This is a genomic window from Photobacterium marinum, assembly GCF_000331515.1.
Lineage (GTDB): Bacteria > Pseudomonadota > Gammaproteobacteria > Enterobacterales > Vibrionaceae > Photobacterium > Photobacterium marinum.
Genome location: NZ_AMZO01000006.1, coordinates 403,700 through 461,370, shown reverse-complemented (window position 1 = coordinate 461,370; position 57,671 = coordinate 403,700). Strand labels below are relative to the sequence as shown.

Annotated in this window: 31 protein-coding genes (2 of these 31 running past the window's edge); 6 read left to right on the top strand and 25 right to left on the bottom strand. The window is 43.8% G+C overall.

Features of this window, described 5'->3' with window-relative positions:
• Positions 1 to 796, bottom strand: the 5' portion of a protein-coding gene (locus tag C942_RS06420; protein WP_232428139.1) for a M28 family peptidase. The gene continues 359 nt to the left of window position 1, outside the view; only the first 796 of its 1,155 coding nucleotides appear in the window; the start codon lies at positions 794 to 796; the stop codon falls past the left edge of the window.
• A gap of 1,481 nt (positions 797 to 2,277) precedes the next feature.
• Here C942_RS06420 and C942_RS06415 point away from each other — a divergent pair.
• Positions 2,278 to 3,192 (top strand): alpha/beta fold hydrolase, encoded by a 915-nt coding sequence (locus tag C942_RS06415; RefSeq protein ID WP_007463774.1) that lies wholly within the window; start codon positions 2,278 to 2,280, stop codon positions 3,190 to 3,192.
• Positions 3,193 to 3,294: 102 nt separating this feature from the next.
• Here the strand turns inward: C942_RS06415 and C942_RS06410 are convergent, their stop codons facing one another.
• From C942_RS06410 to C942_RS06385, 6 genes are all read right to left on the bottom strand, one after another.
• Positions 3,295 to 4,314 carry a phosphatidylinositol-specific phospholipase C gene (locus C942_RS06410; RefSeq protein WP_007463772.1) on the bottom strand — a complete coding sequence of 340 codons (1,020 nt, stop codon included), beginning with the start codon at positions 4,312 to 4,314 and terminating at the stop codon, positions 3,295 to 3,297.
• 853 nt (positions 4,315 to 5,167) lie between these two features.
• Entirely contained in the window at positions 5,168 to 5,686 is a 519-nt protein-coding gene (gene copI / locus C942_RS06405) for a copper-resistant cuproprotein CopI (RefSeq protein WP_007463770.1), read from the bottom strand.
• Positions 5,687 to 5,787: 101 nt separating this feature from the next.
• Entirely contained in the window at positions 5,788 to 8,916 is a 3,129-nt protein-coding gene (locus tag C942_RS06400; RefSeq protein WP_007463768.1) for an efflux RND transporter permease subunit, read from the bottom strand.
• The gene (locus C942_RS06395) at positions 8,913 to 10,652 is read right to left on the bottom strand and encodes an efflux RND transporter periplasmic adaptor subunit (RefSeq protein ID WP_007463766.1); all 1,740 of its coding nucleotides are present in this window, start codon (positions 10,650 to 10,652) and stop codon (positions 8,913 to 8,915) included. Before C942_RS06395 ends, C942_RS06400 begins: the two co-directional genes overlap by 4 nt.
• A gap of 9 nt (positions 10,653 to 10,661) precedes the next feature.
• Positions 10,662 to 12,074 carry a TolC family protein gene (locus C942_RS06390; RefSeq protein WP_198287473.1) on the bottom strand — a complete coding sequence of 471 codons (1,413 nt, stop codon included), beginning with the start codon at positions 12,072 to 12,074 and terminating at the stop codon, positions 10,662 to 10,664.
• 99 nt (positions 12,075 to 12,173) lie between these two features.
• Positions 12,174 to 12,662, bottom strand: coding sequence for a hypothetical protein (locus C942_RS06385; protein ID WP_036798919.1), 489 nt, complete (start codon positions 12,660 to 12,662; stop codon positions 12,174 to 12,176).
• A 320-nt stretch (positions 12,663 to 12,982) separates the two neighbouring features.
• Here C942_RS06385 and C942_RS06380 point away from each other — a divergent pair, with 320 nt between their 5' ends.
• On the top strand, positions 12,983 to 13,978 hold the full coding sequence (locus C942_RS06380; RefSeq protein WP_007463760.1) for an alpha/beta hydrolase: 996 nt from the start codon (positions 12,983 to 12,985) through the stop codon (positions 13,976 to 13,978).
• An 87-nt stretch (positions 13,979 to 14,065) separates the two neighbouring features.
• On the opposite strand, the gene C942_RS06375 is transcribed toward C942_RS06380, so the two are convergent.
• Positions 14,066 to 15,490, bottom strand: coding sequence for a glycosyl hydrolase family 18 protein (locus C942_RS06375; protein WP_007463758.1), 1,425 nt, complete (start codon positions 15,488 to 15,490; stop codon positions 14,066 to 14,068).
• 626 nt (positions 15,491 to 16,116) lie between these two features.
• On the opposite strand from C942_RS06375, the gene dsdC reads away from it, so the two are divergent.
• Positions 16,117 to 17,058, top strand: coding sequence for a DNA-binding transcriptional regulator DsdC (gene dsdC, locus C942_RS06370; protein ID WP_007463756.1), 942 nt, complete (start codon positions 16,117 to 16,119; stop codon positions 17,056 to 17,058).
• Positions 17,059 to 17,155: 97 nt separating this feature from the next.
• Here the strand turns inward: dsdC and C942_RS06365 are convergent, their stop codons facing one another.
• Positions 17,156 to 18,235 carry a hypothetical protein gene (locus tag C942_RS06365; RefSeq protein WP_007463754.1) on the bottom strand — a complete coding sequence of 360 codons (1,080 nt, stop codon included), beginning with the start codon at positions 18,233 to 18,235 and terminating at the stop codon, positions 17,156 to 17,158.
• Positions 18,236 to 18,797: 562 nt separating this feature from the next.
• Between C942_RS06365 and C942_RS06360 the strand changes: the two genes are divergently transcribed.
• Both C942_RS06360 and C942_RS06355 read left to right on the top strand, forming a co-directional pair.
• The gene (locus C942_RS06360; protein WP_007463752.1) at positions 18,798 to 19,988 is read left to right on the top strand and encodes an alpha-xenorhabdolysin family binary toxin subunit A; all 1,191 of its coding nucleotides are present in this window, start codon (positions 18,798 to 18,800) and stop codon (positions 19,986 to 19,988) included.
• Between the two features lie 78 nt (positions 19,989 to 20,066).
• Positions 20,067 to 22,472 (top strand): hypothetical protein, encoded by a 2,406-nt coding sequence (locus C942_RS06355; RefSeq protein ID WP_007463750.1) that lies wholly within the window; start codon positions 20,067 to 20,069, stop codon positions 22,470 to 22,472.
• A gap of 100 nt (positions 22,473 to 22,572) precedes the next feature.
• Here the strand turns inward: C942_RS06355 and ltaE are convergent, their stop codons facing one another.
• The 3 genes from ltaE to C942_RS24585 form a co-directional block, all read right to left on the bottom strand.
• The gene (gene ltaE / locus C942_RS06350; protein ID WP_007463748.1) at positions 22,573 to 23,598 is read right to left on the bottom strand and encodes a low-specificity L-threonine aldolase; all 1,026 of its coding nucleotides are present in this window, start codon (positions 23,596 to 23,598) and stop codon (positions 22,573 to 22,575) included.
• 91 nt (positions 23,599 to 23,689) lie between these two features.
• Complete coding sequence (locus C942_RS06345) at positions 23,690 to 24,067, bottom strand: DUF6404 family protein (RefSeq protein ID WP_007463747.1); 378 nt, start codon at positions 24,065 to 24,067, stop codon at positions 23,690 to 23,692.
• Between the two features lie 175 nt (positions 24,068 to 24,242).
• A complete protein-coding gene (locus tag C942_RS24585; protein WP_269744761.1) occupies positions 24,243 to 24,359 on the bottom strand; it encodes a multicopper oxidase domain-containing protein in 117 nt (38 codons plus the stop codon).
• A gap of 354 nt (positions 24,360 to 24,713) precedes the next feature.
• On the opposite strand from C942_RS24585, the gene C942_RS06340 reads away from it, so the two are divergent.
• The gene (locus C942_RS06340) at positions 24,714 to 25,688 is read left to right on the top strand and encodes a helix-turn-helix domain-containing protein (protein WP_007463745.1); all 975 of its coding nucleotides are present in this window, start codon (positions 24,714 to 24,716) and stop codon (positions 25,686 to 25,688) included.
• 87 nt (positions 25,689 to 25,775) lie between these two features.
• On the opposite strand, the gene C942_RS06335 is transcribed toward C942_RS06340, so the two are convergent.
• From C942_RS06335 to C942_RS06275, 13 genes are all read right to left on the bottom strand, one after another.
• Positions 25,776 to 27,584: an ABC transporter ATP-binding protein gene (locus C942_RS06335; protein ID WP_007463742.1), complete on the bottom strand. Its 1,809-nt coding sequence runs from the start codon at positions 27,582 to 27,584 to the stop codon at positions 25,776 to 25,778.
• Complete coding sequence (locus tag C942_RS06330; protein ID WP_232428138.1) at positions 27,584 to 29,434, bottom strand: ABC transporter ATP-binding protein; 1,851 nt, start codon at positions 29,432 to 29,434, stop codon at positions 27,584 to 27,586. Before C942_RS06330 ends, C942_RS06335 begins: the two co-directional genes overlap by 1 nt.
• 28 nt (positions 29,435 to 29,462) lie before the next feature.
• Positions 29,463 to 30,650, bottom strand: a complete 1,188-nt coding sequence (locus C942_RS06325; protein ID WP_007463738.1) for a thiolase family protein — start codon at positions 30,648 to 30,650, stop codon at positions 29,463 to 29,465.
• 108 nt (positions 30,651 to 30,758) lie between these two features.
• Complete coding sequence (locus tag C942_RS06320) at positions 30,759 to 31,967, bottom strand: MFS transporter (RefSeq protein ID WP_007463736.1); 1,209 nt, start codon at positions 31,965 to 31,967, stop codon at positions 30,759 to 30,761.
• 33 nt (positions 31,968 to 32,000) lie between these two features.
• The gene (locus C942_RS06315; protein WP_007463734.1) at positions 32,001 to 34,094 is read right to left on the bottom strand and encodes a TonB-dependent receptor; all 2,094 of its coding nucleotides are present in this window, start codon (positions 34,092 to 34,094) and stop codon (positions 32,001 to 32,003) included.
• A 245-nt stretch (positions 34,095 to 34,339) separates the two neighbouring features.
• Positions 34,340 to 35,434, bottom strand: a complete 1,095-nt coding sequence (locus C942_RS06310) for an acyltransferase family protein (RefSeq protein WP_007463732.1) — start codon at positions 35,432 to 35,434, stop codon at positions 34,340 to 34,342.
• Positions 35,434 to 36,198, bottom strand: coding sequence for a thioesterase II family protein (locus C942_RS06305; RefSeq protein ID WP_007463730.1), 765 nt, complete (start codon positions 36,196 to 36,198; stop codon positions 35,434 to 35,436). Before C942_RS06305 ends, C942_RS06310 begins: the two co-directional genes overlap by 1 nt.
• 11 nt (positions 36,199 to 36,209) lie before the next feature.
• Complete coding sequence (locus C942_RS06300) at positions 36,210 to 39,572, bottom strand: non-ribosomal peptide synthetase (RefSeq protein WP_007463728.1); 3,363 nt, start codon at positions 39,570 to 39,572, stop codon at positions 36,210 to 36,212.
• Positions 39,569 to 43,576: a non-ribosomal peptide synthetase gene (locus tag C942_RS06295; protein WP_007463726.1), complete on the bottom strand. Its 4,008-nt coding sequence runs from the start codon at positions 43,574 to 43,576 to the stop codon at positions 39,569 to 39,571. The genes C942_RS06300 and C942_RS06295 overlap by 4 nt, the downstream gene beginning before the upstream one ends.
• On the bottom strand, positions 43,573 to 48,021 hold the full coding sequence (locus tag C942_RS06290; RefSeq protein ID WP_007463724.1) for a type I polyketide synthase: 4,449 nt from the start codon (positions 48,019 to 48,021) through the stop codon (positions 43,573 to 43,575). Before C942_RS06290 ends, C942_RS06295 begins: the two co-directional genes overlap by 4 nt.
• Complete coding sequence (locus C942_RS06285; RefSeq protein WP_007463722.1) at positions 48,014 to 53,548, bottom strand: non-ribosomal peptide synthetase; 5,535 nt, start codon at positions 53,546 to 53,548, stop codon at positions 48,014 to 48,016. The genes C942_RS06290 and C942_RS06285 overlap by 8 nt, the downstream gene beginning before the upstream one ends.
• 3 nt (positions 53,549 to 53,551) lie before the next feature.
• Entirely contained in the window at positions 53,552 to 56,890 is a 3,339-nt protein-coding gene (locus C942_RS06280) for a non-ribosomal peptide synthetase (RefSeq protein WP_007463720.1), read from the bottom strand.
• Positions 56,887 to 57,671, bottom strand: partial view of a hybrid non-ribosomal peptide synthetase/type I polyketide synthase gene (locus C942_RS06275; protein WP_007463717.1) — the final stretch only. The gene runs 7,972 nt beyond the window's last position; the window shows 785 of its 8,757 coding nt (coding positions 7,973-8,757); its start codon lies beyond the right edge, outside the window; its stop codon occupies positions 56,887 to 56,889. Before C942_RS06275 ends, C942_RS06280 begins: the two co-directional genes overlap by 4 nt.

Genomic DNA, 57,671 nt, shown 5'->3' with positions numbered 1-57,671 from the left:
GAGGGTTCATTTTACGGTTACCAATTCCAGGCGCTGCTTCGTAGTCGTGGTTTACATCAGTTGCAATTAATACGTCTGGCTTAAGCTCACCCACTAACTGGGTAGAACCAAATCTGCCAATTTCTTCATGAGTTGCAATGGTATAAAGAACACGAACGTTCTCAAGGCTTTCATTTGCCACTAGACGAGCAATCTCTGTGACAGAGAAACAACCCAGACCATTATCTAAATACGCACCATAAAAAGTATCTGGAGAAACACCATGCTTAATTGGGCGGTCAAGGAGAATCGGGTCACCTGCTCGTAGTCCTAAAGCTTCAACTTGTGCTTTACGATCATTGCCATGTGTATGCAGCTCAAGATAAATAGATTCTGGCTTAATACCCTGTTCACCACTGCGCTGAGCAGGCGTGGAGAAGTGAATTGCGCCTAAAGCCTCAACAGTGCACCCTTCAATCATTTTGAATTTACCGGCCTCATCAGGGTGCTGGCAAAAGACTTTAACTTCATGGCCAATTAACGTTGTAGGCAGGAAAGAATCCGTGTTAATCCACACTTTGCCATCGTCATCTATTTTACGCACCTGCATGCGAATTTTGTCAGCGTGGCCAACAATCATCACACTAACCAGGTCGTCACGACCAGGATGAGAATCGAAAACCAGACCCGCATTTCCTTTGAATTGATGGATCCCCCAATCGGAAGGCATAAAAGATTCAAATTCAGGTTTGATCACGCCATAGCTCATTGCAGCTTCAAAACCAATTGGTGAAGGTGATGCAAGTACTCTCTTCATAAATTCGAATTGCTCATGTGGCATAGTGTTTTGCCAAGCGTGTTTATGTTCCGCGGCGTTCTCTAAACTCATTATTTAACTCTCTATCTATCTGGGTTTAATAAAATTCACTGTAATTCATAAATTTCAGTATCTTGATAAAGAAACTTACCACAGACGCAAGCCGCTAACCAAAGCTTGTTACGTTTAGCCAGCCATAGTAATGAGGAGCTTATCCCTGACAACAAGCCTCGAGACCTGGATCCTAATTTTCATCTTTCAGTTTAATTTCAAACATTGTTTCCAGCTCTCAGAAAAAGATAGAGATGGTAATGCCCTTCAGTACTAAAGGTATCCTTGGCAGTTTCTCATCGAACCAGGCGTCAGGAAAACCTCATATGATTAAGTGAGCTTTAACTCACTTTTAATCGAATGGTGCTTTCAGTTTTACGAGATTTCTAACGAATTGTATGGAACTTCGGAGAGTAAGAGATCAACGCCCTGCAAATCGAGCGTTGACAGCCAGTTACGACATCGCATTGAGATAAATATATCAGGTTCCTAAACTAAACTGCTGCAGGTTCTTCCGTTCATGTGCGTTTGTGACTGAACACCTTTTTCCAGCCTGCGACATTCAATACAGTAACTTTGAAAACCTTCAGGATTACGAGCAGTCACCCTTGCTGGTGTTTTGCCAAAAGAGGATGGATAAGGATGGAATACATGCTCGCCACCATTTGCCTCTGAACAATGAGGGCACGACTTATACTTTCTACCAGTTTGAGGATCTCTCTTATGGAGCATTCCTATATTTAAACTTTTATCGCAACAACTACATATCATATAAAGCACCTTAGCTAAAAAATGTAGTCATATGATATTGGCGACTTATTAATCAAACCATGAAATAAACCTCATAATGAGATGCTATCGGTAAATAGGTTACTTAGTCTTTACAAATTAACATGCGTTTAGTTTCTTCGATTGAGATTAGCCCCCAATCAAGCCTTTCATTCACGACTATTAATCGAGTTTCAAACAACTTGCTAAACACCATCATGTATATATTAATATCAAACCACACCCATTGTTTAGTCACAGTTAACTATGAGTTTACTTTATGGGTAATTACTTACCAATTACTGAATGATATATTTATTCCACAACATTAATAAACGAACCGAGTTGAAAATATTTTTAGTATTAATCATCTCTATGCCTATGTACGTTGCAACAATGTAAGAAACAAACTTCTTAATAAAGACATCAATTTAAAACAGAAGCCAGTTGCAGTGGAAAGCGAACCTCTAATCGACTGTTAAGTTTAACAATTTAAAATACATAGAAAATAACGCAAAACCATGTACAGAGGCATATAAAGTCATCGAAAAAGATGCCGATATTCATTCGGAAAAACACCTAAGATTACCAGGATACTCGTTAACGCATGTAGTTATATATCGCTAATTACTGCCTAACTCCATAACTACAAATGGACACATATGAAAAAGATAATCATGATAATATCACTTACAGTACTGGTTGTATTTTCACCTGTTCTTTACCTTATTTACAAATTTGCTTTCACTGGCCCAATCTCTGATGATGAGTTTCAAAAAAAGCTTCCCTCTATAGTGAAGAATCTTGAAACAAAAGTCGAAGGCAATGGTAAAGAAACACTCGTGTTTATTCATGGCTATCCAGATAGCTTAGAGATGTGGGACAAGCAAGCTGAATATTTTAAAAAAGAGTACACAGTTGCGCGTTTTACGCTGCCAGGCTTCGAATTAAAGGATAATGGTGAAAGACCTCATTACAGTATCAAACAGATTAGAATGATTATCGATGGTTATATTAAAAGCTTAGAAAGAGGGAAAGTTACCGTTATCGCTCACGATTGGGGGGCGTTCTATGCTTCGCAATATCTTAAACAAAATGACTTAGTGGATAGAGTGGTACTCTTTGATGTCGGAAGCTTTGGCGAAGAAAAACAGCCAGTCATCAATGTAAAATACACTTTTGCACTGGCTGTTGCTTGGACACTACCTGAGTTATTAGGTGAAAAATTAGCACTTTATACCGCTGATAAAATTTTAGGTTTTCCAAATGTTGACTCTAATAAAACGATTGAGGATTTCCGTCCAGATACTCGTATGACTTACCCGTACTGGCATCTATGGAATTCGATCCTGACTAAAAGAATTAGTAAGGCAACACCGGTCGAAGAATATGGCACACCTTTCCTTTTTATCTACGGTAAAGACAAAAGCGTATGGTTCCATGCTGAAAGTTGGGTAAAAGATCTGCATGATAAGAATAAAGGACAAGTAGAAGCCGTACCTGGTGGACATTGGTTTATGCTCTCTTCACCTGACTTAGTTAACCAAAAAGTCGCTGCTTGGCTGGAAGCGAACTAACCTTTTAAGAGGGAAATCAAACAATTTCAATCCAAAAGGCCAAATAAAATTTGGCCCTTTGAATCAACTTTTATTTTCCACCGTTTAATGACATACAAACTATCAGTAATTGGCCTTTATTACAGATTCAATCAAACCAGTGCCAGGAAAATCAGCTACTACAATGCCAACATAACTTGAAGGATGTTGATTTATGAAGTTTTTAGTTAGTGTATTTGTTCCTTCAAAGGCTATTGAACAAATACCAATAAAACAACCGACACGAGGAAAATCAGGATAAGAATATTTCCATCCTGGCGTTGTTTGTCCTGTCAACAAGCGCGGAGCCCCTGTTCCCGGAGAAGAGTGACCGCTAGCGATAAAATAGGGAAAACTACCACCAGAAGCAGTAAGGTAATTAATAAAGCCTCTGTGATAATTATTTGCAGAATTAATGGCCTTATTTAGGTGAGATTTTACCGCCGTCCACTTTGAATAAAGATCCCAATTGGTTGTTACTGAATATTTGTCTTGAATATCAAAGCTATAATATGAAAGGCCAAAATTTGGATAACCTCCACTACCGAAGTTTTGCAAAAAGACTATCTTGCCCCGGGTATCACCCAAATTTGGCCGCCAAGACGTTGGGGTCCAAATAATATTACTATATCGATTGTAATAATCGTTGAATGTGTCTTCAAAACGACGTGTATTGCCTTCTTCAGTATGCTCTTTTTTCACGCGCATCAGGACAGTTTCTGATGGGTTTTCAGCAAGAAACGCAGCAACATCATTTAGAATATGGCCAAATCGTTGGTGCTGATATACAGGTCCATGATGGATAGAAAATGAATCTCCGATATGACGCAAACGGACATCAAGGAAACGCACCCCAGCATTTAACTGCTGGCTAATACTTAGGCTCTGAGTTTGTACTGCATCCCCACCATAGAATGAACCAGAATCATGTGTACCAGGAATAGAAATCTTTCGAATTGGCAGACTATCATTCAATCCTTTCATCCAAGTTTTCTTAGAAGGTAAGTCAGTTGAATCATGATAATAGCCGTTATCATAATGAGCAAAGGATTGGAAGGACGAGCACAGCGTCGCAGCAAATAATAAAAACTTTAATTTATTCATCAATAATTGCCTAATAATTAAATAAGTTAACAGGGTAACATTTAGGTGCTTTGCCACTAGGGGGACAACACAAAAAACGAGGCATTGTTTCAAAAAGAAATTACTAAAAACAACAAGTTATAGCTTGACATTAAAGATACGAGTAAATACAAGTGAGAACACTTTAGGTCAAATAATTCCATCCCCCCCACGAAAAGCAGACAATATAGACAACATAAGTACCGCATAAAGCAGGCTTTTAAGTCAGTTAACTTTGATTTTCAAATTTACGGCCTGTGTTTTTATAGTGTTCTAAAAATTAAAATCATCTATTTTATAACTGTCTATCAACACCATCATATTCATCTTAAACATGTGGGACTTTAAATTTTCATACAGTGGCTATGTCACCATACTGTTATGGAAAGCCATCAACACATTCCAAAAACTTAGGACTATAATTACTTTTCTTGTTAAGAAAATTCAAGCCTACAAATAACAATATACATAGGTGGTTATCTTACAATGAGGCAATCATACGCAACATTATAATTTGCTATATTCAAATAAGCCTTGATTATACGAAATGGTCATGAAACACAGATATGGGCAATAGCCAATGGGAAGCATCACCATCATAAGCAATGGTTCAGTGGTGACATTTGAAATGATTATGGGCTGCGCTTGCCGTTAGCAGAAATTAAGCGCGAGTATTTGGACTACTATCCTGATCAACCACCACAACACACTAATTTATAGTGTTTATCTTAGATAAGTTCAAAGTTATCACGTTCAATAATCAAAAAAATATCAACATGTGGTTGTTTCTGAAAAAGTTCAAAGCCACCTACCTATACAGGTGGCTTTATTTATATTAAAGCGTAATCTTCTTCACCATCCCGGCTTCAGCATGCCCTGGTATATTACAGGCAAATTCGACATTGTTGTCGCCGTGGAAATGCCACAACAGCTGTTTTGCTTTCCCCGGTTTAACGGTTACCGTGCTGCCGCTGTCATGAGCATGACCTGTCGGCATGTTTCGCATCATTTCGCGGTGCTTCAGCTGTTCTTCTGCTGAACCAATAGAAAACTCGTGATCGATCTTGCCAGTGTTCATCACTACAAACTGAACAACATCATTAGGCTCAATGTTCACCTCTTTCTTAAAGGTAATTTTCATGTCGTCACTCAGAATGACGTGAACAACCTTATCTGGCTTTGCGCCATTAGCAGGCATTCCCACCACCGACATGCCTTCCATGCTCATACCTGAGTGATCCATTTTAGAATGATCCATATCTGCGTGTTGCGCGTGAGTATGATGATCATTACCACCAGCCATAGCTACAGAAGTCGTCAGGGTTAGTGCAACAGCAATCAATGTTTTTTTCATTATCCGGTCCTTGTTATTACGTTTGTTTTCAAGGTCTATTTATGTTTTTGGGGTAGCGTCACCTCTTCTTATACGAGCCTGAAGAGGTGCCGCCTGTTACGTTAAAGAGGACTAGCGATATCTTTTTGTTTCCACAGCTTGAAGATAGCTGGCAGTACCAACAGGGTGAGCAACAACGCCGAAGCCATACCGCCAATCATCGGCGCGGCAATACGCTGCATCACTTCCGAACCTGTTCCCTCTCCGTACATGATCGGGATAAGGCCGATAATAACCGTCAGGACCGTCATCATGACCGGGCGCACACGCAAACCAGCACCTTCACGAATGGCGTTACTCAGATCTTCGGCGCTGAGAGCATAATGGTTCTCGGTCGCTTCGTGTTTTTTGTCGTGCCATGCCTGATTGAGATAAACCAGCATGATCACCCCAATTTCAACAGCGACACCGGCAAGAGCAATAAAGCCAACACCAACCGCAATCGAGAAGTTATAGTCCAAGATATGCATCAGCCATAATCCGCCGACCATTGCCAATGGCAGCGTAGCCATAATAATCAGCACTTCACCAACACGGCGGAAACTGAAATAAAGCAGCAGCATGATGATGGATATGGTAATAGGCACCACAACACTTAAACGCGCTTTTGCTCGCTCCATATATTCATACTGACCAGACCATGCCAGTGAGTAGCCGGACGGCAGTTGCAACTGCTCCGCGACTATTTGCTGCGCTTCTGTAACATAAGAGCCCAAATCCCGACCATCGATATCTACAAATACCCAACCATTCGGACGCGCGTTCTCTGTTTTAATCATCGGCGGGCCATCTTCATAACGAATATCCGCGACATCAGCCAGTGCGATCCGCGCACCGCCCGGCGTAACCAGCGGCAGATTCTGCAACTTAATTACCGAATCACGATAATCCTGCGGGTAGCGCACATTGATCGGGTAACGTTCCAGACCTTCGACAGTCTCCCCTACCGTCATACCACCTACCGCTGTTGATATAACCTGTTGAACATCCTTTATGCTAAGGCCATAACGTGCGGCAGCGCGACGCTTGATATCAATAGTGACATAACGCCCACCAGCTACACGCTCGGCATAGACAGAAGCTGTACCCGGGATCTGGCTGAGGATCGGTTCCAGATCGGCCCCTATCTTCTCAATCTCCTTAAGATCAGGCCCTGCGATCTTGATGCCAATAGGCGTTTTTATCCCGGTTGCCAGCATATCGATACGGGTTTTAATTGGCATCACCCAGGCATTGGTCAGGCCGGGTAACTGCACTAAATCATCAAACTCTTTCCGCAATGATTCTGTGGTTACACCTTCTCGCCACTGATCCTGTGGTTTCAGTTGGATCACGGTTTCAATCATGGTTAGAGGAGCCGGATCGGTAGCAGTCTCCGCGCGTCCGATTTTGCCCCACACGGTTTCCACTTCCGGTACGGTTTTGATCAGCTTGTTGGTCTGTTGCAACAATTCACGGGCCTTACCGATCGAAATACCGGGATAAGTCGTCGGCATGTACATCAAATCACCTTCATCCAGCGGCGGAATGAACTCGCTGCCCAGTTTGCTAGTCGGGTAATAAGCCGATGCCATCAAGGCCAGCGCCACTACAATCATGGCTTTAGGATATTTCAAGCTGATGCTCAGCAGAGGACGATACAATGCGACCAGAGCTTTGTTCACTGGGTTTTTATGTTCCGGCAGCACTTTCCCGCGAATAAAGTACCCCATCAGCACCGGAACCAAAGTGATCGCCAAACCTGCAGCGGCTGCCATGGCGTAGGTTTTCGTGAAAGCCAGCGGCGAGAACATCTTGCCTTCCTGCCCTTCCAGTGCGAATACCGGTACAAAACTAAGCGTAATAATCAACAGCGAGAAGAACAGCGGAGCCCCGACTTCCTCTGCCGCCTTACCGATTACCTGCCAGCGATTTTTATCAGTAAGCGGCGTACGTTCAATGTGCTTGTGAACGTTTTCTATCATGACAATCGCACCATCTACCATGGCCCCGATAGCAATGGCGATCCCACCGAGCGACATGATATTGGCGTTAATGCCCTGCCAGTGCATTACTACAAAGGCAACAAGGATGCCGACCGGCAGGCTGAGTGCAATAACCAGTGACGAACGGATGTGGAACAGGAACAGCGCACAGACTATCGCCACAACAATGAATTCTTCCGCCAATTTGCTCCATAGGTTTTCGACAGCGGCATTAATCAGGGTTGAGCGGTCGTATGTGGCTACGATTTCTACCCCATCCGGTAAACTGCGCTGAAGCTCTTCCAGCTTGTTTTTAACATTATCAATCACTTCACTGGCGTTCTCGCCAAAACGCATCACAATCACGCCACCGACAGCCTCTCCTTCGCCATTGAACTCAGAAATACCACGACGCATCTGCGGGCCAAGGTTGATGTCGGAGATATCACCCAACAGTAACGGCGTACCTCTTTCTGTTACTTTCAGAGGCAGGGACTTAATGTCTTCGATACCGGTCAGGTAGCCTGTGGTACGCACCATATGCTCAGCCTCAGCCACTTCAATCACCGAAGCACCGGTCTCCTGATTACCGTTCTTTATTGCGTTGTTCACCTGTTGCAATGTCAGGTCATAAGCACGCAGTTTCACCGGATCGATTTGCACCTGATACTGCTTCACCATCCCACCGACAGTCGCCACTTCCGACACCCCATCGACAGTTTGCAGCTCATACTTCAGGAACCAGTCCTGCAGGCTTCGCAGCTCTGCCAAATCATGCTGACCCGTTTTGTCCTGCAAGACATAACTGTAGATCCAGCCAACCCCGGTCGCATCAGGCCCTAGAGTAGGTTTAGCATCAGACGGTAGGTTAGGAGCCACCTGGCTCAAATACTCCAGCACCCGCGAACGTGCCCAGTACATGTCGGTATCATCGTTAAAAATGATATAAACGTAGGAATCACCGAAGAATGAATAACCGCGAACGGTTTCTGCCCCCGGCACCGCCAGCATAGCAGTGGTAAGCGGATAGGTAACCTGATCTTCCACCACCTGAGGCGCCTGTCCCGGATAGGAAGTTTTGATGATCACCTGAACATCAGACAGATCCGGCAAGGCATCGACAGGGGTCTTTGTTACGCTGTACAAACCGCCCAGGGTCAGGAACAGGGTCGCAATCAACACCAGGAAACGGTTGCTGATCGACCAGCGGATAATAGCGCCAATCATTGCTCGTCTCCCGCCTGTTCATTCTCAACAACATTGAGCTTTTTGAGCACATAATCAGAGCCGTCTTTCGCCACCAGAAAACGAACCTTTTGTCCTTCAGCGAAAACGGATAAATCAACATCATCTCCCACAGAGAAATTCATCTCACCACTATCCCAACGCCATTCAGTAACGGGTTGGTGGTTCAGGGTGATCATGCCAAAATCCGCCATTAGCATTGAAATTTCACCGTTTACCCAAGCTTCTGTCGCGATCACACTGTTATCAACTTTGTAATCGACAATCTCATATTGACCGGATTCCGTTTTACGAATTTCAAACTCGATCGCCTGACCTTTTTGTACATCGCCCATTTCCACATCGTCAGCAAAAGTAAAGTTCATCACCATACCCGGCCAGCTCCATTCAGGAACCGGTTGATGGTTGATGGTCAACATGCGGTGCCCCAGCATGACATCGGTAATTTCACCTTTGGCCCAAACCGTTGCTGCCTGCAATGCGGCATCCTCATCATTAGATGAATTTATCCGAGACAGATCCGCCGTCTGGCTGGATTCAGAATCCAGCATAAAGTGTGCGGAGGTAACAACACGCTCCTGATCGGTAAGCCCTTGGAGTACTTCAATCTTATTGCCCGCTTCACGGCCAACCTCGATACGAGCTGAGCGGAATTTACCGTCCCCTTCGGCAAGCACAACACGAGTCATGCCGCCCGAGCGGATCACCGAGGCTTTAGGCACAGTCAGCACCGCCAGATCACTGACGGGCTGCAAGGCGATGTTGGCAAACATATTCGGCTTGAGTTCAGCTTCTGGGTTCGCGAACTTCAAGCGAACCCGCAGGGTACGGGTTTTCGGGTCAAGGATCGGGTAGACATAATCTACTTCACCCTGCCATTCTTTTCCGGGGATCGCGTCCAACGTCATGGAAGCACTGCTGCCAGCTTTTACCCAGTGGGCCTGGCGCTCAAAAACTTCTGCATCAACCCAGACTTCATTTAACGGCCCGGCACTAATCACCGCCTGAGCCGGAGACAGATAACCGCCTTCACGAATATTCAGGCTGGCGATAACACCGTCAGCAACCGCTTTTACTTCAATCGACTGCGAAGCCCGGCCACGCTTAACGATGCGTTTGATTTGCTGACGATCGACACCAAGCGAGATCAGCCTCTCCGTTGCCCCCTTAACCAATCCGTTACGTCCAGTGCGATACGCATTAAGCAACTCTTCCTGTGCTTTAACCAAATCCGGTGAATAAAGAGTAAACAGAACATCGCCCTTCTTTACTTTTTCACCGACGGCATTGATAAGCAGCTTCTCAACCCACCCCGCAACACGGACGTTGGTTTGCCATAACTGACTTTCGTCAAAAGCGATATAGCCAACGGTTTCAATTCGAGGCACCAGTTTCGTCCACTCAACAGGTGCCGTTTTTACACCAAGGTTGTTCTCTACTGCCGGATCGATTTTCACCGTACCGGGTTTGTCATCAGAACCGGCGAGATCTTCGGCATAAACCGGGATCAAATCCATCCCCATCGGCGACTTACCCGGCTTATCACGCTTATAATTCGGGTCCATCGGTGCCACCCAGTAAAGAGGTTCATTCGCCTTTTGCGCAGACTCCGTCTCAGACGTTACCGACATAGTATGAAGGTTGAGGTATTGATTGGCTCCAAATCCGATTGCACCGCCCACCAGCAAAGCAATCGTGGCTACTTGTAATGTTTTCATTGTGTTCTCTTACCTTGCAGATGAGTATTGGTTATTAGTCAGCGTTGAAGCATCTGGTGATACCGCACTGTATTCAAAGCCACCCAGCAAGGCTGCCAGATTGCTTTTGACGATATTCAAATCAGTAATCAAACGCTGTTGCTCAAGCTCGAGGCTGAGCTCATCGCTGGCGGCATTAATCACGTCATTAAACTGCGCAGTGTTATTCTGGTATCCCCGCTCAACGGCTTTAGTGCGCGCCCTAGACTGTTCAAGCAAGGTGTTCTGATAGCGTTGCAGACGCTGTTCCAGATTGCTTTTATCAACCAGCAAGGCGTTCACTTTGGCATTCATCTGTGCAAGCAAAACATCTTTCTGAGATTTGGCTGCCCCAACCTGATACTGGGCCGCGGCATGGTTTCTGTCCTGACGGTTACCGGTGAACAACGGAATATCCATCGTCACAAAAGCACTCACCAGATCAGATGCAGGTTCGCCTTTCATATTGTTTGCCTGGCGGTAGCCGTACATCACCTCTACACCGAACTGCGGCGTATAAGCCTGTTCAGCGATCTCTACCTGAGTTTGAGAGGCCGAAATGGCGGTATCCGTGATTTTCACCATTGGATGGAGGTTCAGCAGTGAGTAATGCTGAGTAGAGGAAGCATTCTGAAGTTTGCTATCCAGTAACGTCCAGTTAAGCTGATTGCTGGCCTGAATGTGCTGTCCGGACGCTATCCAGTCTGCGCCCAACCATTCTGATAGCTGAGAAATAATACGTCGCTGAACCTGTGCGTTGGCCTGCAACTTTTCATCCAACTTGCTGACCTGAAGCTGTGCATTCAATAGATCCTGCGCTTCGTTCTTGCCGATGGAATAGTTGGTCTGAAGGAAATTTTCCATCTCTTTCATCAGGCGTCGATTCTCACGCAGCACTTGTTCTGCTTTCTGCTGATAGCCCAATTCCAACCAGAATTGAGTCATGCTGTTTGCAATTTCCAATTCACGCGCGGCGATTCGCAACGCAATTCCATCAGCCTGTTGATTAGCTTTCTTCTTTTGCAGGTTAAGCGTGTCCCCCCGCTCAAACTGCTGCATTAAACCAACAGAAATATTGGTCATTGGATCTTCGTCAAATCTCAGGCTATCGACCGGCAAACCGCCAAAGCCGACTTTCAGTTTTGGATCCATCAGCGTTGAGCTAGCTATCCCGGTTTCTCGCATCGCCTGAGATTGGGCGAAAAACTGCCTGCGGGAGGCATCATTATTCAACGCCTGCTCGATAAGGCGTGTTAAAGGGGCTGTTCTTGTTAAGAATTCTGACGTAGCTGCGACATTCAGACTTTGACCAACCTTATTTCCCTCTAAGTGGGAGGCAGCAAATAGCGGCGTCGCAACCATAGTCGAAGCACTAACAGCAAGTGCTAATAAACCTGGTTTGATATTCACAATTAAATCCAATCTGTATATGTCTGAACTCAGACAAAAACCACAGTTCACAACACGCAAAGGTGCTGTAAATCAAATAAACAGAAGTTGGATTTAAGCTATCGGAGGGCGATAAAAGGATTGAGATCGTTCAATGATCGCACCCTGCTTCTCAATCGGAATGAGAACAGGCTGAGTCTGATTTGAAATGGTTGTGTTTATAGGTGGCAGAAACGCAATTACAGTGGCGCAACTTGCTGAACAACAAGTATGGGGCGTACTCTGTTCTGAATCACAGTTAACTGGTGTTTGCTCTGGTGCTACGAATTCTGGCATTACTAAATCGTGCATCGCATGTGCCTTGTCCTGTAACATCAGCCCCCCGCAATGAATGACTGCCGAACCAGAACTTCCACTTGAAGATTTCACATGTACCGACTGTGTCTTGTCCTGAACTTGGGACGCCTGAGTCTGAGCCACAGCATAGCTGTCACTCAGCATCTGAAAGGTCATCAGAGGCGCGCTGGCAACAAAGCCGGACATCAGCATAGCGAAAATGCTGATAACGGAGATCCAGATTGTGCGAACAGGAGATAAGCGCATAGCAGGCCTTTCAGAAAAACAGAACTTTAAGTTAAAGCTTCCCCCAAGGGTAAGGTCAAACTAATTTACAAATGACTATCTATTACTTAGCTCACAAATAATCAATTTGTCTTTTTTTATCGTCAAAATCTCACCAATGACACAGGTTTCTCCATTTTTATTAACTATTTTCAAAAAACTGTTGAAACTTAGATATATGCTCATAACTGCACTAAAGGAACCATTAACCTCCTGAATTACATTGAAGTTTTTTGCACCACTGATGCTGATGACTGCATTCAAAAGGACATTGGTAGTTAATAACAAAAAGGTGAAAAATCATGGTGTTAACACTTGGAAAGAGCGTCGCGAAACTGCTGTGGTGGAATGGATTAGACAAGGCTTTATCCATTTTTGATTATCGAGGGCCGATGCCCGAGCAGTTAGTTCAAAACCTATTAACCGATCTGGAGGAACTCGGCTCTCTGGCTAAAGTGCTGGGTGATAACCCTCTAGAATCATTTGGTGCAGATGACAGTGAATTGAGCAAGAAATACTACCCCAGCAGGTTCCGTTATTACCAAGCGCTCCTAAGCTTCTTTGTTGATATCACACCGCTCAGGAACAATAGAAAAATCAAAGCGCTACCAACAGTGAACGAAACAATTGACCATACGCCTGATGAAAAATGGTTTTTTCTGAATGGGATCGGCACCAACGAGGATATGGCCAGGGTCAATGCGCAAATGCTCAACAAAATATTCAAACGCCCTATCACACCGCTCCATAATCCAACCAACGGTTTTGCGCGTGATTTGATTGAAGTAACCAAAGGCAGAAACTTCAATACCCCGACCTCTATTGCCAGATCAGCAAAAATTCACATTAAGTGCGAGCTGCTCAAAATCGCAAAAAAAACCGCAAATGCCAGTGAGTATGAAAAGAAAAGACACAAAGTTGTCGTCATTGCCCACTCTCAAGGTGGGATTATTATTTCAAATGTGGTCAAAATGCTGATTCATGATCCACGTTGCAACTCCCTGCTGGAGCATCTGGAAATATACACCTTTGCATCAGCGCATGATGAATACCCTTCATCCTTGGCCAAAAGCCAATCGACAAAAGTCCCCTTTACAGAACACTTTGCCAACGACAGAGATTACGTTGCGGAAGTAGGCGTACTAAAAAATGTGAATAAGACTTCTGGTAAAGTCTATGAAAAAAGCGGACCGGGCCACCTATTGAACTACCACTACCTGAAAGATTTTGATCAGGGTAAATATGAAGGACTGGGGATAGGCAGCCGACTATATTCTTTACGAAACGGCAATAGGTAAGAACAGGGTTGATCAACTATGGGGATGCGTTCATCCCCTTAAACTTAAGAGCCCAGCAAAGAGACTGGGCTAAGCTTTATTAAACAATTAATTAATGGCTAACTCCCACGGACCATAAATACCCCCAGGCGTGTTATTGAAAGTCCACCATTTGGCGACATAAATGCGGCCTTGATATTCCACCTTATCACCCTTGGTATACACCTTATCAGACTGCCAAATTGGTAGTTTAGCTGTTTCCAATTCATTACCAACACCATGGTTCATGGCATTCAATATATCGCCATTATCCTGACCATATTCCCATGAAAATAGTCCGGCAAGTTTATTATCCATAGCATATTGGCCTTTCTTCATTACATCCACAGGATGATCGAACCCGACAAAGGCACCATCAGACTCTCGCCAGGCATAGTGACAATCGCAACCAGAATCGTAACGAATTTCAAAACCGTTTATTCCTATGCCATCTGGCCCTAAGATTTCTTCAGCAATTCGTTTATAAACAGCTACGCCAGCCTGATCCCATGGGTTAACCGGTTTAGGGAATAAACCGGTGGCACTACCACCGATCTCTGTACCTTGCGGACCTCGGGTAACACCGTCCCAGCCTCGAGCATATTTAGCAACGCCAAGAACTAACTTTTCAGCAGGAATACCTAACTCAAGCATATTCCTAACACCTTGAGCCCCACCATGACCATAACCTTTGGCTAGATTGCTATCATGGGTTTGTAATGCTGTATGGTGCCCGATATTGCCTTTCGACCATGTGCCAAAGAAGTCGTACGTCATCATAAAGATGTAGTCCATATAAGGCTCAGCTCGTACATAATTGATATTTTGAATATTATTAGCGTGAGTCCCAATGGCAGAGGTGATCAGGTATTTTCGCCCTGTTTCTTGTTCGAGTAAATCAAATGCTTGGCGTATTTCAATCATCAGATCAGCATATGCTTCACCTTCTTTAATGTTCTTTGGCCACTCCCAATCGATATCTATACCATCAAAACTTGGATTACGTTTTAAGAAATCGACAACAGACTGAACAAATACCTGACGACTATCTGGTGTTGCTGTCATAGGCACAAACGGAGCTGAACCGCCCCACCCACCAACTGATGGAATTATCTTAATATGCGGAGCTCGCTGTTTCAGTTCCGCAAATTTTGTTGCGAAGGTTTTGTCGATGCTGTTTACATCTTCCGCAAGTTGAAACTCACTCTTCTTACTGCAAATCTCATTAACAGCCTCGACTTGGCCTGGTCCACAGATATGCATAAAGGCATAAAGTACATGGGTTAAGTTGTTGCCATAAATACTATCCACTATCGTTGGGTCAGCCCAGTTGGCCACATAACTGGCAACTACTTTTCCGCTAGTTTGCTTAAACTTATCATGCTTCCCTATAAAGTAATCAACAGGCTCTGCTGCAGAAGCGGCATTACCCACGAGTATCATTCCCAATGGAAAAGCCAAGCGTTTACAAATTTCAGATAATTTCCATTTCATCGTCTAATCACCTTTATTTAAGTCGAAAAAGTCAACTCATAACGTTAGAGATGAAAAACAACAACTCAACACTTAGTGTTTGTTTTTTGTGCAACTTGCGATTGTGTATACTGCTCTCAATGATATAACTGAATATTGTAGATATAGTCAGTGACTCCAGACGTCATTCTCATCATATAGCTTTTCAGCGCCTACCTTAATAAAATGCATCATATATGGTCATGCATTCGTAACCCAAATGACCACGAATATAATAGCTCTACATTCAAATCATTTTTCTGAAATAAAAATGGTTTCTTCCCCTTATCCAGATTGCAATGAAAACTAAGAGTTACTTTAAAAAACAGCTTACATTCAAGAACTTCCGTGATCGATTGGTACTTTATTAACCTCTAAGCTCTGCGTTCAATATACGTATTGAGCGAAGCTGATTGCAAGCGCAACCATTGCGTACGCAACCATTGCTGCGTATACTAACTACAAACTCAACAACATGCTCACAAAAGTCAGCACCATGAAAGTTAGAAATATGGCAACTTGCTTTCCTTTCAGCAAACATCAAATAGAATCCGTAATCAAGCTTGTTGCATATCAAGCATCATCAAGAAAAAAAGGTTGCTAGTTTTATGCTTACAAACAATATTCCGTTGAAAGGAAGTGTGCTACTTAATGGGTGGCAACTATCTAAATTACACACCTTTGAAGTGGCTGGTCGTCACCTTTCTTTCTTAATGGCTGCAGAAGAGCTATCACTAACTCCTAGTGCAGTCAGTCACCGAATTACAAGCCTTGAAGAAGAGCTAGGATTCAAGTTATTTGAACGATTGCATCGAAAGGTAAAATTAACAAGTGAAGGGGACAGAATATATAGCATATTACAAACGTCATTCGACCTTTTGAATAAAGAAATATCAGAAATCAATAGTAATGATATTTCAGGTTCGTTAGTTATATATTCTCGCCCATCTATAGCTCAGCAGCTAATAATCCCTCAACTGGTTGATTTTCACAATAAGTATCCATCCATTACATTGGATATACTCACAGGTAATGAAAATATAAACTTCAATAATCATAATATTGATCTGGCTATCTACTTTGATGATAAGCCACCTAATGGTCTTCATTATCAATATTTAATGAGTGAATCTATATTTCCTGTTTGTAGTGAAGAATATGCAAAGAATCACAACTTATTTAATAACCCATCACAATTAGGACAATGTACCTTACTTCATGACAGACAAGCATGGGGAAATCAATTAGATTTTAATGAATGGAAGTTATGGTCTGAATCACTTTCTCTAAATCATATTGCTCTAAATCGTCATATTGGCTTTGACCGTTCAGACCTATCAATTATTGCAGCAATAAATAATGCCGGAATCGCAATGGGTAGACGCAGCTTAGTAAATAAACATATTAAAAGTGGTGAGCTTGTTACACCATTCCCTGAACTTAAGATTGATTGCCCTCATTACTATTATGTAGTCACACCATCAAATAATCAAAACCCAAGAGTTATAGCTTTTGTGAACTGGTTAAAAGAAATAATGAGTGCTGAGTAAGAGATAACTCAGCACTCGCCTAATAATAATTCACACGCACTATTTATATCTATGTTGGCGTGCTTTAATATAACACCACTGGTTTACTCATATGCTATCAGTTTATTTCGTTAACAAGCTGATACTTATTGAGTTCATCTTTTGTCATATAATGCTCACCATCAGCAGGTGCTGATTTAATGGTAAACATATAAAAACCTAGGCCATCATCACCGAGCATCTTCGTAAAGTATGTTGCCTGCTTACGGTGAGCGACGTCAGTGTAAGGAATATCAGTTGCGTCAACTTCTTCCCCTTGCTCATTATCATCTGACCATGAATGTACACCAATTTGCTCATTTTGTTCTACCGATAGCTGCTTATCTCTGAGTTCAATTGTTCTCTTTACACCAGCTGAAAATAGGTCTGTCCCCCCAGAAAACACCGAGCCTGATTTGGAGATATGTGTGCTCAAACCATATTCACGAATCATTAGCCCCGTATACATATTAATATCATCATCAGATGAGCCCGAGATTCGACTATCAAATATTAAGTTAATGTCATTTCCTTTGCCGATACGGGTCAGTATCGTAGAAAGTTCAACATATGAGGATAAGGCAAGTTCTGTCTCGTGATAACCATATTTAGAGAACGGATTAAGTGTCTTAATTACATATTGACCACCCCCATTATCAATCAACTCGAATGCAGTTGAACCCATATGAGAAAGGTATTCACTAACTTCAAGGGTAAAGCTCTCAGAACCAGATGTACTTGTTGCCTGATAGGTTCTCATATGCTCATTTTCGGATGTAACATTAGTTATTTTACAATTAAAGCTTGTAAATGAATTCTCGCCTAATAACTCACAATAACTAGTGTCAGTTGGTTGAGCCGGAATAAGCATACTGATTCTATCGTTCTTATCTATATGGTTTTCAAACATTACCAACATCTTATCTGCGGCATCTTGACCATATATCGCTTGGTAACTATTTCCATTATAGGTAAGAGTCCCGACAAGTAGTGAAGCTCTCTCGGACAACAGTTCAACCAACTCGAGATCATTGAAATTATAGTCAGCTTTTGGTTTATGGAATGTTACTGAAGTTTCAGTTGAACTATCATCACTACTACAACCAGCAACAAAAGTAGTAGCAAAAATCATAGCTGTTGCTATTTTTTTAAATTTCATTTTAACCCTCAATTATATTTTATCTTCCACATGACGCCGTGAAACCTAATAGAATGTTGTAATTTAGGCTTAGCCAAAAAATTTTATATATGTTAATACTTTGCAGAAATACGTTTCAAATGATTAATACTCACCCGTCAGATGAATCAGAATAACTCCAAATAAATAGTTTTATTGAAGTAAATGAATTTAGAACAAAGATTAACATCATGAATAAAGCATGCTATGAAGCATTCAACTTAGTTACTTCATTTCAAAAGACTGTATTAACCCCATATTAATTTCTCATTACTCTTTTCTCTTTTGCTCTATGCCCCCTACAATTTGTGATCTGGGTTTTATTGTTATTTTCGAGAGCGCATATAGATTGTGATTTCAATCCAAAAATAGTTTTAACTGATTATGTTGTTCATGGATTGAAGATCAGAAAAACATCATTCAAATTAGCAATTGATTCCCCAGTGGAATATGCTTTCGAGCGCTTACACACCAAGTTTGTGTGTGACAAATATGATAAGAAAAATAACCATTACATTAGCCAATTTTAAGTTGGGATAAAAACATGAAACAGCTAAAAAAAAGCCTGTTGGCAACCACTGTTTGTCTTTCTTTAATGGGTATTAGCGGCCTCGCTACAGCCTCGGTACCTGATATAACTCCTGCAAGTTATGACACCATTGTGGGTGACTACGGGCAATTTATCGATGCGAAATCGGATAAGTTCGTTCTCAGCCAATCAGAGTGGGCACAAATTCAAGTTTATGTCGAAGGTGCTCTCGGTTTGCCTATCACTGAAAGCTCAATGAAGATGGCTTTTGCCATTCCAGATGATGTGTCTTTTGCTAATTTCCAGCCCTTACTCGAAGAATATGGACGCATCCATAACACGGCAGATCAGTGGAAACGTAATATTTATCCCGGCGTTATTGATTTAGCCTTTGATTTATCGAATTACGCAAGTGTTCATAGTGATTTAATCATCCCTGTACTTGAATCTCTAAATGAAATGCGTAATACCAAAGATACTTCTGAAGCCGAAATGTGGCGAGACTTTGCGATAGAGCAGCTAAAAACATTAAATGAAATGGCAACAGATCGCCAAAACAAAGTCAGTGATGTTGTCAAACAGCTCAATGATTTCTCTACCAATCTGGAAACTGAAAATGCCCAACTAGCAACCTTAAAAGATAGCCATAGCGAATTTCTTGATGATGACGGCAGTAAACTAAAAGAAAAAATTAAAAAACTTGAAGCTGATATCCAGGATCTTAACGAAGAATATGACTACAACGTTAAGGTTTCCGCTTCTGCCGTTGCTTATATTTGGTTCCCTCTGGCCAGTATTCCAGTAATGGGCGTATATGGTGACAAAGCAGAAAAAGCCCGATTTAAAAGAAATCAACTACAAGATGATTTAGCTAAGTGGTCCAAAGATTTAACCTATCGCGAACACGTTTACAGCTCTTTCTCTCGCTCCACAGCAAGCATTACCACAATCAAAGACAGCGTCGAGCAAGTGATCCCTCACGTCAATGAATTAAAACTTCACTGGCAGGAAATAAACAGCGACTTTACTACGGTACTTGAGTTGCTGGAAAAATCACAAGGTCCACGCGGAATTGAAAATGCCAAGGCCAAGCTGGCCAGTATGCTTACCACTATCAACCTTGGTCAGGTTCAGAAAAACTGGTTAGAAATCAGTGTAAAAGCCAAGCAATTTGCACAAAACGCTTACGTCGAGAAAGCGGATTAATTCATACCTTCCCTTTATATTTCATTTTGATGGTTAACCGGGTATCAAACTCGGTTAACCCCTGAGGTTATTCTATTTATGTACCGTTTAGCGTTAGCAACAAGTCTGCTGCTTGCCGGTGTTCAGGCACAGGCAAGCGAATGGACTGACATTCACCATTTGATTGAACCGACAAACTTGCCCCAGTCGCTTCAATCTAAAATCATGACCACCAGCAGCACAGAAATAGTGGCGGCTGATCTCTACCTTAATTTAACCGAAGTATTATCTCGTCCTGAGGTCATCCTTAATCAACAAGCCATGATTGTTGTGGTTGCCGATACGTTGGAAATTCCATCCGACTTTGTTTTATCACTTGAAAATCAAGCCGTATTTATTTTCGCCCGCCAAATCATCGGAGCCGGCAATGGTGTTATAAATCTTGAAGGCTCACCGGAAAGTGCCGGTATGATCACGGTGATCAGTGAGGATATCCAAGCTCAAATCGATATTATTTCAAGCTTAAGCGATGGCTCTGTTGAGCTCGACACTCTGGACTCAAGTATGACAGGCTGGGGAAAAACTATCGCCATGGCAGGTGGTGAGCGCGATGTCACCTCAATTACCGGGGATATTTCCGGCTATGTACAGATGAATCCACTCGCACATGAGGAAATATTCAATAAAACCTTCGATATGGCAGCACTGATCTATGATCAGAACCCACAGCTCAGTATCCAGATGCTGGCATGGCTCGAAAAAAGCATGCGAGCTTCATCCGTTATTCTTGATGACAACCCTCTACTGGCAAACCTTTATCTGCAGACCGCAGGTTTCAAGCAATTTGTTGAGTTTACCAGTCACAATAATAACTATGTTCCTTATCTGGATCATCGTCTATACAGCGAAAAATACAGTGCGTACCTCAATGTCATGCAGGACTACCAACAGCAGTATGATCGCTTTATGGACCGCAGCGCTGGCAATACCGAGCGCAAAAAATCTGCTGAGCTAGCTCTGAGCAAACTGAATGATGCAACCAAGGCTGAATCATCAATTATTGATCACGCTAATGTAACGATCGGCAAGCTGGAAACAGCATTGAAAAACGTCCAAAAACGTTACAACAACCAAGAAGAAGCTGTATTTGATGCCCGCTCCACCTACCTGATTGGTGTTGAAAACTGGAAGCGTAAAGAAGAACTCAAGGCTGCATTCGAAATATTCTCGGCAATTGCTAACCTTGGTAGTGCAGTTACCGGTGTATTTGTCGGCAACCTTGAAGGAGCCAGTGCCCTAACTAAACAACTGGCGGAAGAAGTTCCTAATGCCGCTGATAAAATGAAAAATCTGGCGACCAACATCAAATCAGTAACGTCAGTAATCGATAACATCACTAAATCAGTTGCCGGCATCGCCAAGCTGACCGATGAAGTGAAAAAGAATATCGTTCACGGCAAACTGGTCGGTGTGGTCAACGAGTTCAACTTCGATGTCCCTTCTATCGAAGAGAGCAATGACGCCTGGGATGCGCTGTTAATTGATGTCCGCAATAACCTGCGCTTTGCTGATAGCCTGGGCATTCGCGGTGCACGTAATTATCTGGCTGAACTTGAAAAGCTTATCGTTTACGGCAAGTCAATCAACTCTGCGCAGCTACGTCTGGTCACCGAGCAGTCTCGCTTAATCGATCTTATGATCACAGCCGAAGTTAACCAACGTCAGCAACAGCGAGTAACAGATCTCATCGCCGAAATGGAAGAAAACGAAGCGGCAATATCCGAACTTGAACAGCACTTCATGCGGGCGGTAAATAACTTCAAACGCCCTATGTATGCAGCTCTGGTCAATTACCGCGAGGCATTTAAGTACTGGGCGCTGGAAGAAAGTAAGGTTAAGCCGGCCCTGAACAAATCCTATCTCGATTATAAGTCTGATTGGGCAACCTTTGAGGATGAATACTCACTGGCAATGGCCTCATTCCAGCCGGAGCCGCACGGTTTTACCATTAGAAGTATCAACATTACTGATCCTGCCCAATTAAAGAACTTTATCTCAACTGGCGAACTAAGCTTTAACCTTCCTCTGGATGAAGCTGCTTTCTGTCGCTACGACCGCGTTCGCCTGAATACAGTGCGAGCTGTACTACAAGGCAGTGAATTAGCTGCGGGCCAGGAATTTTACCTAGATATCACTAACAACGGCGCATACCAAGACAGACTGAAAGATAAGCAATTTACATTCAGCGCTGCACCACTATCACGTTCATTCTATTATCAACTGGATGATAACCGTTTAGATGAACCTCTTGAAAAACAGATCAGTATCATCACCGACGGTGAAGTGGCTAAGAAATATGCTTTTGCTTATTTTGAGCCTACTCCATTCACCACCTGGTCGATTGCTTTACAAAATATGAAAGACTATGACCTCTCCAAGGTGGAGCGTATCCATTTAGAGTTCAAGGGTACAGGCATCCCAAGCACTCACTCATGCAGTAAGTAATTAGCCTATTAACAAACACCTCCGATTTACCGGAGGTGTTCTGTTTACCCGTAACGTAATAAGAATAAGAAACTCAGAAGATAAACAAGAATATAGGCTGTTAATGACTACCGAGCCTTACCAAGGCTTCTTTTAACTCAGATACAAAAACATCAATATCTGCAAGGCTGATGCCTAAATGAGTAACCAAGCGCATCGGGTTGCCAGACAGAAGAAGGATATCTTTCTTCTTAAGTTCTGCACACAACATTTGTTGATCAATGGCCAAATCAACTTTGGCGAACAGCATGTTAGTCTGAACCAGTTCAGTACGGACACTAAAACCATCAACCTGATTTAGCTGCTCAGCTAGATACTTCGCGTTGGTATGGTCTTCAGCCAAACGCTCAACATTTTCGGTCAGTACCATCTTGCCTGCTGCTGCCAGAATGCCCGCCTGCCGCATACCACCTCCGAGCATTTTACGGATACGACGAGCTTTGTGGATGAATTCAGCATCACCTAATAGTAGTGAACCAACCGGCGCCCCCAGCCCTTTCGACAGACAAATGGTCATAGAATCAAAGTGACAGGCGATTTCTCGGATATCAACATTCAGAGCCACCGCAGCATTATAGACACGGGCACCATCCAGATGCAGTTTCAGGCCATGCTCATCAACGAAATTACGAGCCTGAGCCAAATATTCCAGAGGTAGCACCTTACCATTGATAGTGTTTTCGAGGCTGAGCAATTTTGTGCGGGCAAAATGAAAATCATCCGGCTTGATAGCAGCTTTAAGCTTGTCGAATTTCAAGGTGCCATCTTTTTCATTTTCAACCGGTTGAGGCTGGATTGAACCCAATACCGCCGCACCACCCGCTTCATATTTATAGTTGTGAGCCTGCTGGCCGCAAAGGTATTCATCACCTCGTTCACAGTGACTCATCAGTGCCAGCAAATTTGCCTGTGTGCCAGAGCTGGTAAAAATAGCGGCTTCAAATCCGTGGCGCTCAGCAGCCCATTGCTCCAAATCATTTACTGTCGGGTCATCGGCAAAAACATCATCACCGACAGGCGCATTAACCATTGCAGTTCGCATTTCAGCCGTTGGCTGGGTAACAGTATCAGAGCGAAAATCGATCATCCCGGGATATCCTTATTTTGTTGCATCAATCATTCGCTAAGCATGACATAAAACACAGCACCGGGATTGTAAAATATTAACAAAAAGTCAATTAATGCGCGGTATGATGCCCCTCACCGAACCCATGATCTTTAAGCCACTTTTCCCATTGGTATAATTTCAGACGCTGAGCTCTGTTACGCACCTGAACCGCCAGGATCGCACCTGAACCAACACCGAAAGCAATAGCGGAATAAAACTGAGCAATCATCGGCCCATGAAAATGCCAGACAAAAATGTACATACCGGCCCCCCAGAGCAATGTCCCAAGAATAAATTGAAGTACAAACAGTTTGAGCGGATGTTCAAAAACACGCGGCTTACCCTTGTAACCAGTCAATTTATAGAAAAGATAGGGATAAGGCCGGAGATCATCTTCGGAAGCACCAAGGGAAATCAGATACTCGCGGATAAAATCATCCATCTGCATCAGCGGGTTCCTTACTAACTCAAGACGACAGCAATAAGGGGGTGCCCTTCGGTTCTACTATGAATGAGAACACAAATCACTGCGTCGACGAACAAAGCGGCATAACATAACTCATTCGCCTCTAACAATTTGTGATCTCGATCTTATCATTATGACCAATTGCGCATAATAGCAATTATTTGACATCAACATACCCCATCAGGCCGTTTTTCATATGCTCGATAACATGATGGTGGTATATCCAACATCCCAGATTGTCAGCAACAAAAGGCATGAGAAACATCCAGGAAATAATGAGTGATGTAAAGACTAACGATGACTGTAATTGGCGTTAGCTGGATTAGTCACTCTAAAGCAAAATGACAGCACCGAGATCACTTAAACACTAGCAACAATTGGGCATCATTAGACCAACACAATCCGAAACAAGAATGAATAGCTAACTTAATTTGAAAAATCGTCTTGTCCGTGAAATACCTCGCAAACTCAATTCTAAAACAATGAAATTAGTCATCTATAAATCAAAACAAAAAGACTCTGAAAACAAACTATTGTAAAACAAAACCACTAGATCTAGAATGATAATCATTATCGATAAGGTAGTCAAAATGATATACTCAGAATAAAGAAGAATAATCACTATAATATGAAAAAACATACCTCTCATGATACTGAAAACATATGTTTAGAGATTGATAAACAGCAATGTCTATCTAACGGTGTTTTCAACAAAGGCTCTGAAAACCATCAGACCATTCAAATTGAAAAATCTGTATTAAACATTTCAACCTACTTATTTTCTGAAATCCAAATTGTTTTTTTAGAAGGATGCATACATCAAGAAATTAAAATTCCTATTCGGGATAATCGTGAATACTTATCTTTGGCTTTTGTAAAAGATGGCACGGTAACAACAAAATCTAACCTTTGTAATTATGAAAGCACCTCCTCACCAGGAAGCGCAAACCTATGTTGTCATTGCAGTTTTGATGGCGCAGCATACTTTGCCCCTACAGAGAATTTACAGATTGTATCTATATGTTTTCCTAAAAAATACCTTATTGAATTCGATACTATTATTGAAAATTGCAATGCAAATCAAGCAAAAGGTTACATGAACATTCCCATGACAAATAACCTCCCCATGCAAAAATGCGTAGACATGCTATTAAATCCTCCGGTCACGGAAATGATCAAACAAGTATTCTTACAAGGAAAAGCGTATGAACTAATTTCTCTAAGCATCCAGTCTATGTTTAGCCAGCCAATACCTGACTCTAATATCAATGAGAGGGAAAGGCATAGGGTATACAAAGCAAGAGACATTCTTGAAAACTCATTACTTAACCCTCCTAAGTTACCAACTCTTGCTCGTTTAGTTGGTACTAATGATTTTAAACTAAAAAAAGACTTTAAATCCGTCTTTAACACAAGCCCTTACGCATACGTAATTAAGTGTAGAATGGAAAAAGCCTATCACTCAATTATTAATAGTGACATGCCAATTACTACCATTGCCCAAAACCTTGGCTATAATAACGCTAGTCACTTCTCTTCTACATTTTTCAAACATTACGGAGTTAAACCAAGAGACTTGAAACATCTTCGCAAACAAGGATAAAGCACATACAGATGGACCTAATTACTATCTTTTTGAGAAAGTCCTGTCGTATAGCCTTATACAACAGGACCTTCGTCATAAAAAATATCAGGCACTCTCTGTTAAATGCCAATGCTTAACTCTTTGTTGAGCCTGCCACATTACACTGTATTTTCCTCGCTTGTGAAGTAACTCATTATGTGTGCCCTGCTCTGCAAGCTTACCCTGATCCACAACAACAATGTTACTTGCTGATATGATGGTCGATAAACGATGGGCAACTACAATTACCGTTTTATCCTTAATCAAATGATCAATCGCAGACTGAACAGCCACCTCACTTTCAGTATCAAGCGCAGCTGTGGGCTCATCTAAAATTAGAATTGGCGCATTTTTCAAAATAGCTCTGGCGATACTAATGCGTTGACGCTCTCCCCCTGATAACCTGGAGCCAATATCGCCAACATGAGTGTGGTAACCTTGAGGCAGGCTACGAATAAAATCATGGCAATTAGCTGCTATAGCTGCTTGTTGCACTTCCAGTTCACTAGCTTCAGGACGTGCCATTCGAATATTAGCCAAAATCGTATCATCAAACAGATACACATCCTGAAATACAACTGAAATCAAGTGATTGATAGATTCTGCAGGAATAGCTCGAACATCAACACCTCCAATCTTCACGCATCCGTTCTGAGGATCCGCATAACGCATCAACAACCGCGTAACTGTTGTTTTCCCTGCTCCAGAAGGACCGACTAACGCGGTCATACTGCGCGCTGGAATCTTTAAATCAAACTCTTTCAAATCAGAATGATTAGAACCCTGATATGAAAAATCAACTTTTTCAAATTCTATATCATAGGATTGCGGCTCTTGTGGAGGTAATTGCGGCAGTTCAGTTACTTGTAGCAATGTTTCAATGCGAACCAAAGAAGCCTCCACCAAGTGAATAATCTTTGTATAGCCGATAAATGATGACAGAGGTTCAGCATACCTGACGATAACAACTAGTAACGCAGCCAAAACAGCAAGATCTGTTTCACCCTTGGTCACTAAGTATGCTCCACAACCAAATACAAATAGCATCCCCAGTTCAAATACACTTGAAATTAACAAGTTCGGCTTTGTTCCTTTTTCCTGCCCTTCAATTTGTACCTTCTCTAAATAAGCCAGGCTCTCCTGTAATCGTTCTGCTTTTTCCCCGACACATCCTGTTGCACGCATAACTTGAATACCTTGCGTATACTCAAGAATATTTGCATTCATTTGCTGATGTGCTGCCACATAATTATCAATTCCCCTGCTAAAACGAGGTGCCAACCAGCGATAAAGAGGAATCAAAGTTGGAAAGATGAGCATTAGCAGTAATCCCAAGCGCCAATCGTAGTAAAGCGTAAACACAGCAACAACTAATGGACACACCAGAGCATTAAGCAACATGTTAGCGATAGTTAACGTATAAGCCATATTTTCATCGACATTCCCCAGCAGAGTTGCATTAACCTCTCCCGCACGTTTATCTTTCAGTGTCTCTAATGGCACAATCCGAAGCTTTTCACCTAAACGAGTTCGTAACTGATGAGTATTTTGTGCCATGTCACCACGGAAATCGAAACCTTGTGCTCCCCATCTGGCAGCAGAGCTCAATAACATCAATACCGTCATCACACCAAGCCAAATAAAGACAACCTGAGCATCTTGAGTCGTAAAAATAGCCACAAATAACGGCATAATGCATGCCAAAGCCCCCCCCTGTAGCAAAGCAGCCAAAACCAGCAACCACATGCTCTGCACTAATTTGGGTCCATAAACACTACTAATTTCAATCAAGCGCTTCCAAATTTCCCACCAACTTAATGAGTGAGAAGACAAAAGATTACTTTCACCTTTATCATACTGTTCTGAATGGCTCATTAAGCTTCCTCCACAGAAAGATTCCCTGAAATAGCTTCCGCTACCCCAAACAGTTCTTCATCAGGCAAAAGAGCGCTACTACAAACAGAACTCGTTTGCGACTCAGAATTAAACGTCCACGCCTGTGAGCGTTCATAACTGCTCCATAAACGAGCATAAGTTCCGTCATGACTGATCAGATCACAATGCTTACCAGATTCAACAAGGCTTCCTTTATCAAAAACTAGGATTTGATCGGCATCCTTTATGGTGGTTAGGCGATGAGCAACCATAATGACAGTCTTTCCTTTCATTAAGGCAGCCAACGCTTCAATAATCGAGGCTTCATTTTCCGGATCAGCAAATGCAGTCGCTTCATCAAGTACCAGAATTGGGCGATTCTGAAGAATTGCGCGTGCAATAGTAATTCGTTGCTTTTGACCACCGGAAAGAAATGTCCCGCGCTCACCGGCACAAGTATCGTAACCATTTGGCAACTGCATTATAAACTCATGAGCCTGAGCCACTTTAGCCGCTTCAACTATCTCTTCCATAGTTGCATTAGGATTTCCCAGGCGAATATTGTCTGCGATACTCTGAGCAAACAAAAAAGTATCCTGAAAAACAAACGCAACATATTGCATCAAATTTTCCGACGTAAAACTTCTGACATCTACACCACCAATGGTGATCTTGCCCTCATTCACATCCCAAAAACGTGGTAACAAACGAGCAATCGTTGTTTTTCCTGCACCAGACGGACCAACTAAAGCTGTTATTGTCCCCTCGCCTGTTGAAAAGCTGACATTTCGCAACACATAATCACTATCTTCTGTATATCGAAAACTTACGTTATCAAAACAAATATCGCAGCCTTGAGGAACATATTCTTTATCAGGCTGAAGCAATGGTTTTTCACTTAATACATTATTTATCCGGGTAATGCTGATCTTCGCCTTACCAATCAAATGCTGAAGAGAAATCAGAGGCATCATTGATTCCGCCATGCCTGTACCAATAAGCAAAGTGGCTAGCCATGTGGAAAATTCAAGCTCGTTACTCCAGAAAAGCCAGGCGCCAGCCCATAGTAAAAGAACCAAGGTTGGCATAGGATTAAGTAACGCTATGGAAAAGCGGGAAGAAAAACTAACACTACGATACCAATTAACAACAATTTCACGATAAGCCTCAAGAGCCTCAGAGTAGCGTCCAAATGTACTGGTACCAGTATCAAAGGTTCTTACCACCGGCATCGCCTGCACATATTCAATAACAGCTGCACTAACCTGCTCACGAGTTTCCATATAACGCTTTGAAAGATCCCCATGATCACGCCTTGCTATGCCAAGAACCAAAAAACCACCAACCAGCAGACCAACTGTTACAGCTGCAAGCCGCCAATCAAGAATTAACAAACCAATAAGCGTCATTATTGGCGCAGCATATGCCCTGGCATAGAGCGGAGTACTGTCTGCAACAAACACATGAAGTTCTTTTACATCATCCTGAATCACCTTACTTAGCTTACTTGCGCCGAATTGTTGTATATATCCCATCGAAACTTTAGCAAGGTGTTCACTTAGTTGAGTTCTTAGAATAGTTTCCAAGCGAAATGCCGCACAATGAGACACCGCAAAAGAACGTAACCGAAGTACATAAGCAAGAATAGTACAGAAAGTTGCTGCAACAATTTCAACTGTCGGCCAAGCCTGATTGCTGTCTGCCATCACTTCAACAGCAAGAGCCAGCGCGTATAAACTGGCCAAGACGGATAACGAACTCAACACTGATAATGTCATTGCAAATCTTATTTGGCCCTTAACAGGCGTCATTATTTGCCAATCATCCTGAGTTGATTGTTTTTTATTCACACGAACAGTCCTTTTATCTTGAGAATCATCATGATAGACGTTCAATAAGCATTGCCGTTGACTGCCCTCCTCCGGCACATACAGCAGCAATACCTATTGATTTATCTTTCATTCTCATTGAATGTAAGAGAGTAACAAGAATACGTGCACCAGATGCACCAATTGGATGTCCCATAGCCAAAGCTCCGCCATTGGGATTAACTTTTTCTTGGTCTAAACCAAGCTCTCGCATTATCGCCAAAACTTGAACCGCGAAGGCTTCATTGACTTCAAAATGGTCAACATCAGCAATATTCATCCCAGCTTTTTGCAATAATTGCCTGATCGCCGGCACCGGACTCATTCCCATCATTTCCGGTGAATGTCCAACAGAAGTCCAAGCCATAATCCTTGCCATAGGTTCAAAACCTTCATTGGCCGCCCGACTCGCTGACATAAGTAATAACACAGCAGCCCCATCATTAATTCCTGATGAGTTGCCGGCTGTAACAGTTCCTTGCGGAGTAAATGCTGGTCGCAAAGATGCTAATGATTTTTCATCCACATCGTTACCATATAGCTGGTCTTGAGCGGCGATATGTACTTGTCCATTAATTAAATAATGAACAGGTGTAATTTCTCTTGCCGGTAGCCCAGCTAATGCACTTTCCTTCACTCGCTGCGACGATAACAACGAATATGCATCTTGCTCACATCGACTGATTTGATAACTCTTAGCAATCCTCTCTGCTGTTAGCCCCATTTTTTCGCCGTTAATAGCGCAAGTCAGCCCATCCTGAGCCAAGCTATCGATCAGGCGTAAATCCCCTAATGCAGCCGTACCCATTGAAGAGCGATTTAACAAGAAAGGGGCGTTGGACATACTTTCCATTCCCCCTGCAATTGCAACCTCAGAGTCCCGTAATGCAATACACTGAGACGCCTGAATAACAGCCAAGAGTCCACTGCTACACGCTTGATTAACGGTGAATGCAACCGAAGACGGAGCAAGCCCAAACTGCATTGCAACTTGCCGGGATGAATTCTGTCCATTGCCGGCCTGAAGCCCATGTCCCATAATGACATGGTCGACAATACGGCATAATGAAGGTTCATCATTGATGAGACCTCTGCAAGCCGCTAAGCCCAATTTAGATGCACTCAGTGAACTAAGTTGCCCCTGAAATTGCCCCATTGGTGTTCTGGCAGCATTTACAATAACTACTTCTTCAAGCATTGCTCGATTCCTTTATCTGCCGGCAAACTTCCGATCACCTTCCATTCTGAATTAAAGAAAAACCTTTATCGATTAAGAATAAAGTGACTGAAAGTTTACCGATAAAAGTTATTGTTCAGCAGGTTGAACAGGTTGGCCGGGTATACTTTTCCAACGCAACAAGACTAAAGCGCAAAATAGCCCTAGTAATAATGCAAACAGCTGGAAAGGCACCTCTGCCGCCATCTGATAAAGCAATGCTGACAACAAAGGACCAACCACATAACCAGCCGCCTGAGTACCAGCAGCAAGACCTGACACCGCCCCTAATTCATCCTTGTCAACCGCCAGAGTTACAGCAGTATTAAAACCGGTTGTCATCAATCCGGTAGATAAGCCAAACAGCACAAAAAGTGCGTGCATTTGCCATACATGCTCAGGCAAGGTCATAAGGAAAAAAGCACTGGCACCAGAAACAAGACCAATCACAATCTGGTTAGCAGGAGCCAAACGCAAACGACCGATTATCAACAATTGGGTTATAATGGTGGCAACTGCCGAACAGACAAAGCCAATGCTGGTTTGTGCCGCAGCAAGCTCAGGAGTTAACTGAAACAAATCCTGATACCGGAAAGCTGCGAGCTGAAGTAACCCAGAGAGTGCGATAAAATACGCAAAGCCACTGAGCAACAAAAAGAAGATCCGCGAATCTGTTACCTTCAACTTTATTTTTGCTTTATCGACAGATTTTGCTTTTTTTGTTTCTGGCATCACGACCAAAACCAACATACCAGCAACAGCTGAAATCGCCGCAGAAACATACAACGGCAAAGTAATAGATATCACCACCAGCAAGGACGCAATCCCGGGGCCACCGACCATACCTATTCCATACGCGGCCTGAATAGATGCCATTGCTGACGAACGATTCTCCTCACCAGTTGACTCTGCAATTGCGGCCTGTACTGCCGGAAACACCCCACTGGACAGCAATGCATAACAAAGCCGGGCAAATGTCATAAGCAAAAAAGCCGACGTTGCAGTGATGACACTGAACCGACCTAAATCACCAAACAGACCGAATAAACCAGTGGAAGCGGCGTATCCAAGAAACCCAAACGCAATCATCTTCTTCCGCCCCCACTCATCACTCTTCCTACCCCAATATGGAGCAGAAACCATGAAAGCGATCGCGGCTAACGTAAAAATCAAAGCAACCTGATAATCAGGCATACCAATTTGTCGCCCAAGCGGCGGCAGTACAGAAAATATGATCGACTGTCCTGCGCCAACCGTCGCCAGTCCGCAAAGAAGTATCCAAGTCGTTATTTTTGGCATAACTTTCACCTTCTTTTTGAATTCAACACGATGTTAAAAATCTACAGACACACCCAAGCCCAATGTTCGTGGCTGACCAGCACCGGCAATAGGCGCGGGTCCCGGGAAAGGCAAGGCGTAGTAATTAGTGGTGTAGTCTTCATCAAACAGGTTTGTACCAAAGACATAAACCGTGTAGTCGTCCACTCGGTAACCCAAGTGCGCATCAACTAAGCCATAACCATCAATTTTTAGAGTATTCTCAGCATCTGTATAAGTTGATGAACGATAGTTATAAGTCAGGTGTCCATAAAGTCCTTCATAGCCACCATAATTCAGCGTTAACGATGACGTAAACTCTGGTGAATTCGCCATTCTGTTTCCGGCAAATTCATTCGTTCTGTACTCAGCTTTATTCAGGCCAAGTGCACCGCTCAGTGACCAATCCATATTAATGAACCAGTTCAGATCGAATTCCGCACCATAACTGCGCGCCTTATCTACATTGAAAAAAGTAATGTTATTCAATGCGCTGATACTCCGTCCATGAGCATCTTTAATATCCAGATAGAAAAGATTTAGATCAAAATTCAGCTGGTTATCTAACCATGAAGATTTAATTCCAAGTTCATAATCAATAGTTCTTTGCGGCTCATATTTCGCCTTATTCGGATTTAATTCAGTAAAGTTAAAACCTCCGGCTTGATAACCTTTTGACACACTACCATAAAGCAAGTGTTCCCCTTCCAACTGATAACCAAAAGCTAATTTTGGCAACCAGACATCCCAGGAAGCTTCTCGTTTGTAATTAGTAGTGGTATCGTTTCCCATCATTACGCTTCGATTTGATGAATCAATTTCTTTATCATCTTTTTGCCACCTTAGACCCAGCGTAGTTTCAAGCCTGTCTGTCACCGGAAAGATGCTCTGGCCAAAAATTGCGAATTGTTCGCCAGACACATCAGACATATTGTGCGCTTCCATATGACCGAAGTTTGAATTTGGGACAACTGTGCCATTATCTTTTGCGTCATATAAATGGTCTTGGTAAAAAACACCACCAACCCATCGAATATCACTATTATTCGAATTAAACCTCAGTTCATGAGTTTGGGTGCTGACTTCAGAGTCATCAATAAATTTTGCACCGTCAAAATTACCTATAACAGGCGATGTTGAGCCATTGGTACGGTCCATATCAGAAACATGATCCGCTGATGTCTTTTGATTAGCTGCCAAGTAAGTAGTCACAAAGTTATCTGTCTCATGCTCAATTTTAAGAGCCTGATCAGAAACTTTAACTCGGTTTTTTGCATCAATTTCCTGGCGTGTCATTAAAGAACCGTCATTTTCAGCATAAAACGGCAGACCACCATTATCACGGTCTTCACCGTTCAAGCTCAATATTGCATGCGTTCTATCAGTGATATTCCACCTTAAGTTACCGTTATATTGGTACGCTTCTGATTCATCATAGTCTGAGCGGGAACCTGGGTATTTATTTGTTAAGTACCCTGAACTTTCACGATATCGGCCTGCTATATTAAAACTCAAAACATCTTCTATTAATGCCTGGCCATATGAACCATAAATCATTCGACCATCATACTCGGCAGCTTCTGCAACTAACTTACCTTCAGGCATATCATCTGGCTGACGGGTAATCACATTAATTACGCCACCCAAACTACTCTGACCATATAGGGTACTCTGTGAGCCTCGTAAGAATTCAACACGTTCAACGTTCAACAACCCTAAGTCCATACCATAAACAGAAGAGTGTGGTACGCCATTAATGTAAACAGTGATGGGAGATTCTTGCGCAAACGCAGATGTCGCTAAACCACGATAGTTTGGCGACGAAAACACCCCATAGTTATTTGAAATTGCCACATTCGGCAGTGTCTTAAAGAATGGTTCAAGGCTGTAAATTCTCTTTTTCTCAAGCTCTTCCCCCGTAGTCACCTGTACCGAAACAGGAATATCTCTAACGTTTTCTTCCATTTTAGTTGCAGTTACAGTCATGACTTCTAATGCATCATGATCTGAAGGTGAACTATTTGGGGAGTCAATTTCCACTGAAGCTTGTGCATTTGATGATAGAGCGAACACCACTGATGCAGCGAGCAGTGTCATACGAGTAGGCATGTGAGATCCTTTGAAATGTTATGATCCAAAACCCACAAACGATAACCATTATCATTAATGGTAAATATTAAAAAAAGGATTTTTTACAGCAGAATACGGAGTTTCAATTTAACTCGCTCTAGCCTCATGGAAGTAACAAATAAATTACAATCATTTATAAATAGATAAACATTAGCCGAAAAAGGGGGCGTTTAACCCCCTTCTAGATTTTGGTATTAGTAAAAATTTACCGCACCTCACTAAGATTAATTATAACGGCACCTCATGCTAAGAAACGGTTTTTCAATGGCATACCAAGTCAATGATGACAGTACTAAAGTAATTGGTAAAACAAGTAATAACGTAGTAGAAATAGCATCAAAATAAGGATCATTAGTAAAAACCACCAACCAATTCCCTTTCTGAATTGTGCTTATTACCACATAATGCCAAAGATAAACTGAAAAACTAACCACGCCTAAAGACGTAAGTTTATCAAATAAAAAGTTAGGTAAATGTTTTGCTATCGCACAATAACCAATAATAAAGCAAATACATATAACAGCTTCAATAGTTGGTACAAAAATCCGCCAATCTTCATTAACAGGCCAACCACCCTGATAATTAAACCAGAAAGCCAATACTACAAAACCTATCAATCCGATAAAGAAATAAATTGAGTGTAGTATTTTCTTCCCAGAAGCCAATATGTACCCAACTAGCATACCAATTAAAAATTGATCAGCTCTTCCAAGTAAAGTCCAATAACTCATATCCCGTGGACTCGCCCCATGCATAACAGCAATGAAACGCAACAATATTACTAAAGATAGCAAAGCAAATATAAAACTCACTCCATTCCGGTTAAGAATCAACATGAGTAATGGAAAGAGAAGATAAAACTGAAACTCAACAGATAAAGCCCAGAACATTGCAGTAAAAGGCCAAATATCCAGCCTACCATTAACATTCCCCATCATTAACACAGTCTGAATGAAAGATTGAAGTCCAAATGCTTTAGGAAAAGCACAAATGCCAGCAATCAAAAACAATATCATCAAAGGATAGATACGCAAAACTCGATTGTACAAAAATCTTTTATACTGAATATCTCTCCCTGTGTTTCCATAAGCGAATATAAACCCACTTAAAACCATGAATAAAGACAAAGATATATGAGCCTCAACAAGAAGCGCCATAAACGGATTATTTGTCTCAATCCAATAATTAAAACTGAATGGCTCATTGAAACGAAGTTGATAAGAAAAAACATGCAATCCGTGATAAAGCAAAATAGTTAATGCAGCAAAACCTCGTATGTGATCTAATTCTGCCATATAACCGACGTTCTGACTCTTCATTAATACAACACCTGAGGCTCATTCATCATTAACTTAAGATCTGACGCAATTAAATTAGATAAACTTTTCTCACAATCATGTATAAAAAAGTGCTCGCCTTCCATCAAAGATATTTTAATTTCTTGGCTCGCATTCTCTCGCCATAAATGAAGCTTTTTATAATCCACTTCAATGTCATTTCGTGCACCTATTACTCTTATGGGTACTGATGTTTTTGTATTGACATCATTTCGAAGAAGCCACTCGCTCAATGAAAAATCAGCTCTAATTATGGGCAGTAAGAATGACATAAGCTCTTCATTTTCCAACACTTCTGGCGGGGAACCATTTAAGAACTTCAACTCTTCTATTAGTTCTGCATCAGATAAATTAAAACGAGGACGAATTCCTTTACCTATAACCGGAGCCTGCCTTCCTGAAACAAACAATGCTTGGGTATTAACTCCCCGCTGTGCCGCATAATCAGATAAATGAAATGCTAACCCGGCCCCCATACTGTGCCCTAAAAGCGCAAAAGGACGCTGTTGTTTAGCCAAAACATCAGCAAATACCTGTTTTGTAAGAGCTTCTACCGAGACAATTAAATCTTCACAGATTCGTGAACCATGACCTGGCAGCTCAATTGGCTGAACAGCTATCCACTCAGGCATGAAGCTATCCCACTGGCGATAAATGCTGGCATTTCCACCAGCATAAGGTAAACACAATAAATCAATCTTTGCCGCTTTTTTGGTTGACGGAAACGGTATCCACTTATTCGACATGCTAAGTCTCCCTAAAATGTAAAACTCTTGCCTTTTTCTCGTCGCTGACGAGAATTCGACGTTTTTTTGTTATTCAACTCAGCATCTAACGCTCTTAAACATGAATAGGTAAATAACCACGTAACGGGAAATTCTTTTTGTAATACTTTTTGAATATCCCCATGCGCCGCAACCAAAGTAACTGATGTGGCCCCTGCTTCAAAAAAGTTCTCATCCGGATGCAATTCAGAAAGTTGCAATGTTTCACACAGAATATCTTTCAGTACACACATCGTTCTGGACAAATCACAAACGGTATCTACGGATTCGAATTCAATCGCTGGCAATGCCTTTCGATCAACTTTTCCATTGGCACTCAGAGGTAGGGTCGGTAGTAGAACAATATGCCGAGGAACCATGTAGTAAGGTAAGTATTGAGCGGTATACTCTTTTAGGGTATCAGGACTAATCATCGAAGAACGCTGGGCGACAACATAACTCACCAACACACTTTGAGCTGAATTTTTCTGTACTTCGACAACAACTCGCTCTACGGACTGATGTGATTGCAATACATGCTCAATCTCACCTAGCTCAATTCTGTGACCACCGATCTTCACCTGATGATCATTTCGCCCAAGAAACTCTAGAGTACCATCCTGCCAAAACCTAGCCCTATCACCGGTCTGGTATAGTCGTTCTTGCCCATGCGCAATAAAAGCAGCAACAGTTTTGGCTTCATCACCCCAGTAGCTTTTTGCTAATCCGGCCCCTCCGATATACAGATCGCCCTCAACCCAATCAGGCCTGTCGCTCATATACTTATCTAATACACGGTAATATTGATGCGTTAATGGCTTTCCATAAGGAACAGACGCCCAATGACTTGGTACATTATCTGCTGATTGCCAGTTAGACCAAATAGCGGCCTCAGTTGCACCACCTAAAGCAACAATGCGAGCACTTGAAGCTATAGCTTTAATTCGCTGCGGAAGGTTAAGCGGCACCCAATCACCACTAAGCAAAACCAGCCTCAATGATTCAGGCAGCTTCAAGTTCTGGCTTTCACACCAGGTAACCAGCATCTCAAGCAATGCCGGGACTGAATTCCATATTGTTACCTGATTTTGATGCAGTTTGTGATACCAATGTTCTGGGTTTCTTTCATTTCCGTCTTCAGGGAAAAGGACGCTACCGCCCGACATTAGAGGCATGAAAATATCATAAACTGATAAATCAAAATTCAATGCAGAAAGTGCGAACGTGCGATCTTCAGGGTGTGCCCCAAAGCGGGACGCCATATCATCAAGTGTATTTCGCACCGCGCCATGACCCATTTCCACACCTTTCGGTGTCCCAGTCGACCCTGATGTAAAAATGATATAAGCCGAATGATCGCCATCGTATGCAGCCATGTTTAACTCGGTCTTGAGTTCCTTTTCAAAACTAGTCTCTACTACCAAAGAGGCTAGTTGACTGATATCCGGCATCGGATGTTGAGCACTGTACAAGACCAAAGCAGGGTTCGCTTGTGAGATAATATTCTTGTAACGCTCCACTGGTGTATCTATTGAAAGCGGTACATAAACTGCGCCCGCCATATGGCACGCAACAACAGCGGCAACTTGCTCGGCCCCTTTAGGTAACATCACTAACACATGATCGCCGACAGCCACACCTTGTTGCCGTATTTGCTTTGCCAACGTACAACACCATTGATGTAGTTCCTCATAAGTGAGGGATTCACCATTACCATCAATGACGGCGACTCGCTCCTTAAAGCTGAGCATACTATCTAACACTGGCTGCTGAAGAGTCAGTGCCCGCGTTGAGTAGCCAGCCTCAAAAGAATGGATTTTGTTTCGTACTCCGGCTTGTTCACCTGGTAGCGTTCGCGCTGGAGGCGTTGTCCAGGCATCATCCTGTAAGGCTAACTCTTTCAGGCAATGGAGGTATTGTTCCAACATGACCTCTATCGCTGCTACATCCAGTGCCTGTCTGGAAATGTCCCAGTTGAACATCAGTTTGCCATTTTCTTCCCGTAACTGGTGATCAAAAGTCACCTGCGGTGTTTGGCTCAAACCATAAACCTCTTGCCAGCCAAGGGATTCAAAGCTTGTACTCTCCTCTCCCATCAACAGACTGGTAAATACAACAGGCATCAGAGCACCAGAATAATTTTGCTGCATACGGGCTAGTTGACGAAGTAAATCAACACCATCGACTAAGCTATATTCAATTCTCTCAAGTAACTTATCCTGTACCTGCCGAACCTGATCAATAAATGGCCGAGCCATCTCATCAAAGTCGATAAGTGTATTATTGGTAAATTCACCGAGTATTTGCTGAACCTGATCATGGACAGGGTGGCGATTGAATAATGTTACATTGAGCGTCAACGCTTCGTTCGTACTCCAACGCGACAAAGTAACCGCAAACAAAGTCATTACTGCTGTCGATGGCGTTACATTTAGCTGACGGCAACGTTGCTTAAATGCCTGCCAATAAACAGCATCCACTTCTCCTCTTAAGCGATGAAACCCATTATGGTTTTTATCACGAACAGCGGACGGCAGCTTCGGAGCCGGAGGTAATCCCTCAAGCTCGTTATCCCAGTATCTTTTCGCTTCTGCACGTCGGGTTAAAAATTCATCCCCATGAACATACTGCAGGTAATCACGGAAAGTCACACCAGGTGTCGATGGCAGGTGATGGTGTTCTATCAAGCTAAACCATTCGCGGAACATCAGCTGACAACTCCATGCATCAAGCGTCATCAAGTCGATACTTGTATGCAATCGCAAACCATGATCATGTAGCGTCGCTTTTATATCAAATAGCGGCCATTTATCCGCAGGTCGAATCTGCGTCTCCATCTCATTGCGGATATCTTTCAGAGCCTTTTTCACTTCATCTGATGATGCCCCACGCAAATCACGACATGAAATCGTGTAGAACGGTACTTCCTGCAATACTTGCTGAAAACCGTCCTTCGTAATCACAGTACGTAACATATCATGACGTTGAATAACCTTATTCAGAGCTATTTCTGTGCTTTCAAGGCTGGCTGACGGGTGTTCAAGCTCCACATAAGAGTGCGCTGCAACCCCTCCTAAATTCAATGCATCGGAACGACCGACTAAATAAGCTTGCTGAATCGGAGTAATTTCAAACGGCAGATACCTTTCACGACTATTGTGAACAACTTCCTTTACATTATTTTTCTTATCATTTGCCTGAAGCTGCTCAATCAACGCAGCTTTATTCTGACGCAACTGTTGCTTTAGTGCTTCATCCATCGCGCCCTTTGGTGCCCGGAACTTAAGCTGTCCAGACTCTTGCCATATTTCGATATTGCGTTCTGCAAGCGTGTTCAGCAGGTTAATCATTGTCATAGCGAGCCCTCCTCAAACGACTGGGTGAAAGACAGTTGTGGCAGGGACGTTGAATTTGCAGCACCGCCGACCATACAAGATAAAAATAACTGGGATGAATGTAACGACAGTGCCTCTTTTAAAAGTTCAGGACGAGCATCACCTATCTGGCATACCGATAGACCGCATTGCTGCGCCGACATCTCAAGTAACTGAGAAATAGCCCCCGTTTCAATAAGACCAAAAGGAACACTAGCCTGCTCATAGAGCGGGGCAATTGCCGCCAGTTCAAGAACAAACACCACCATAAATGAAGCATCATTAACCCAGGTGCCATTTCCAATTGAAAAGCGGCTAAAGAGCTCGTCTGACAGTTCCGAAGCAACCCGTTGTAGCTGGTGCAAATCAGGCTGATAGTAAAATGCACCGGAAAGTTGCTCTGTATTAAACTTAGGGTTTATTAACAAATAAGTTTGTACCGCTTGCTGGCCACCGGCAGAACCATAATTAAACTTTCTTTGCCCATTTAAGAAATAACTGCGTAGAGGCTCAAACCACTGGCCCAGTTGTGTTTCAGTCGGAAGTACCTGCGCAAATGATCTTCTACTTTCCCGGAACCATTTCAGATCCGGCAGTTCCAACTGAGGCAAAGATATTTGCTCTACTAGATCATTACGGATCGCAACACGTGACTGTTTGAACAACAGACGCGCATTTTGATCTTTCAGTGCTTGGTGACGGGCAAAATAGTCACTGGCTGTTGTCTGATCAGCAAACCATTGCATTGTGTCTGAATTAGTTGTTTTTTCACTGTGCTTACAATGCTGGGAAATTAAATCGACGATACTTTTTACGGCCGGGCTACGAGCCAAATCAGGCAACCGGGGCCTGAAGCCAAACTTGGCTTCAATATGGGTGGCGATCGCAATCAAATCCACCGATGTGGCACCTAGGTCCAGTAATGAATCTTGGATCTGTATCGCCGGTTGTTTTAATACCTCGCCTAACAGGCTTAATACTTGGGGCGTCATATTCGTGCTAAACGAAATATCCTGACTAGGTATTACTGGCTGCTCTGGTGTCGAATGCATATTCTTCAATACAGAACGGTCAAGCTTCGCATTCACGGTTAAAGGCCATTGTTCCAGGAAATACCAGGCCACCGGCACCATGTATGATGGCAGCGCCGATTGACACAGTTCAATCAGTTCCCCTTCAAACCGCTCAGAACCAACAACGAAAGCCACAAGCTGCATTTGATGGCGTTCGCCAACGGCCATAACCAACGCATCTTTCACCTTCGGATGCTTATTGATTACCGTCATTATCTCACCGGTTTCAACCCGGTACCCATTAACTTTGACCTGATTGTCTTTACGACCAAGGAATTCAATTGAACCATCATCCCGATAACGGCCGTGATCCCCTGTTTTATATAATGTCACACCAGTTTCTGGGTGTGAGAAAAAACTCTGCTGAGTTTTATCTTCATCGTCAAAATAACCACAAGCTAATCCTTTACCTGCAATGTAGATTTCTCCTTCCTTACAGATCGGTGCAATGTTTAATTGCTGATCAAGCACATAAACTTGCTGCCCACCAAGAGCATTGCCATATGGAATACTTACCCAGTCCGATTCAACTTGTTTAATCGGATAATAAATTGACCAAATAGAGGCTTCCGTTGCGCCTCCCAAACTGTATTGGGCTAGTTCTGGCCATAACTTCCAAGCCGACTCAGGCAAATCCAGAGGGATCCAGTCACCACTCATCATCACAGACTGTAATGGAATTTCAGCAGCCTGATTCGGATGTAAAGAAACATAATCAACCAACAAGGCGAATAAGCTTGGCACTGAGTTCCATAGCGTCACCTCATACTGCCTGCACAATGATGCCCAATGAGACGGATCCAGTGCGAACTCTTCACTCGGCAGAACTAATGCACCACCTTGACCAAGCACACCAAAAATATCGTAAACCGATAAATCAAAATGCAATGCGGACAAAGATAAAACACAATCTTTTTCTGTGATATTAAAGCGAGCATTAATATCAAGCACGGTATTCATGGCGGCTTGATGAGTGATCATCACTCCTTTAGGCATTCCCGTCGAACCTGACGTATAAATAATATAAGCCAGCTCATTAACAGCTTGACAAGGAGACTCCTCTAAACACGCCAGATCACCAGACATTGTTATATCAGTACATATCACCGATATACCCGAGGGCAGCTCAAGTTCAGTCGACTCACTCAGCACCACCCGGGCTTGTAAGTCAGTGAGTATTTTATCTCTACGCTTTTGAGGCTGTTGCGGGGACACAGGAACATACGCACCACCGGCAATTAAAATAGCTAAACACGCAGCGATCTGAGTCGGGCCTTTGGAAAGCATTACCGGAACAGGCTCCCCAGGTTTCAATTGCAGATCATTTAGCTGCTCAACCAGTGCCGCAACTACCCTCGCTAAATGGCCATGTGTGATAACCTGTTCATCCTGAATAATTGCAGGCTTATCTGCATGCGCCCCCCAATTTTGAAGCCATAGAGACTGCAGCAAAGCATTAGGCTGATCCTCGTGTGCCTGCATAACCAAATCAGTAGAACTTGGCTTAGCTGCCTGATAACAAACCACATCAAGTGAGCTATGCCCGGCTGAAATGCCATGAATATTTGCAATAAATGTTTCCAGCATGGTTTCAATCATTTGAGCCGGAAACGCCCCTTCTACCACATCCCACTGAACAAGCAACTCACCTGACATTTCAGTTATCTGGTTATCTAAAAGAACCTGGGCAGTTTGGCCTCGGGCATGGACTGGGTACCCAGGCTGTAGATGCTGGTTTTTCAGCAACCGTGCATCGTTTTGAGTTAATGTGCTGGTAAATACCACTGGCATCAAGATGCCTCCCAACTGGTTTGCAGCAGTTGCCATGTCAGACATCACACTCATACCACTGTAATCCTGGTGTTCGATGTCATCCCACAATTGTTGCTGCAGACGCCTAGCCCGCTCCAATTTTGTCTCGAGCGGCCTCATGTCCATTTCAAAAATCATGGTATTGGTAAAATCACCAACCAAGCGATCCACATCTGAATGAAGAGGCTTTCTGTTGAACATCGTCATATTCAGGCTGAAATGGGCATTATCACTCCACTGTGAAAGCACCTCACCAAACAGCGTTAACAACAATGTCGAAGGAGTTAACCCTTCATCCATACAGGTACGTTTAAATTCTTGCCAGACCTTGGCACTAACTGTTCTAACGAGACGATGAAATGACGGAACACTCATTTCATCAGGAGCATTATTGAGCGGCAGCTCCGGTGCCGACGGAATTTGGGCGACTTTGCTTTTCCAATAGGCAACTGCCAATGGGTCAACCGACTCTTTCGAATCCAACAGTACATAATCACGGAACGAAAAGTCGATTGCAGGTAACTTTTCGTTCGGCGAATGATAAAGCACGGCAGCCTCATCCAGCAAAGTCAAAAAGCTTTGCTGATCCATAATCAGTAGATCAAGGCCAAAGTGAATTCGCCAGCTTGAGTCAGGTAAACGAGAAAACTCCAGACCAAATAATGGCCACTGCTCATGGGGACGGATATCAGTCGCAATTCGCTGGCGAATATCATCTAACTTCGACTCAGGATCATTACAAATCGTCAAATCATGCACGGTATACGTCAGTTCAGGCACAGAAGGTAATATCTTCTGTTCCTCATGATTTAAAATGATGCAACGAAGCATTTCATGTCTGTCAATCAATTGCAGCCACGCAGCATGATAAGCAGCAGGATCGAGCTCTGAACAATCCAATTCATAATAAAATTGGCATGAAACACCACCAAGTGGTAGTGAAGCATTACGGCCAAGTAAATACCCTTTCTGAATTTCTGTTAGTGGAAAAGGCTCATACTTTTCTTCTTCCGTACTGACTGCTATAAACTTCGGTTCTGATACCGCTAATAACTGTTGCAACAATTCATCATCGCTTACGTTATCGTCAATATAACTCATTCCGACACTACCTCTTGGGACTGGTTATTCTTATGTTGGATTGACTGGGCTAGCCCACGTTTTTCTTCGCTACTCATCTGATTTAATTTCAAATACAGAGAGGATATTCTTTCGGCCTGTGCTGTATCTGCGAGTTCCGTAGCCAACTGCCTAGGCGTTCTGCACCGAATAAAATCAGCCAATCCCATCTCCGTCTTATAGATACTCCTTAACTTAGAAACCATACGGACCGCAGCTAATGAATCACCGCCCAATTGCAGGAAGTCATCAGTGACATTGACGGAAATCAGCCCTAGGGCTTCTGCAAAAATCAGGCATAGGCAACGTTCAAGATCTGACTCTGAACCAGTGTCCTCACCAAGAGCGACAGCTGATAAAACAGCTTTGTTTTGACTTAATACCTGAGTCAACATGGCTTGGCGCTTATCCATCCCCAGCGGAGATACCACAGAATACGGCAGTGATAACCTCATTAATGCAGCCATTATCGAAATGCCTTGCTCAACGGTAACCGCACCCAACAAACTATCTTGGAACAGCTCTTCCGACGCATCCAGACTTTGCCCTAACTCACCAACCGGTTGCCATGCATCCCACGCGATAGTCTGAATCTTAGGCAAAGATGTCTGTTCTTCCGCCAGCGCATTCAGGAACATATTTGCCGCGCCATAGTCAGCACAACCAACACCGGAAATTTCTGAAGTAATAGATGAGAACAAGACCAGATTACGGCAATGAACTTGGCTTAACTTTTCTCTGAGATACCAGGCAGCCCGGGCTTTACAGTGAACATTGCTGTCCGTATTGAGCGGGTCGAGTTGCTCTAGATCCTGATTGATATATCGGCTCGTCAGTAGCCAGGCACTGTTTACCGAGCCATGCTTGGATTTAATCGAAGCGAACAATGTGTTCAGAGAATCAGAATCACCAAGATCACACTGGTAGTAACTCAGCGACGTTTTCGACTGCTCCAAATACGATTTAAGCGCAACAAATGCCGGACGCTTTTCGAGTTCTTCATAAGATGATCGTCCCGTCAACACCAAATGCTCTGTCTGGCTCGCGAGGTGATGCGCAAGCTGGAGGCCAATACCACCAGTTCCACCGAACAGCAATACAACGTTATTCTTGTCTTCCGGGCTATTACCTAGATGTGGACCCATTCGGCCTTGAGAGCCCAACGACACAGAAACCCACTCTTTGCGCCACAATCGCCCAAACCGTTCTGCAACATAGGAAAAATCATCCCCCCTAACAGGCGCAGCAAACGCAATCTTGTTAATCATTGGCCAGTTGATAGATTGATCTAACTCAATTGTATTCACCGAGATTGATTGATTCTCAAGCGATAAATTTCTTGCAACACCAATAGATAACGCGCCAATCGGATTCAGGGCCTCACAACCAATTACGCTATGTAATGCAGGAACCACCAAGGTAAGTTGCCCTTGCCACTGGCGTTGGATTAATTCACGGGATAGATAGACTAAAGCGTCATAACTCAGTTGCTTTCCTTGCTCAAACTGATGATCCGATACCTGCATTGGCCAGGCAAAAATAACACTCTGGCAATCATCAAGCCGCGAACCTAACCGATTAAACAGTTCGCTGAAATGCTCTGGTTGAGTCGGGTCAATATAAAAACCTTGCGACGTACTTTCGAAATAATCAGCAGGTTGAACCTGGATCCCCTCGACTAAATTTTCATCGGCAGGTAAGAAACAAAGAACATTTTGTAATTCCCCAGCACTCTCTTTTTGTTGCAAATACCATGATGGTACTTGCGACCACTTTGCCGTCTTTATCCATTCAGATTCCGGCAGCAGCTCCTGCTCTGGCTGCACTTCATCACAGTTTTCATGAGACTTCACCGCTGGCAACATATGTTCTTCACGCACAAACGGATACAGTGGCAACGGAATACGCTGACCAGATTCAACCACAACAGGTGAAATGTCCCATCCTTCAACCCAAAGGCGGGCAAGGCTGATCAACCAATCTTCTTCCTGCTGCAGGTATGAACTCAACGTCTGCACTGTTTCAATATTGTGTTCCCTACACTGTGAGCGGACTAGGTTAGACAATACAGTCCCGGGGCCAACCTCAATAGCCTGCGCTTCCGGGCACCAATTTGCCATCAAGTGCATATTATCGCTAAAGCACACAGTTTCCCGCAGATGTCTTACCCAATATTCCGCAGATACCGCAAGTTCCGGCTCATGTAACTGTCCCGTCACATTACTAAACACGGGTATACGAGGTGATTTGAAGTGGATTTTTTCACAACACTGCCTGAAAGAGTCCAAAACGGGCTCTAGCAAATGAGAGTGGAATCCATGAGAAACATTCAGGCGCACGCTGTCGACATTTTGCTCAGAAAGTTGTAGAGCTAACACCTCAATATCATCAGGTTTGCCAGAGATAACGCAACGATCAGCACGGTTGATAACCGCTACAGAAAACCGGGAGTTTAACAACGGGGTAATTTGTTGCTGCGAGCATGACACTGACAACATCGCAGCTCCGGGCAAGCCGCTTACCAAAGAACCTCGCTCATAAACAAGCTGTAACGCCTCCTCAAACGACATCACACCAGCAAGAGCAGCAGCAACATATTCACCTATGCTGTGCCCAAGCATTGCGATCGGTTTAATGCCTTTTTGAATCAATAACTCTGCTACCCCATATTCAACGATAAATAGGCTTAATTGCGTATTCAGGGTTGCTCTAAGCGCTTCATCGTCATGACCAAACATGACTGTTCGTATGTCATAGCCTAATCGTGATTGCAGGTAGCTCGCCGCAAAATCGACTCGCTCACGAAAGACGCTCTCTTGCCTATATAAACTTTCTCCCATCCCTGCAAACTGACTTCCTTGGCCAGGGAAAAGAAACACCACATCTCTTTTTTTACTCTTATCAGTTCGAGCAGAGCGCAATACATTATTTGCGGTTAGCCATTGATCGGAATGTTGCTGTGGGTTTAGTAACGCAGCCTGCCTTTCAGCCAAGTGTCGGCGCCCTGACAACAGGGTATATTCCGCATTAGCCAAACTGCCGGGAAACTCACGTAGATATTGCGCTAAAGAGTGTCGCTGCTCGTTCGCTTGCGACTCTGTACACGCAGACCAACACAGAACATGTGGTTGCTCTCGTTCAGGTAACTCATGACGCTGTACTGTTGGTGGGCCACTGATAATGGCATGAACATTGGTGCCGCCAATACCAAATGAGCTAATTGCAGCAAATGGTAACGACTGATCTTCATCCCAATCCAGACAATGCTGGTTAAAATGGAAACGGCTCCCTTCCATTGGCAATTCAGGATTCGGCTGAGTGAAATTACAAAGCGGTGCGATCTGGCGATCCCTGACGGTAAAAATAGCTTTGATCAAGCCAATTACGCCAGAAACTGTATTCAGGTGTCCTATATTGGCTTTAGCACTTCCCAGATAGCATTTTTGAGAAGCGTCACCATATATTTTCCGAATACTTTCAAACTCAATGGGATCCCCTAAACGCGTACCTGTACCATGCGTTTCAATATACCGGATATCCTCTGCATTCAGGCCACTTAATGCCAACGCTTCTGCAAGCACTGCTGTTTGCCCTTTTACACTCGGAGCCGCTAATCCCGCCTTGTCATAACCATCGTTATTTGCCGCTGTAGCATGAATTACAGCATGGATGGTATCTCCGTTTTCGATAGCATCGTCAAGGCGCTTCAGTACCACTGCCGCTGTACCATTACCACCAATAATACCGTCGGCTGACGCATCAAACGGAGCCACTTTTCCTGTCGGAGACATCGGTCCTCCAGGTTCGGCGACATAACCTAAGTCAAGGTCCAAACACACTGCCGCACCACCAGCCAGAGCCATATCACTCTCACCTTGCAACAGAGATTGAACAGCCAGATGTACAGCGAGCAAACCACTCGAGCAGGCACTCTGAACACAAATTGCAGGTCCTTTGAGGTTCAAGTGATAGGCAGTTTTAGTCGCAATAAAATCCTTATCGCAATTAACCAGCATACGGAAATACTCTGCCCCACCTTGGTGATAACTTTGCGGCTTTACATGCTTCGACGCATAATCATTGTATCCTGCACAGGCAAAAACACCGGTATTAAACGTATCATCGGATTGACCGTATCCAGCATGCTCTAAAGCATGCCAGCATATTTCCAGAAATACTCGTTGTTGAGGATCCATCATCTTCGCTTCAGCGGGCGAAATACCAAAATGCGCCGCATCAAAACAGGTTGCATCTTTTAATGGAAATTTTTTATTGACGTAATCAGGTGAATTATTTCCCACCTGCTCATCAACGGTTTCAATTGCACATTTTCCATACTTTATGTTGTGCCAAAATTCTTCTGCGGTTTCAGCTCCCGGTACACGGGCTGCAAACCCGATAACGGCGATAGCATCACTATTATTCATTAATCTTTACCTCAGACATTGAATATTGTTTGACTTTGTTTTGACGTCTGCGGCGACGCTGTCCCCTTGCAATGGCTGACAAGGTGCTACTGTCTTGCTCTGTTTGACTGTCATAACTACTGGCCAGTTGTTTCAAAACTGGATTGGCAAATATGTGGGAAACCGGTTTTTCTTCACCGGTCAATACAGTTAAGCGGGCATTGAGTGCCACTGCTTTTAATGAATCGCCGCCTAATAAGAAAAAGTTATCGTTAGAGGTCACTGTCTCGACCTGTAATAACACTTTCCATTCGTCAGCAATTAAACTTTCCAGCTGACTCAAGCTCCTCTCTGCCGCAGGAGTTTCAATGTTCACGCTGGCTAATTGGTTTTCGAGCTCTTGGCGATCAACCTTGCCGTTCACCGTCACTGGCAGGTGAGGCAAAACAACAAATCGACGAGGCAACATATGTTCCGGTAAACGATCCCCCAGATCGTGACGTAAGTCGGCCAACTTATGATATAAATCAGAACGATGGCTAACCAGAACCACCCCAATTTGCGGGCTGTTATTCACATTCAACACCAAGGCAATTGCTTGTCTTACTCCTTGTAATTGCTTGCACTGAGCTTCAATTTCACCAAGCTCTATACGTTGCCCGTTAATTTTCACCTGGAAGTCTTTACGCCCTACAAACTGCAACTCGCCATCATGGCGGCGATAACCGAGATCGCCAGAACACAAAATTCTCTCCTCCCCCTCAGGAAGCGCCCCATAGCTATTCGTCAGCACACGCTCCGCAGTCAGTTCCGGCAGGTTACGGTATCCAGGGGTAATACCTACCCCAGCATGGGCTATTTCACCAATAACGCCTTCAGGGCAGATTTCCAAAAGCTCATTCACAATATGCTGGCGTGCATTTAAGGCTGGAGCGCCATAAGGAATGGCCTTGTTTACCATTACTTCCTTATCGGAAATTTCATGAATAATATCGAGCAGAGATACTTCAGTTGGCCCCCCCACACTTACCAAACGGCAAGCCGGAAGTTGGTCAACTATTGTTTGTACCGATGATGGCTCTATCCAATCACCTCCCATGGAGACCAGTCTCAGGGAGTCTGGAAGTGGTTTAGATACCTGTTCGCAAGCACTCAAAAGCATGTTCATAAACGCCGGAACTGAGTTCCAAGCCGTAACCTTATGCGTGTTCATCATGTCAAGCCAAACACTTGGCTCACGTTTATCTTCAGCATCCGGCATAACCAGTGCCCCCCCAGAAGATAAGGTAATGAACAGGTCAAATACCGACATATCGTGGTGAAAAGCAGATATGCTCATGGTGCGATCTTGTTCGGTAAACTCAAATCGCGCTTTCAGGTCATGAATGCGGTTACAAATTCCCTGGTTTGTTATTTCAACACCCTTGGGTTTTCCCGTTGAGCCAGAGGTATACAGAATGTAAGCCAGCCCTTCCCGATTAATGCTTTTTCCGGGCACTGGTAATGCCTGCCCGTTAAGACTAAGTTCACTAACAACTAACTGCGAAACGGAAGATGACCAATCAAGCTCGGCATTTTCTTTATCAATAAGCAGCAAACTTGCACCACTGTCTGTCAGTATTTCCATACGACGCTGTTGCGGTTGCTCAGGATCAATCGGCACATAAGCCATCCCCTGACGCAGCACAGCCAATATGGAAGCTACAAATAACGGCGTTTTCTGCATGCAAATCGCAATACTTTCGGCATTTTCAGGCAAAGTCGCGGCGATTTTTTCTGCGATTGAAAGCAAACGCGCATAAGTCCATTTTTCGCCTAAAGTGATAAGCGCATCGGCATGAAGGGAAGTAAGCGCCTGCTGCTCAAACATCTCAAACAGAGACGGAACAGGTAGAGGTGCTTCTGTTGCATTAATGGCCTGAATAATTTGCTTTTGACGTTCTGGCAGCGAAAGTGTGGCTTTCTGAATCCATCCTTCACCCAAACACAGATTCTCCACCAGCGAAGTAAAGGCTGAGAACATCTCATCAATCAGCAACGGTGGAAACATCTCTTCCAGAACATCCCAAGTAAGCTCAACCCCGGCAGCTGATACCCAGTACTGGCAATCAATCCAGACTTGCGGTGTCTGGGTTCGCATTTCAGTAATCTGTCCCAGTTTGCCAAGATGATCGTGCAAGGTCTCCTCTTGATGATCAGGCATGGTGGTAAACACATAAGGCATCATGACGTTGCTACCAAGATCGCGTAGCAACTGAACACCACTCACCAATCCATGCTCCAACTGTTCCCACAATGTCTGCTGCATACGCTGGGCATAATCAACAAAGGAATCTTGTTTATTTCGCTGACAAGGCAGCAGGGTGAACGAAGCAAATTCACCGATAATGTCATTGACCTGCGGATGAAGAGGATAACGATTGAAACGCGGGACGTTCAGTGTAATATTCTGATGTTGACTCCAACGTGATAATACAAGGGCATAAGCTGCCATAAGAGCACTTGACGGTGTCAATTGATGTGTTCTTCCCTGTACCTGGAACTGTTGCCACTGTTCGCTGGAAAGGAACAGCCGACGGCGCTTCATTACACTCTTTCCGATATCCTCAGCTTTTTTTGCATGAGGCAAGGCTGGTGCCGGGTAGAGTTCAGGCAGCTTTTTCTCCCAATACTGCTTTGCCCTGGTCATTTCCTCAGTATTTTCAAGCTCAGACAGCGCTTTAATATAACGAGAAAAAGTTAGCTCTATTTCCGGTAGATCAACGTCAGGGTCTTGATATAGAGCCAGCAATTCTCTGAAAAATATCTCGTAGCTGGCTCCATCAATACACCATCCATCAAACAAAAAATGAATCACACATTTATCATGACACTGATAAACATATATAAAGTGCTGAGGCCACTGCTCAAGGTTTCGGGATGATGCCCAAAGCGTTTCCCGGTGCCGTTCAATATACTGACGGCATTCTGCAACAGACTGTTCAAGTCTTTCACACACGAAATGAGGTTGTTCTGCCGCAGCAATTACTTTTTGCTGACCATCTTTAGTCACAACCGATCGCATACTAGGATGACGTTGAATAACGGTTTTCCATGCAGCCTGTAAACGCTCAACATCCAGCGATGCTGCCTCAAGCTCGAAGAAAATCTGTATCGGCATCCGGCCGGCAACGCCTTCACCTCGCCCGAGCCAATACGCCATCTGCATATCGGTTAGCGGAAATGCAACCTCAGGAAATACAGACTCAACATCAACATTCTGAGACTCAGCAGTTAAAACTTGAGAAGCGGTTGTACTTTTAGCCACCAGCTGTTGAAGCCCTGTCAACGTTTGAGCTTTCAAAACATCAGTTACGCTGATCCGGATAGCCAGGCAATGCTGTAATTCTGCTGCGATCCGGCTTGCTATCAGCGATGTTCCTCCCAAAGAAATCAGAGAAGCATTTGGATCTTTTTTCTCCTCAGGCACAACTAATGAATCCCACCACGTTTTTTCACATAAGCGATCACGTTCGGAACCTGAATTGCACGTATCAACTCGTTGTGCAGGACGGACAGCTTTACCAATGCATTCCGGCCAATATGATTTGTGAATAAAAGAATACTTTGGCAGGCCCCAAATTCGCGGTAACGTACCTTCTACTTTTGGTACTTCTCCTCCATTCAGAAATGTGCGGACTGCCGCATCGGTGACATCAATTGAGTCATATTGACAACTATGATGGTATTTGACCTCTTGTAACGCCCCCATTGCTGAATGTAAATCCGGACAATAGACCGCTACTCGCCAAGCTAAAGATCCACAGCGCCGAAGCGCTGATGCCAGCACTAATGGCAAGCCATATTTTGACGAAAGTTCAGGAAGGACCTGGCGCCATTGCTCAACCTGTTGCTTCAGCGACTCCTCGCTGTGTGCACTCAAATACAGCCATTGGCAGGCAGGTTGAGAAAACGCCGCCCCATCATCCATTACCTCCGAGCTCAAAATCGCGTGCGCATTTGTACCACTGAAGCCAAAGGAATTAACACCACCATAGTTTGTCACCTGAGACGGCAATGTCTGGGTATCAAGCGGAAGTGTCAACCGGCTTTGCTCTAATGCCAAGCGGGAGTTAACTGCTCCTCTCATAGGTTGAGCTGGCCACTGCCTGAAATGCAGCGACATAGCGAGCTTTAACACACCGGCTAAACCGGCAGCAGCTTCTAGATGGCCAATGCATGATTTAACAGAGCCTAATACACAAGGTTGTTCACTATCATTATCACTGGTAAATATACTCGCCAATGCATTGACTTCGATCGGGTCGCCAAGTGGAGTACCTGTACCATGACATTCGAAAGCTGCCAGCCGATTATGGTCAATTCCCGCTTTCTCTAACGCACTTGTGACCAGTAAGCGCTGACTCATTCCATTAGGTGCCGTCAGGCCGTTACTGCGACCATCCTGGTTTACCGTTGTGGCACAGATCCTTGCTATCGGCGCAATCGCATGATGCATACCTGTACGACTAAGAAATAGAGTGACGTACCCTTCAGAACGAACATAACCATCAGCAAGCTCTGTAAATGTATGGCAATGACCGGACGGACTCAGCATATTGCCGCTTTCCAACGAACGGGCATACTGAGGGTCAAGAATAAGGTTCACCCCCGATACCAATGCATAATCACATTCGCCAGATGAAAGGCTTTGACACGCCTGATGCAGCGCAACAAGAGACGACGAACACGCAGTATCTACAGCCCAGGCCGGACCGATAAAGTCGAATTGGTAAGCAATCCGCCCAGCGATAACGGATAACGCCGTGCCAGTTCCGGAGTGAATATCACATAGCTCATTACCACTCATCAGCAAGCGCTGAAAGTCCTGGGCGCTTGCGCCTATAAATACGCCTGTTTTGCTTTTCTTCAGCTGTTGCGGATCCATGCCCGCATTTTGTATAGCCTGCCAACATGACTCCAGCAACCAGCGTTGCTGTGGATCCATCGTGCGCGCCTCGGCGGCTGCGATACCAAAGAAATCAGCATCAAATTGAGCATGGTTATTTACGGTACCTGCCTTAAAGATAGAGCTGGTTGAATTAAAGCCGGCTTGTTGAGCAAACTGATAAAAATAGTGGTCAGCTGATACTTTCCCCACACTGGCTCTAGCCTCACTAACCAATTTCCAGAAAGCTTCCGGACTATCAGCCCCAGGAACATGGCAGTCAGCCCCTAGAATAGCGATCTGCTCATCAGCTTTGCTTTCTCCAACAGAGTTCTGCACACTCGCCTTCGGCTTTTCGTTATTTACTCCCAAGTCTGTCCGCCCTTCCAACATCGCCATTAAGCAAACTTGAAGAGCTTGTACATTCGGGTAGTCATATAACATCGTACTGGAAAGAGGCAGTGATAATTCAGCTCCGATCCTGTCTATAAATGAGACTCCCATCGCCGAGCTCATGCCCAGCTCTCTAAAGGGAATCTGAGGAGAGATAATATCTGCAGGCAATTGCAACAGTTCTGCCAGCAAGTTGATTAGGGTCTTGTTCAGTTGTTGGTAATTCATTTATCACTCCACATTTGCCACATCCCCGGATACCCGGGCTAATATCAGCTCAGACTGCTCATAAAGATGAGGTGAGCTAAACAACTGGTGCAGAGATAAACGACAACCGAATGCTTTTTCTATTCTGCTGGAAAGTCGAACAGCCTGCAGTGAGTTCCCACCTAACCGGAAGAAATGTGATTGCTCGTTAACTGAGACTGCATCAAATAAACTTTGCCAAATCACGATAAGTTTATTCGTTACCTCATGCTGTTCAGAATGAACAGCATCGGCTTGATTTAGGGCTTCTTGCTCAATAAATTTCCGCGCTATCGCCAGTGCCTGTTCACGATCAATTTTGCCGTTTTGGCTAATTGGCAATGACTCACACCAAATAAAGCGCACAGGAACCATATACCCCGGTAATTGAGCCACTAATTTTTCTGAAAGAAGGCGTTCATCCAATAGACGACCAGAATAAACAGCAAGTAAAGTAGCCCCGGCAAACTCATTGCGATGTACCACAACGGTCGCATTTTCAATACCATCAACTTGTGTAAGCTGGGTTTCTATTTCGGTTAGTTCAACACGGAAACCATTTATCTTTACCTGAGCATCTTTTCTTCCAAGAAACTCTATAGCGCCATCAGGAAAATAACGCCCCAGATCGCCGGTACGGTATAACCTTTGCCCGGAAAAATGTTCAATAAACTGTGCTGCCGTACGCTGCGGATCGTTCAGATAGCCCAGCGCCAAGCCGTCACCTGCAATATGAATTTCACCAATTGCCCCTGTTAAGCATTCTTTCCCTTCTCTATCCAAAACATAAAGCTGTTGATTAGATAGGCCGTAGCCATAAGGGATAGAACGCCACTCTGGAGATATATTTTCAACTTGAAACCAGTTAGACCAGATAGAAGCTTCGGTTGCACCGCCCAATGAAACCAGCTCAGCCTGAGCGCACGCTCGTTTTAACTGCTTTGCCAATGGCAGTGGGATCCAATCTCCACTGAGCATAATTAACCGCAATGACGACAGTGCCGGAAGCTCCGGCTCCGAAATCATCGTTAGCATATGAAGAATGGCAGGTACTGAGTTCCACACTGTGATGCGTTGCGTTCGGCATAACTCAATAAGCTCTGAAGGCTCTGGACGCTCGGTTTCACCCGGCAGAACCAAAGTAGCCCCAACACTTAGCGTGCCGAAAATATCTTGCACTGACAGGTCGAAATAGATCCCGCTGACACCAAGAACTCGGTCATTTTCATTCATAGTGAAACGACGATTAATATCTTCAATCGTGTTAAGCGCCGCATTGTGAGTGATCATGACCCCTTTAGGTTCTCCTGTTGAACCCGAGGTATAAATAACGTAAGCCAATCGCTCGCCGTTGTTTATCAGTACCGGTGATTGAGCTTTCGCATCGAATAACGTTTGAATCGAAACACATTGCTCCGATAACTGCTCACTTTGTGAAACCAGCAACTTAGCTCCACTGGCTTGCACAATGTGATCTATTCGCGCTTCAGGCCAATGAACAGAAAGCGGCAAATAAGCAGCATTACTGAGCAAAATACCGTAAAGGGCGATAACTTGTTCAATAGACTTAGGAAGCTGAACAGCAATAATATCGTGTTCTGTCACCCCTCGCCCGGCAAGGCCAGCGGCGACAGACAGCGCTTTACTCAGCAGCTCACCATAAGAAATGCTTTGACTACCAAATTGAATAGCCGTACGTGTCGGAGTAAGCTTTGCCTGAGCGATAAAATCACTACATAACAGCTTATCTGACGCTACTTCAGGCCCTGTAATCCAAGGTTTAAGCGATTGATTCGCACTATCACCGGGGTATTGCTCCAACCATGCCGTCTCAGAAGCAATCAATGCATCAATCATGCGTGACGATTCTTCAACCAAAGCCTCAATAATGCCTGGTTCAAAAATTTCCTCGACACAATCCCAATAGCAAATTAACCCTTCATGATTTTCAATTACTTGATGATCAAGCCAAACCTGAGGAGTCTGCAGATGACTATCAAACAACTCAAACCGATGCATATCCGGTAACACTTCAGCCAATTGCCCTGATTGCAATCCACTTGTAAATACATACGGCAACACTGGATCTTCACTGGCACTTGCTTGCTGTATACGCCGCATCAATTCAACACCCGGCACAATTGCATGCTCCAAGCGCTCAGTCAGGCAGTCCTGTAACCACTTAACTTGTTCTATAAAAGTTGAAGTTGAATGGCTATCAACCGGTACTGTATTACTACAGTTACCAGCCATAGTTTTTAGCTCAGGGTCGGTAAAAGGACGGAAATTCGCCAATACATTCAGGGTAAAAGATGGCTCACTACTCCATCGGGACAACGCAGTGGCGTAAACAGCCAGTAGTGCGGCATTTGCCGTTACTCCGTGTTTACTCGCAGTCTGGCGAAACACCAGCCATTTTTCCATTTCCCAGTGACGAGAGTGACGCTGAAATACTGCCTGTTGACGCGATTTCCCTGTTTGCGGTAATGCAGGAGAAGAAGGTAATAACGGTAACATTCTCTCCCAATACTCTTCACTGACAGTCGCATTTGGCGTGTTCTTTAGCTTTTGGGTAGCCAGAACATAATCGCGATATTCTAACGCTCCTTCAGGCTGTCCAACGTGGATATCTCCATAGCGTGCTACCAAGCCACGCAACAGCATCGCCAACGAGGGGCCATCAATAATATTCAATCGAATGGTCACTAAAAGACGATCTGAATCAGGCCGCCTGATAACGGTAAACCGAAACGGCTGACCGCTATCCAGAGGAGGTAACTCATTCAAATGTTGGTGCTTTATCTCTGTGCACAACGCATTACATTCATCAACCGAGTGCTTCCTAAAGTCCCTGATATCCAGGCGCCAATCATCATTCCATGGAACCACTTGCTGGCGGTTATCTTCAAAAAACTTCAGGCGTAAGACTGGAAAATCCTTTATCAATGCACGGATTGCGGCTTCAAGACGCCCCAAATCCACGTCATGTAAACGATACTCATGATAAAAACAGGGAAGCGTGCTTTGTTTTAGCCCCCCGCATTCACCCACATAGTAAGCCTGCTGAATAGGAGTCATCGGAAAAGGCTGGTAGGTCTCCCCAATATGCCTGGCAATGCCTGGCAGCTCAGGTAAACTTTCCTGTTTTAGTTCAATGAGCAAACGCGGCTTATGAAACCTGATAGCTTGCTTAATCTCTTCGCTCATCGCCCCTTTAGGCGCAGAGAATTTGAGTTGCTCACCCTCTAACGACAATCGAATATTACGTTCATCCAGCACCAGCTTGAGATCATGCATATCCATTAGCTGTTCACTCTCTATCACAAGAACCCTTCCTCTACGTCTTCCACTTCACAGTGATATTGATGATCAATCCATACAGCTTGCTGTCTGAGCTCTGGCATACGAAGTAACTGGCCAAGCGATGGCGTTAAATTGAAATGTTCACGGATCAAGGCACTGATCCTGGTCATCAACAAAGAGTCACCGCCACACAGGAAGAAGTTTGCTTCAATATCAGCAACTTCCTGATTAAGTACTTCTCCCCAGATCTGCGCCAAAGTGCATTCTGTTTCATTAGATGGAGGTACGCACTCTTTGAAATCTGTGGCAAGTTTTCTATCTGTATTCAGTGTTAAAGATTGCTGTAGACGCTGACGATCAACTTTGCCATTAGCAGATAAAGGAAACTTCTCCAGTGCGACTACCTGTTGCGGCACCAGCTGACTGGTAAGGTGCTCTCCGGCCCAATCAATTAACGCAGCAGTATCGAAATGAGTGACTGTAGTTGTGTTTTGTGCCGCAATCAGGTGATAGCGCATACACTCGGCGACTTCTCCCTGCTTAGGGAACTGACTTGTTCTAGAGAAACCGGCTTTTCTCAGTGTTGCCTGCCATGTCTCTGCCGATAACATCGGTAAATGCGTTTCTAGGCGCATATCTTCGTAATGAGACAATCCTTCAACAAAACCGAGGCTCACCATCTGGAAGCGTGGGTTACATGTGCCTTCAATAAGCAGTAGAACACCTCCGGGCTTGAGCAGTCTTTTGAGCAAACGACTTGATGTATTGACATCATGAGCATCATGGAGAACATTGGCACCAA

What these genes read in the sequence shown, in the direction of transcription:
- C942_RS06415 (WP_007463774.1), top strand. Translation starts at nt 2,278, where the DNA reads ATGAAAAAGATAATCATGATAATATCACTTACAGTACTGGTTGTATTT.
- C942_RS06410 (WP_007463772.1), bottom strand. Translation starts at nt 4,314, where the DNA reads ATGAATAAATTAAAGTTTTTATTATTTGCTGCGACGCTGTGCTCGTCC.
- copI (WP_007463770.1), bottom strand. Translation starts at nt 5,686, where the DNA reads ATGAAAAAAACATTGATTGCTGTTGCACTAACCCTGACGACTTCTGTA.
- C942_RS06400 (WP_007463768.1), bottom strand. Translation starts at nt 8,916, where the DNA reads ATGATTGGCGCTATTATCCGCTGGTCGATCAGCAACCGTTTCCTGGTG.
- C942_RS06395 (WP_007463766.1), bottom strand. Translation starts at nt 10,652, where the DNA reads ATGAAAACATTACAAGTAGCCACGATTGCTTTGCTGGTGGGCGGTGCA.
- C942_RS06385 (WP_036798919.1), bottom strand. Translation starts at nt 12,662, where the DNA reads ATGCGCTTATCTCCTGTTCGCACAATCTGGATCTCCGTTATCAGCATT.
- C942_RS06380 (WP_007463760.1), top strand. Translation starts at nt 12,983, where the DNA reads ATGGTGTTAACACTTGGAAAGAGCGTCGCGAAACTGCTGTGGTGGAAT.
- C942_RS06375 (WP_007463758.1), bottom strand. Translation starts at nt 15,490, where the DNA reads ATGAAATGGAAATTATCTGAAATTTGTAAACGCTTGGCTTTTCCATTG.
- dsdC (WP_007463756.1), top strand. Translation starts at nt 16,117, where the DNA reads ATGCTTACAAACAATATTCCGTTGAAAGGAAGTGTGCTACTTAATGGG.
- C942_RS06365 (WP_007463754.1), bottom strand. Translation starts at nt 18,235, where the DNA reads ATGAAATTTAAAAAAATAGCAACAGCTATGATTTTTGCTACTACTTTT.
- C942_RS06360 (WP_007463752.1), top strand. Translation starts at nt 18,798, where the DNA reads ATGAAACAGCTAAAAAAAAGCCTGTTGGCAACCACTGTTTGTCTTTCT.
- C942_RS06355 (WP_007463750.1), top strand. Translation starts at nt 20,067, where the DNA reads ATGTACCGTTTAGCGTTAGCAACAAGTCTGCTGCTTGCCGGTGTTCAG.
- ltaE (WP_007463748.1), bottom strand. Translation starts at nt 23,598, where the DNA reads ATGATCGATTTTCGCTCTGATACTGTTACCCAGCCAACGGCTGAAATG.
- C942_RS06345 (WP_007463747.1), bottom strand. Translation starts at nt 24,067, where the DNA reads ATGCAGATGGATGATTTTATCCGCGAGTATCTGATTTCCCTTGGTGCT.
- C942_RS06340 (WP_007463745.1), top strand. Translation starts at nt 24,714, where the DNA reads ATGAAAAAACATACCTCTCATGATACTGAAAACATATGTTTAGAGATT.
- C942_RS06335 (WP_007463742.1), bottom strand. Translation starts at nt 27,584, where the DNA reads ATGAGCCATTCAGAACAGTATGATAAAGGTGAAAGTAATCTTTTGTCT.
- C942_RS06325 (WP_007463738.1), bottom strand. Translation starts at nt 30,650, where the DNA reads ATGCTTGAAGAAGTAGTTATTGTAAATGCTGCCAGAACACCAATGGGG.
- C942_RS06320 (WP_007463736.1), bottom strand. Translation starts at nt 31,967, where the DNA reads ATGCCAAAAATAACGACTTGGATACTTCTTTGCGGACTGGCGACGGTT.
- C942_RS06315 (WP_007463734.1), bottom strand. Translation starts at nt 34,094, where the DNA reads ATGCCTACTCGTATGACACTGCTCGCTGCATCAGTGGTGTTCGCTCTA.
- C942_RS06310 (WP_007463732.1), bottom strand. Translation starts at nt 35,434, where the DNA reads ATGAAGAGTCAGAACGTCGGTTATATGGCAGAATTAGATCACATACGA.
- C942_RS06305 (WP_007463730.1), bottom strand. Translation starts at nt 36,198, where the DNA reads ATGTCGAATAAGTGGATACCGTTTCCGTCAACCAAAAAAGCGGCAAAG.
- C942_RS06300 (WP_007463728.1), bottom strand. Translation starts at nt 39,572, where the DNA reads ATGACAATGATTAACCTGCTGAACACGCTTGCAGAACGCAATATCGAA.
- C942_RS06295 (WP_007463726.1), bottom strand. Translation starts at nt 43,576, where the DNA reads ATGAGTTATATTGACGATAACGTAAGCGATGATGAATTGTTGCAACAG.
- C942_RS06290 (WP_007463724.1), bottom strand. Translation starts at nt 48,021, where the DNA reads ATGAATAATAGTGATGCTATCGCCGTTATCGGGTTTGCAGCCCGTGTA.
- C942_RS06285 (WP_007463722.1), bottom strand. Translation starts at nt 53,548, where the DNA reads ATGAATTACCAACAACTGAACAAGACCCTAATCAACTTGCTGGCAGAA.